55 protein-coding genes and 1 pseudogene (2 of these 56 cut by a window edge) are annotated in these 57,671 nt (G+C 39.5%); 29 read left to right on the top strand and 27 right to left on the bottom strand.

Annotated features, from left to right (window positions below; translation table 11 throughout):
* On the top strand, window positions 1–45 hold the 3' portion of the coding sequence (locus MMY79_RS00530) for a pyridoxal phosphate-dependent aminotransferase (RefSeq protein ID WP_252611219.1). The gene continues 1,110 nt to the left of window position 1, outside the view; 45 of the gene's 1,155 nt are visible here — the last part of the coding sequence; the start codon falls outside the window, past its left edge; it ends in the stop codon at window positions 43–45.
* A gap of 106 nt (window positions 46–151) precedes the next feature.
* Window positions 152–1,519 (top strand): MATE family efflux transporter, encoded by a 1,368-nt coding sequence (locus MMY79_RS00525; protein WP_252611217.1) that lies wholly within the window; start codon window positions 152–154, stop codon window positions 1,517–1,519.
* Window positions 1,520–1,576: 57 nt separating this feature from the next.
* Here the strand turns inward: MMY79_RS00525 and MMY79_RS00520 are convergent, their stop codons facing one another.
* On the bottom strand, window positions 1,577–2,410 hold the full coding sequence (locus MMY79_RS00520; protein WP_004790118.1) for an SDR family NAD(P)-dependent oxidoreductase: 834 nt from the start codon (window positions 2,408–2,410) through the stop codon (window positions 1,577–1,579).
* A gap of 212 nt (window positions 2,411–2,622) precedes the next feature.
* Here MMY79_RS00520 and MMY79_RS00515 point away from each other — a divergent pair, with 212 nt between their 5' ends.
* The 3 genes from MMY79_RS00515 to phoR all read left to right on the top strand — a co-directional run bounded on the left by MMY79_RS00515 (window position 2,623) and on the right by phoR (window position 5,627).
* Window positions 2,623–3,294, top strand: a complete 672-nt coding sequence (locus tag MMY79_RS00515) for a TetR/AcrR family transcriptional regulator (RefSeq protein WP_252611215.1) — start codon at window positions 2,623–2,625, stop codon at window positions 3,292–3,294.
* A gap of 254 nt (window positions 3,295–3,548) precedes the next feature.
* A complete protein-coding gene (phoB, locus tag MMY79_RS00510) occupies window positions 3,549–4,259 on the top strand; it encodes a phosphate regulon transcriptional regulator PhoB (protein WP_000650776.1) in 711 nt (236 codons plus the stop codon).
* Window positions 4,260–4,268: 9 nt separating this feature from the next.
* Window positions 4,269–5,627: a phosphate regulon sensor histidine kinase PhoR gene (phoR, locus tag MMY79_RS00505; RefSeq protein ID WP_252611212.1), complete on the top strand. Its 1,359-nt coding sequence runs from the start codon at window positions 4,269–4,271 to the stop codon at window positions 5,625–5,627.
* 67 nt (window positions 5,628–5,694) lie between these two features.
* Here phoR and MMY79_RS00500 read toward each other — a convergent pair whose 3' ends face one another.
* On the bottom strand, window positions 5,695–6,891 hold the full coding sequence (locus tag MMY79_RS00500; RefSeq protein ID WP_252611210.1) for an alpha/beta fold hydrolase: 1,197 nt from the start codon (window positions 6,889–6,891) through the stop codon (window positions 5,695–5,697).
* Between the two features lie 242 nt (window positions 6,892–7,133).
* Here MMY79_RS00500 and MMY79_RS00495 point away from each other — a divergent pair, with 242 nt between their 5' ends.
* Window positions 7,134–7,895 (top strand): AcfC family putative adhesin, encoded by a 762-nt coding sequence (locus MMY79_RS00495; RefSeq protein ID WP_252613395.1) that lies wholly within the window; start codon window positions 7,134–7,136, stop codon window positions 7,893–7,895.
* A 30-nt stretch (window positions 7,896–7,925) separates the two neighbouring features.
* Here the strand turns inward: MMY79_RS00495 and MMY79_RS00490 are convergent, their stop codons facing one another.
* The 4 genes from MMY79_RS00490 to pncB all read right to left on the bottom strand — a co-directional run bounded on the left by MMY79_RS00490 (window position 7,926) and on the right by pncB (window position 12,632).
* Window positions 7,926–9,146: an acetamidase/formamidase family protein gene (locus MMY79_RS00490; protein WP_252611208.1), complete on the bottom strand. Its 1,221-nt coding sequence runs from the start codon at window positions 9,144–9,146 to the stop codon at window positions 7,926–7,928.
* A gap of 427 nt (window positions 9,147–9,573) precedes the next feature.
* Window positions 9,574–10,425, bottom strand: a complete 852-nt coding sequence (gene asd, locus MMY79_RS00485) for an archaetidylserine decarboxylase (protein ID WP_252611207.1) — start codon at window positions 10,423–10,425, stop codon at window positions 9,574–9,576.
* Complete coding sequence (locus MMY79_RS00480; RefSeq protein WP_252611206.1) at window positions 10,422–11,270, bottom strand: rhodanese-like domain-containing protein; 849 nt, start codon at window positions 11,268–11,270, stop codon at window positions 10,422–10,424. Before MMY79_RS00480 ends, asd begins: the two co-directional genes overlap by 4 nt.
* Window positions 11,271–11,417: 147 nt before the next feature.
* Window positions 11,418–12,632, bottom strand: a complete 1,215-nt coding sequence (gene pncB, locus MMY79_RS00475; protein WP_198078361.1) for a nicotinate phosphoribosyltransferase — start codon at window positions 12,630–12,632, stop codon at window positions 11,418–11,420.
* A gap of 168 nt (window positions 12,633–12,800) precedes the next feature.
* On the opposite strand from pncB, the gene dtd reads away from it, so the two are divergent.
* Window positions 12,801–13,244: a D-aminoacyl-tRNA deacylase gene (dtd, locus tag MMY79_RS00470; RefSeq protein ID WP_252611205.1), complete on the top strand. Its 444-nt coding sequence runs from the start codon at window positions 12,801–12,803 to the stop codon at window positions 13,242–13,244.
* Window positions 13,245–13,287: 43 nt separating this feature from the next.
* Here the strand turns inward: dtd and MMY79_RS00465 are convergent, their stop codons facing one another.
* From MMY79_RS00465 to serB, 3 genes are all read right to left on the bottom strand, one after another.
* Window positions 13,288–13,767: an SCP-2 sterol transfer family protein gene (locus tag MMY79_RS00465; RefSeq protein WP_151963730.1), complete on the bottom strand. Its 480-nt coding sequence runs from the start codon at window positions 13,765–13,767 to the stop codon at window positions 13,288–13,290.
* Window positions 13,768–14,018: 251 nt separating this feature from the next.
* Window positions 14,019–14,354 carry a ciprofloxacin tolerance protein AciT gene (aciT, locus tag MMY79_RS00460; protein ID WP_004704819.1) on the bottom strand — a complete coding sequence of 112 codons (336 nt, stop codon included), beginning with the start codon at window positions 14,352–14,354 and terminating at the stop codon, window positions 14,019–14,021.
* Window positions 14,355–14,763: 409 nt separating this feature from the next.
* A complete protein-coding gene (serB, locus tag MMY79_RS00455) occupies window positions 14,764–15,987 on the bottom strand; it encodes a phosphoserine phosphatase SerB (protein ID WP_252611204.1) in 1,224 nt (407 codons plus the stop codon).
* 59 nt (window positions 15,988–16,046) lie between these two features.
* Between serB and MMY79_RS00450 the strand changes: the two genes are divergently transcribed.
* From MMY79_RS00450 to glmS, 8 genes are all read left to right on the top strand, one after another.
* Window positions 16,047–17,354, top strand: a complete 1,308-nt coding sequence (locus MMY79_RS00450) for a hypothetical protein (RefSeq protein WP_252611203.1) — start codon at window positions 16,047–16,049, stop codon at window positions 17,352–17,354.
* 240 nt (window positions 17,355–17,594) lie between these two features.
* Window positions 17,595–18,716, top strand: a complete 1,122-nt coding sequence (ribBA, locus tag MMY79_RS00445) for a bifunctional 3,4-dihydroxy-2-butanone-4-phosphate synthase/GTP cyclohydrolase II (protein ID WP_016139809.1) — start codon at window positions 17,595–17,597, stop codon at window positions 18,714–18,716.
* 11 nt (window positions 18,717–18,727) lie between these two features.
* Entirely contained in the window at window positions 18,728–19,198 is a 471-nt protein-coding gene (gene ribE, locus MMY79_RS00440; RefSeq protein ID WP_002119264.1) for a 6,7-dimethyl-8-ribityllumazine synthase, read from the top strand.
* Window positions 19,199–19,201: 3 nt separating this feature from the next.
* A complete protein-coding gene (gene nusB / locus MMY79_RS00435) occupies window positions 19,202–19,651 on the top strand; it encodes a transcription antitermination factor NusB (RefSeq protein WP_252611201.1) in 450 nt (149 codons plus the stop codon).
* Window positions 19,652–19,667: 16 nt separating this feature from the next.
* Window positions 19,668–20,585 (top strand): thiamine-phosphate kinase, encoded by a 918-nt coding sequence (thiL, locus tag MMY79_RS00430; RefSeq protein ID WP_252611199.1) that lies wholly within the window; start codon window positions 19,668–19,670, stop codon window positions 20,583–20,585.
* Entirely contained in the window at window positions 20,563–21,078 is a 516-nt protein-coding gene (locus MMY79_RS00425; RefSeq protein WP_133747300.1) for a phosphatidylglycerophosphatase A, read from the top strand. Before thiL ends, MMY79_RS00425 begins: the two co-directional genes overlap by 23 nt.
* Window positions 21,079–21,093: 15 nt before the next feature.
* Window positions 21,094–22,458 (top strand): bifunctional UDP-N-acetylglucosamine diphosphorylase/glucosamine-1-phosphate N-acetyltransferase GlmU, encoded by a 1,365-nt coding sequence (glmU, locus tag MMY79_RS00420; RefSeq protein WP_005300484.1) that lies wholly within the window; start codon window positions 21,094–21,096, stop codon window positions 22,456–22,458.
* 12 nt (window positions 22,459–22,470) lie between these two features.
* Window positions 22,471–24,309: a glutamine--fructose-6-phosphate transaminase (isomerizing) gene (gene glmS, locus MMY79_RS00415; RefSeq protein WP_252611197.1), complete on the top strand. Its 1,839-nt coding sequence runs from the start codon at window positions 22,471–22,473 to the stop codon at window positions 24,307–24,309.
* A 227-nt stretch (window positions 24,310–24,536) separates the two neighbouring features.
* Here the strand turns inward: glmS and MMY79_RS00410 are convergent.
* Window positions 24,537–24,831, bottom strand: a pseudogene (locus MMY79_RS00410) (hypothetical protein).
* A gap of 952 nt (window positions 24,832–25,783) precedes the next feature.
* On the opposite strand from MMY79_RS00410, the gene MMY79_RS00405 reads away from it, so the two are divergent.
* The gene (locus MMY79_RS00405; RefSeq protein WP_252611195.1) at window positions 25,784–27,004 is read left to right on the top strand and encodes a hypothetical protein; all 1,221 of its coding nucleotides are present in this window, start codon (window positions 25,784–25,786) and stop codon (window positions 27,002–27,004) included.
* A gap of 55 nt (window positions 27,005–27,059) precedes the next feature.
* Here MMY79_RS00405 and murI read toward each other — a convergent pair whose 3' ends face one another.
* The 8 genes from murI to hutC all read right to left on the bottom strand — a co-directional run bounded on the left by murI (window position 27,060) and on the right by hutC (window position 36,524).
* Window positions 27,060–27,860, bottom strand: coding sequence for a glutamate racemase (gene murI, locus MMY79_RS00400; protein ID WP_252611193.1), 801 nt, complete (start codon window positions 27,858–27,860; stop codon window positions 27,060–27,062).
* Between the two features lie 118 nt (window positions 27,861–27,978).
* Window positions 27,979–28,902, bottom strand: coding sequence for a formimidoylglutamase (gene hutG / locus MMY79_RS00395; RefSeq protein WP_252611190.1), 924 nt, complete (start codon window positions 28,900–28,902; stop codon window positions 27,979–27,981).
* Between the two features lie 10 nt (window positions 28,903–28,912).
* On the bottom strand, window positions 28,913–30,118 hold the full coding sequence (gene hutI / locus MMY79_RS00390; RefSeq protein WP_252611188.1) for an imidazolonepropionase: 1,206 nt from the start codon (window positions 30,116–30,118) through the stop codon (window positions 28,913–28,915).
* A 51-nt stretch (window positions 30,119–30,169) separates the two neighbouring features.
* Complete coding sequence (locus MMY79_RS00385) at window positions 30,170–31,582, bottom strand: amino acid permease (RefSeq protein ID WP_252611186.1); 1,413 nt, start codon at window positions 31,580–31,582, stop codon at window positions 30,170–30,172.
* A 64-nt stretch (window positions 31,583–31,646) separates the two neighbouring features.
* Entirely contained in the window at window positions 31,647–33,185 is a 1,539-nt protein-coding gene (hutH, locus tag MMY79_RS00380; RefSeq protein ID WP_252611183.1) for a histidine ammonia-lyase, read from the bottom strand.
* Window positions 33,186–33,272: 87 nt separating this feature from the next.
* A complete protein-coding gene (hutU, locus tag MMY79_RS00375) occupies window positions 33,273–34,940 on the bottom strand; it encodes a urocanate hydratase (protein ID WP_081399456.1) in 1,668 nt (555 codons plus the stop codon).
* A 259-nt stretch (window positions 34,941–35,199) separates the two neighbouring features.
* Entirely contained in the window at window positions 35,200–35,775 is a 576-nt protein-coding gene (locus tag MMY79_RS00370; protein ID WP_252611181.1) for a HutD family protein, read from the bottom strand.
* Window positions 35,772–36,524 (bottom strand): histidine utilization repressor, encoded by a 753-nt coding sequence (hutC, locus tag MMY79_RS00365; protein ID WP_252611179.1) that lies wholly within the window; start codon window positions 36,522–36,524, stop codon window positions 35,772–35,774. Before hutC ends, MMY79_RS00370 begins: the two co-directional genes overlap by 4 nt.
* A 354-nt stretch (window positions 36,525–36,878) precedes the next feature.
* Between hutC and MMY79_RS00360 the strand changes: the two genes are divergently transcribed.
* Window positions 36,879–37,991 (top strand): acyltransferase, encoded by a 1,113-nt coding sequence (locus MMY79_RS00360; RefSeq protein WP_252611177.1) that lies wholly within the window; start codon window positions 36,879–36,881, stop codon window positions 37,989–37,991.
* A 33-nt stretch (window positions 37,992–38,024) separates the two neighbouring features.
* Here MMY79_RS00360 and zigA read toward each other — a convergent pair whose 3' ends face one another.
* The 3 genes from zigA to MMY79_RS00345 all read right to left on the bottom strand — a co-directional run bounded on the left by zigA (window position 38,025) and on the right by MMY79_RS00345 (window position 41,672).
* Window positions 38,025–39,290 (bottom strand): zinc metallochaperone GTPase ZigA, encoded by a 1,266-nt coding sequence (zigA, locus tag MMY79_RS00355; protein ID WP_252611175.1) that lies wholly within the window; start codon window positions 39,288–39,290, stop codon window positions 38,025–38,027.
* Between the two features lie 148 nt (window positions 39,291–39,438).
* On the bottom strand, window positions 39,439–40,119 hold the full coding sequence (locus MMY79_RS00350) for a D-Ala-D-Ala carboxypeptidase family metallohydrolase (protein WP_252611173.1): 681 nt from the start codon (window positions 40,117–40,119) through the stop codon (window positions 39,439–39,441).
* Window positions 40,120–40,283: 164 nt separating this feature from the next.
* On the bottom strand, window positions 40,284–41,672 hold the full coding sequence (locus MMY79_RS00345; protein ID WP_252611171.1) for an amino acid permease: 1,389 nt from the start codon (window positions 41,670–41,672) through the stop codon (window positions 40,284–40,286).
* Window positions 41,673–42,029: 357 nt separating this feature from the next.
* On the opposite strand from MMY79_RS00345, the gene fahA reads away from it, so the two are divergent.
* The 4 genes from fahA (at window position 42,030) to MMY79_RS00325 (ending at window position 45,595) form a co-directional block, all read left to right on the top strand.
* Window positions 42,030–43,337 (top strand): fumarylacetoacetase, encoded by a 1,308-nt coding sequence (gene fahA, locus MMY79_RS00340; protein ID WP_252611169.1) that lies wholly within the window; start codon window positions 42,030–42,032, stop codon window positions 43,335–43,337.
* Complete coding sequence (gene maiA / locus MMY79_RS00335; RefSeq protein WP_252611167.1) at window positions 43,324–43,956, top strand: maleylacetoacetate isomerase; 633 nt, start codon at window positions 43,324–43,326, stop codon at window positions 43,954–43,956. The genes fahA and maiA overlap by 14 nt, the downstream gene beginning before the upstream one ends.
* 17 nt (window positions 43,957–43,973) lie before the next feature.
* Window positions 43,974–44,522 carry a VOC family protein gene (locus MMY79_RS00330; RefSeq protein WP_252611166.1) on the top strand — a complete coding sequence of 183 codons (549 nt, stop codon included), beginning with the start codon at window positions 43,974–43,976 and terminating at the stop codon, window positions 44,520–44,522.
* A gap of 293 nt (window positions 44,523–44,815) precedes the next feature.
* The gene (locus MMY79_RS00325) at window positions 44,816–45,595 is read left to right on the top strand and encodes an IclR family transcriptional regulator (RefSeq protein WP_252611164.1); all 780 of its coding nucleotides are present in this window, start codon (window positions 44,816–44,818) and stop codon (window positions 45,593–45,595) included.
* A 66-nt stretch (window positions 45,596–45,661) separates the two neighbouring features.
* On the opposite strand, the gene hppD is transcribed toward MMY79_RS00325, so the two are convergent.
* Window positions 45,662–46,717 (bottom strand): 4-hydroxyphenylpyruvate dioxygenase, encoded by a 1,056-nt coding sequence (gene hppD / locus MMY79_RS00320; RefSeq protein WP_252611161.1) that lies wholly within the window; start codon window positions 46,715–46,717, stop codon window positions 45,662–45,664.
* Window positions 46,718–47,246: 529 nt separating this feature from the next.
* Here hppD and MMY79_RS00315 point away from each other — a divergent pair.
* Window positions 47,247–47,717, top strand: coding sequence for a DUF523 domain-containing protein (locus MMY79_RS00315; protein ID WP_252611159.1), 471 nt, complete (start codon window positions 47,247–47,249; stop codon window positions 47,715–47,717).
* Between the two features lie 4 nt (window positions 47,718–47,721).
* On the opposite strand, the gene MMY79_RS00310 is transcribed toward MMY79_RS00315, so the two are convergent.
* Window positions 47,722–48,684 carry a bile acid:sodium symporter family protein gene (locus MMY79_RS00310; protein ID WP_252611157.1) on the bottom strand — a complete coding sequence of 321 codons (963 nt, stop codon included), beginning with the start codon at window positions 48,682–48,684 and terminating at the stop codon, window positions 47,722–47,724.
* A 40-nt stretch (window positions 48,685–48,724) separates the two neighbouring features.
* Window positions 48,725–49,369: a bifunctional nicotinamidase/pyrazinamidase gene (gene pncA, locus MMY79_RS00305; RefSeq protein WP_252611156.1), complete on the bottom strand. Its 645-nt coding sequence runs from the start codon at window positions 49,367–49,369 to the stop codon at window positions 48,725–48,727.
* 329 nt (window positions 49,370–49,698) lie between these two features.
* Between pncA and dapA the strand changes: the two genes are divergently transcribed.
* The 5 genes from dapA to MMY79_RS00280 all read left to right on the top strand — a co-directional run bounded on the left by dapA (window position 49,699) and on the right by MMY79_RS00280 (window position 53,362).
* On the top strand, window positions 49,699–50,592 hold the full coding sequence (dapA, locus tag MMY79_RS00300; protein WP_252611153.1) for a 4-hydroxy-tetrahydrodipicolinate synthase: 894 nt from the start codon (window positions 49,699–49,701) through the stop codon (window positions 50,590–50,592).
* Window positions 50,593–50,607: 15 nt separating this feature from the next.
* Complete coding sequence (locus MMY79_RS00295) at window positions 50,608–51,213, top strand: lipoprotein-34 precursor (NlpB) (protein ID WP_252613393.1); 606 nt, start codon at window positions 50,608–50,610, stop codon at window positions 51,211–51,213.
* Between the two features lie 35 nt (window positions 51,214–51,248).
* Window positions 51,249–51,968, top strand: coding sequence for a phosphoribosylaminoimidazolesuccinocarboxamide synthase (gene purC, locus MMY79_RS00290; protein ID WP_016139778.1), 720 nt, complete (start codon window positions 51,249–51,251; stop codon window positions 51,966–51,968).
* Window positions 51,969–52,158: 190 nt separating this feature from the next.
* Window positions 52,159–52,362 carry a hypothetical protein gene (locus MMY79_RS00285; protein WP_252611151.1) on the top strand — a complete coding sequence of 68 codons (204 nt, stop codon included), beginning with the start codon at window positions 52,159–52,161 and terminating at the stop codon, window positions 52,360–52,362.
* Window positions 52,363–52,525: 163 nt separating this feature from the next.
* Complete coding sequence (locus MMY79_RS00280; protein ID WP_252611149.1) at window positions 52,526–53,362, top strand: formate/nitrite transporter family protein; 837 nt, start codon at window positions 52,526–52,528, stop codon at window positions 53,360–53,362.
* A 6-nt stretch (window positions 53,363–53,368) separates the two neighbouring features.
* On the opposite strand, the gene MMY79_RS00275 is transcribed toward MMY79_RS00280, so the two are convergent.
* The 3 genes from MMY79_RS00275 to MMY79_RS00265 all read right to left on the bottom strand — a co-directional run bounded on the left by MMY79_RS00275 (window position 53,369) and on the right by MMY79_RS00265 (window position 56,479).
* Window positions 53,369–54,634 carry a replication-associated recombination protein A gene (locus MMY79_RS00275; RefSeq protein ID WP_016139775.1) on the bottom strand — a complete coding sequence of 422 codons (1,266 nt, stop codon included), beginning with the start codon at window positions 54,632–54,634 and terminating at the stop codon, window positions 53,369–53,371.
* A 105-nt stretch (window positions 54,635–54,739) separates the two neighbouring features.
* Window positions 54,740–55,912, bottom strand: a complete 1,173-nt coding sequence (locus MMY79_RS00270; RefSeq protein ID WP_252611146.1) for a PQQ-dependent sugar dehydrogenase — start codon at window positions 55,910–55,912, stop codon at window positions 54,740–54,742.
* A 108-nt stretch (window positions 55,913–56,020) separates the two neighbouring features.
* The gene (locus MMY79_RS00265; RefSeq protein ID WP_252611144.1) at window positions 56,021–56,479 is read right to left on the bottom strand and encodes a YcgN family cysteine cluster protein; all 459 of its coding nucleotides are present in this window, start codon (window positions 56,477–56,479) and stop codon (window positions 56,021–56,023) included.
* A 193-nt stretch (window positions 56,480–56,672) separates the two neighbouring features.
* On the opposite strand from MMY79_RS00265, the gene MMY79_RS00260 reads away from it, so the two are divergent.
* Together MMY79_RS00260 and MMY79_RS00255 are read left to right on the top strand one after the other, a co-directional pair.
* On the top strand, window positions 56,673–56,831 hold the full coding sequence (locus MMY79_RS00260) for a DUF1328 domain-containing protein (RefSeq protein WP_002053759.1): 159 nt from the start codon (window positions 56,673–56,675) through the stop codon (window positions 56,829–56,831).
* A 170-nt stretch (window positions 56,832–57,001) separates the two neighbouring features.
* On the top strand, window positions 57,002–57,671 hold the 5' portion of the coding sequence (locus MMY79_RS00255) for a dienelactone hydrolase family protein (RefSeq protein WP_252611142.1). 68 nt of this gene lie beyond the right edge of the window; the window shows 670 of its 738 coding nt (coding positions 1–670); it begins with the start codon at window positions 57,002–57,004; the stop codon falls past the right edge of the window.

Here is a 57,671-nt window from a genome sequence, read left to right as displayed (position 1 = left end):
GATGAGACTCTGCAAAAAGCAGGAGAAATCTTGAATGAATGTTAATAAATTTAGCTACTTAGCACAGTAAAAACACTACAAGTTATTCGCTCCAACTATGCTAAGTTGGATGTCTGCCCCGCTCATCAAAGAGATGGGCGATGGAGAACACATGCCACCAAGACAATCTTTAATTCACCAGCAAAATCTATGGAAAACATTTTTTGTTTTCTTGCTCCCCCTGATTGCAACCAATATTTTGCAAAACTTGTCGGGGACGATTAACACCATCTTCGTTGGTCAAATGATGGGAGTTGATGCAATTGCTGCCGTCTCGGTTTTTTTCCCTATTTTATTCTTGCTCCTCGCTTTTATTATCGGGATTTCAACAGGTACTACTGTTTTAGTAGGGCAAGCGTGGGGCGCACAAAATATAGAGAAAGTCCAAAGTGTGGTCGGTTCTACCCTGTTTATGACACTGATTGGTGGGGTAATTACCGCGATTATCGGTGTGTTTTTTGCCCACGATATTTTAGAGTTATTGGGCACAGATCCAAAGGTAATGCATCTTGCTTTGCCTTATGTGCAATGGATGCTGGCGGGTAGCCCGCTTCTATTTGTTTATATTATTTATACCTCAATTTTACGTGGTGTAGGCGACAGTACAACGCCCTTACTTGCATTGGCTTTAACCAGTGTAATTGGTTTGGTGATTACCCCGATATTGCTTAAAGGTTATTTTGGTTTACCAGCTCTGGGAATTATTGCTCCAGCAATTGCAACAATCACGGGTTATGTTGCAATTTTGATTTTTCTGGCAATTTATCTGAACAAGAAAAATCATCCACTTAGACCTAATCGGCAGCTTCTGCAACATATCCGTCATAATCCAGAACTGAGCAAAATCATTTTGCGCTTAGGCGTACCAACCGGCATTCAAATGATTATGACCTCAATGGCTGGCTTGGTTATTGTTGGGTTGGTTAACCATTACGGATCGCATGCTACAGCAGCGTATGGTGCAGTGAATCAGGTGCTCAACTACATTCAGTTTCCTGCTTTATCAATCTCAATTGCAGCTTCAATTTTTGCAGCACAAGCAATTGGTGCTGGCAAATCAGATCTGTTAGCACGAGTAACCCGCACAGCTTTGGGAATGAACTTCTTATTTACAGGCACCTTAATTGCACTTGGCTATCTATTTTCAAAATATTTAATGGCTTTGTTTATTACCGACCCAACTGTGGTCGTGTTAGGCCAACAGCTTTTATTTATTGTACTTTGGGCAATTTTATTCTTTGGTGCAGGTGCCATTTTTGCATCGATCATGCGTGCCAGCGGAACCGTGACCGTTCCAATGCTGTTAAACATCTCTGCTATTTTATTTATTGAAATTCCATGTGCTTACTGGTTTAGTTCAATGTGGGGGCTTAAAGGAATCTGGGTTGCCTATGCCTTGGCATTTGTCAGTTTATGTATTATTCAAGGCTTATATTACCAATTCATTTGGAAGAAAAAGAAGATCAAAGTTCTTATTTAGAACCATTCAAACTACATAAAAAAAGCCATCATTTGATGGCTTTTTTTCGTTAAAAAATTATTTCATTAATTTGGTCACAATGGTTGAAGCACGTTGATATCCCGTTGGGAATAAACGCTGGAATGCATCAAGAATTTTTGCGTCACTACCAATCAATAAACGGCGCTTATTTTTTAATACAGCTTGTAAAATTTGACGAGCGGCTTCTTCAGGTGGAGTACGTAGTAGCTTGTCAAAGTTTTGAATCGATTTCGTCGGGTCCATACCCAAACTATTCAAGCTATCACTCATTTTTGCAGATTTAGCAATATTGGTGCGGATTCCGCCCGGATGTACACACAACGAGCTTACGCCACTTTTTTCAATATCCAACTCTTGGCGTAATGATTCGGTAAAACCACGCACAGCAAATTTAGTCGCGTTATAACCAGATTGCGTCGGTTGAGCAGTTAAACCAAATAGGCTCGATATGTTAATAATATGACCATCTTGAGTTTGCTTAATGAACGGTAAAAACTCTTTAGTTCCGTACACCACACCCCAGAAGTTAATCCCAACAATCCACTCTAAATCTTCGTAGGTCGCACCTTCAACAGTCGAACCTAACGCAACACCGGCGTTGTTAAAAATCAGGTTAACAGAACCATGATCTTGCACAGTTTCTTGTGCCCACTGCTTTACCGCTTCACGGTCAGAAACATCAAGCTTTTTGGTGGTAACAGTAATATTGCTGTATGGTTTTAAAAGCTCGACAGTTTGCTGTAATCCTTTTTCATTAATATCACTCAACGAAAGATGGCAGCCCTGTTTTGCCAAAAGAATTGCTAACTGTTGTCCAATGCCAGAACCCGCGCCCGTAATTGCAGCGACTTTGTTTTTAAAATTTTTCATTGTCCATCCTTTGTTTTTCGATATTTGCACAGTCGGTTCATTGCATGTGCAGTTTAGACACCTTTAATATAATTTTGACAATATCCATTGTCAATATAGTACACTGTAAATTCAGATAGAATGGCACAATTCTGCTGAGGGCTTTATCATAGTGAGCATATTTGGGTAAAACCTATAAATTAGGAAACCATTCTTTAGGAAACGACTTATTTATGGCGACAAACGACTCAACCAGTAAAAAGAAAACAAAAACTGTGAGTAAAGAACGTCAGTTCAAAGGGTTATCTTTATCTGAACGTAAAGAGGCACGCCGCGAAAAACTGATTGAAGCGGGTATCGCGACTTATGGAACACTCGGCTTTTTTTCCGTAACGGTCAAAGATGTCTGCCAAGAGGCAAAACTCACAGAACGCTATTTCTATGAATCATTTAAGAAAAGTGAAGATTTATTTCAAACCATCTTTTTAAAAATGATTGAAGAATTACAGCAAAACCTGATGCAAGCTGTGATTAAAGCTACCCCCGATCCAGAAAAAATGGTCGATGCGGGATTGCGAGCACTGCTAACAACATTAAAAGAAGATCCGAGATTAGCTCGTATTGTCTATGTCGACGCAGTTTTGGTACAAGAGTTACATAATCAAGCCACCATTCAAGAAACACTTGCGCAATTTGACCGCATGATTCAAGCCTTTGTTATGCTGACCATGCCGCAAATTCAACACCACGAAAATGAGCTCTCTTTAATCGCAACTGGCTTAAATGGATATGTTACTCAAATTGCAATTCGATGGGTCATGGGAGGGTTTGAACAGTCTCTTGAGCAGGTTTTAACCGCATGCCGTATCGTTTTCTTATCTTTATTAGCGCAAGTTTCAAAATAATATTAAAGTTTTTTGACAGCGATAAATGTGCAAAACCAGTTAAACTACTTCATTGATAAGCTATTGAATGATTTTAAGAAAACTAAAATATTCATGTCATCATTTGGTCATACCTTTGCCTTGGTTTTGTCACAACTTATTGCTAAATTTAATTTTATAGACTTTTCTGCAATGAAATTGTCATAATTAATCTTTGTAATAAGCCTGTCATAACTACAAAACGGTTCACCGTTAAATCTATAGGATATTGCGCTGTGAAAGATGACTATATTTTAATTGTCGATGATGAGCTTCCTATTCGCGAAATGATCCATACTTCTTTGGACATGGCAGGCTTTCAGTGTTTACAGGCAGAAGATGCCAAACAAGCTCATCAAATTATCGTCGACCAACGTCCGGCGCTTATCTTGCTTGATTGGATGTTACCTGGAGGCGTAAGTGGTGTCGATTTATGTCGCCGCTTAAAACGAGATGAAAACCTAGCAGAAATTCCGGTCATTATGTTGACTGCCCGCGGAGAAGAAGACCACAAAGTACAAGGTCTTGACGCAGGTGCAGATGACTACATGACCAAGCCTTTTTCAACACGCGAACTGGTTTCACGTATTAAGGCAGTTCTGCGTCGTGCTAATGCATTAAGTGGTGAAAAAACTATTGATGCCAATGGCTTAATTCTTGATCCTGTAAGCCAGCGTGTTAGCTTTGGCAACAGCATTTTAGATATGGGCCCAACTGAATATCGCTTACTTGCATTTTTTATGACCCATCCAGAGCGTGCATATACACGTGCCCAGTTGCTCGATCAGGTGTGGGGCGGTAATGTATATATCGAAGACCGCACTATCGATGTGCACATTCGTCGTTTGCGTAAAGTTTTAGAACCTTTTGGTGTAGACCGATTTGTTCAGACTGTGCGTGGAACTGGCTACCGTTTCTCAACACGTGCAGATTTAGCCGCAGGTTAACCAAGATTTATGTATGAACCCTACCCCGTCCCCGAACAGGTACGTGAACAAAAACTTTCCCGCTACAGTAGTTTATGGACGTTTGCCAAACAAGATTTACGGCTTTTATTATTTTTTCTAATTATTGCCGGCTTAATCGGTTTAGGCCTTGGGTATTTCTGGAGCTGTATTTTTATCGCCTTCGTGGTGTTTTTTACACTCCAGTTGCGTTCTTTATATCTGGTCAATGACTGGATTGCGAATAAGCCTTATGACGTTCCTCCAAATCTTAATGGGATTTGGGGGGCATTATTATTTAATGTTTACCGTGCTCAGCGCCAAGAACGAATTGTTCAAGCCGAAATGGTCGGTTTAATTGATCGAGCTCAATCTTCGTTAGTTGCACTTGCCGAAGCCGTTGTTTTAATTGATGACCAACATCAAATCGAGTGGTGGAACCCTGCTGCTGAACGTTTGTTAGGAATCAGTCCTCTCGACCGCGGCCGAAATCTATTAACGATTTTACGTCAGCCGACCTTTATTGAATATTTTAACAATATTGATCAGGCACCCGATGGGATTAAGCTTCACTCAAATTTTGATGATGACCGCTATGTACAGGTCAAACTCACAAGATTTGGTGGAGAAAGTCGCTTATTGGTGGCTTACGACGTTACACGTATGCACAACCTTGAACAGATGCGTAAAGACTTCGTCGATAATATTTCTCATGAACTTCGCACACCATTAACTGTACTAAGTGGTTATATCGAAACGTTTACAGATCAGGAAGATATTAGTCCGCGTTGGAAACGTGCGTTTGATCAGATGCAGTCACAAACCAAACGTATGAATGCTTTGGTGAATGATTTACTACTGTTATCGAATTTAGAAAATAATAAAAAAATTGCAAAGAATCAGATTATTGAAATGCCGAGTTTAATGAGTCAACTTTTTGATGATGCTCAGGCCTACAATGCCGATTATGGACACACGCTCAATTTACACATTGATAGCCACTGTGACCTGATTGGTTCAGACATGGAAATCGCCAGTGCATTTAGTAATTTAATTACCAATGCCATCAAGTACACGCCAAAAGGTGGAACCATTACGATTGGCTGGCATGATGATGGTGAACATGCTTACTTTAGCGTACAAGACACAGGTATTGGAATTAACCCAAAACATTTGCCACGTTTAACTGAGCGCTTCTATCGTGTTGACAGCGACCGTAGTCGCCAAACAGGTGGTACAGGTTTAGGCTTGGCGATTGTAAAACACGTGCTTATGCAACACGGTGCCTATTTAGATGTGCAATCTAAAGAAAATGAAGGTTCAACATTTACTGTAGTTTTTCCAAAAGAAAGACTTTATAACATGACCTAAAGTCACCTCTCTTCAAATAAAAAGCCGACTCACGAAAAGTCGGCTTTTTTGTATTATTTAAAATAATTTACTTAAAATTAGAACAATATGATTTCGTCTGATTTTTGTCTATTACATTTAAAAACTTAGTGGCAAAAGTATTGCTCTGGCGTAATGCATCGCGATGATCTCCACCATCAATTGTTTGATATATAGTTGGTTTTTTTAATTTACATAGCTGCTGGTAATAAGCAGATGTCCCTCTAGGATCGACTAAATGATCTTTAGAACCCTGAACAATCATTAACGGTACGGTAGGTACCATATTTTCAATGGACTGTTGTTTTAGATAAGTCAAAAGAGGCTTTAAGTCCGCATCAGATCGAAATATGTGAGAAGGAGATTTCTTCAAATCAGCCTGAAGTTCAGATAAACAACGGCTGCGCCCTTGAGTCAGTACTGCGTTCATTTCTGGACTGACTAAATTCTCAGGAACAATACTTGGTTCTGCTGCTTGTGCTCCTAATAACACAATCGGGAAAAATGCTGCCACACTAGGTTCTGGGTTTGGATGGGTCTGCACATATTCTGCAATGCCTTCATATTGATAGCCGCCAGGCGCAAGAGCAATTGCCCCTTTTAAATCTAGTTCGGGCGCATCTTTTTGACCATAGGCAGACACAGCAATTGCCGCAGCCCCGCCTTGACTGTGACCCATTACCAACCACTGTTTATTAAAACTCTTGGGCTCAAGTAAATGTAATGCACGCACTGCATCGACCACTGTATGCAATTGGCTCTTTGCATTCATATAAGGATGCCCACCTGACGTACCTAAACCCTGATAATCAGGTGCGACAACTGCATAGCCACGTGCAAGCCAACCATCTAAAGCTTTAGAAGCCACTTCTTGATATGAATGAACTGGCCCACCAACATAATCACCCGAAGGTGCACAAGTATCAGCTACTCCAGTTGTGCCATGCGCCCAAGCGAGTATTGGCCAGCCATTTTTTGGCTGCGTGCCTTTCGGTAATAAAATAAAAGCCGATGCCACAATGGGCTCGCCCTGAATACCTCGACTACGATAATTGACCAACAAACGCTGATCAGCATGAGGAAATAAATCCGTCACATCTTGCTGTTCTAGAGACAGTATTGAACCTGGTTTTTCGCTCACAATTTGCTTACCCAAATCTGTAATTGGAGCAGCCATAGCAGAGCCCGACACCAAACAAGCGCTACTAAATAAAATTTTTAAAAGAAAATTAGTTTTTCTAATCAAGGGATTAATCCTCTATTATTTACAATACATCTATTTAAATAATTAATTTATAAAATATAAATTACCATAAAATCATCTAGATTTATATTCAACTCAAAATAAATTACATTTATATATAACCACTTAAAATTTAATTAAAATATATTTTAAAGAAACGTATTATAAATATGGTTGCAAAAATTAATCCCATTTCAATAATAAAAATATATGCTGATATTTTCCTAATGACTATAGCGATTAAAATGTCAAAACAATATAAATTTATACCCTACCTGATTTGTCTTATTCTCGGTTCTCTACCCATCTATAGCTTTGCAGACGTACAAGTATATGGTCCTGGTGGACCAGCACCCGCAATGAAAGAAGCCGCCAAACAATTCACCAATAAAACGGGTATAGCAGTTCATGTAACGTCTGGACCTACTTCTCAATGGTCTGACAAAGCGAAACTAGATGCCGATGTTATATATAGTGGTTCCGAAGCCATGATGTCGGATTTCGAAAATGCTTTTTCTGAGCAAATTATAAAAGACTCGGTAGAACCTTTATATTTACGTCCCGCAGCCATTTTAGTACGTAAGGGAAATCCTAAAAATATTAAAGGATTTAAAGACCTAGCTAAATCCAATATTAAAGTTTTAGTTACTCACGGTGCAGGTCAGGTCGGTATGTGGGAGGATATTGCTGGTAGAACTGGCAATATCCAATTAACCAAATCCTTTCGAAAAAATATTGTCACCTATGCAGCCAACACAGGTATTGCCAAGAAAAACTGGGAAGAAAATAGCAATTATGATGCTTGGTTAGTTTTTAATATTTGGGGAATTAGTAATCCAGATGTTGGGCAAATTATCCCTATCGAACCAGAGCTGGTTATCTATCGCGATACGGGTGTTGCTTTAACCAAACATAGTTTAAAAGATGCTGAAGCTAAACGTTTCTTAGAGTTTTTATCGTCTCAACAAGGAAGTATTATTTTCAAAAAATATGGTTGGACTAAATAACTTAAAAGGGAGCCTAGCTCCCTTTTTTAACTATTTACTTTCAAATTCTTTAAAATCAGCTTTTCTGATTTTTGCATGAATGCCTTTGGTTTTATCTACAACTTGTGAAACTTCAAAATCAGTTGCGGCACTTAAATACGCATACGCTGTTGCTTCATCAATACCATATTCTTGATTTAAGAAACGAATAGCTTCACGTGTAGATTTTTTCATGGCTTCATCTAAATCTTCATCAAGTCCCGGCGTAATCCAAAACTCAGCATTTTCAGCTAAAGGTTGTTTTAAATCTTTACCCGGTATTTTATCTTTACCTGCTTTGAGCAAGGTAAATTTTAGGGTCGCACGTGCTGAAGCTTCTAGTGCAGTTAATGCAACTTCACCATCCCCTTGCGCAAAATGACTATCACCCGTATAGAATAATGCGCCTTTGACCTGAACCGGATAATAGGCTGTTGAACCTGCACCTAGTTCATTAATATCAATATTTCCACCATACATCGCAGGTGGTACAGAATGCACAGGCTCAGAAGTATTTGCCGCTACGCCCATAATTCCCATAAAAGGATACAACGGGAAACGTATTGATTTACCCGATTCTGTTTTTAATACACCTTCATATTCACCTTGAGCATTTTTTTCAATTGGTGTGAAAATTGAGACATTCCCATAACGTTCAGGATGCTCAGCCGACGCATTTTCTTGCTTTGCTTTTTTAGGAAATTCCCCCACTAAAGCACCCTTACCATGTCGATTTGAAATAACACCATAAGGAACACGCGGCTCAACTTTAAGCACTTCAACTTTCAAAATATCACCGGGTTGTGCACCTTCGATCGCAACAGGGCCTGTCACAATATGTGGTCCATCTTTATGAAAATCATGCTTTAAATTTGACTGCGTAATTTTTTTTGCATCTTCCAAGATTTCATTAGATTTTACTCCTTTCGATTGAAAGAACTTTTCAGCGTTACGTCCTTGGTCTTCAAGCAAACCCTCATGAGAAACCGTATCAAATGTCACAACACTGCCCGACGGAACAGTAAGCACGGGTTTAGCGTCCCGATTTGGTAAATAACCCCATATGATGGTGTTTAAAGTAGAAGGAACGTAATAATTACCTTTATATTCGCCACTTTGAAGTTGAGTAGGCTGTTTTGAAATTTGATTTAAAACTTTAAAATCATTGGCATGAGTGAGTGAAATACAAAGTACAGATAAAACCGAAGCTGTCAGGCGTTTAACTTTTAACATGATTTCAGAACCTAAAAAATATGAAAATTACAGTAAGGTCTTGAATAGTTAGCAAGCATTGTGCCAAGGCTAAAGGCTGTGTAATATCTAAAAAGCGCTTCACGTTTAGAAAAAAATAAATAATTTTTTATATTTAATAACTTATCTTTAAATAAAACTAAAACTACGACTTAAGTCTAACTTAAATATTTATTTCTATTTTTATTCATTAATTTTAAATCGTATTAATATTTTTGCTCTCTTCATATACATATTTATAGACTAGCTTATATAACGTACCAAATTAGATCACTTAATAATAATTACATTTACATATAATATAAATTCAGACATGGTTATATATTTTACTTTTATTAATTGAAAGAAAAAATAAGCCCTGAATAATTAAATTCAGGGCTTATTTGTATGATACGAGCTATAAAAGTGACTAAACTGTATGTCCCATGCGCTCGCCCATTACAACCACAGACTCAGCTTTAAAACGTTGTTCCCATTCGATCTTATCTTTTTCAAATAAAATAACTGCTGTAGAACCTAAATAAAAACGTCCAAGCTCAGCACCTTTCTCTAGCTTTAACTGATGATGCTGTAATTCGATACGACCTGAAGGTTTCACTTTACCTGTCGCCACAGTTTCAATACCAGCAACAATCATTGCACCCACTAACACAACAGCCATACGGCCAAGTTCAGTATCAAACAAACACACCATGCGTTCATTGCGGGCAAATAGCCCCGGTACATTTTCAGCAGTCACCTGATTGACCGAAAATAGCTCACCTGGTACATACAAAGTTTCAGTTAATGTACCTGCAAACGGCATATGTACACGGTGGTAATCGCGTGGAGATAGATAGACTGTCGCGAACTCGCCTTCTTGAAACGGCTGAGCAAGTTGAGGATCGCCAATGAGTTTCTCTACAGAGAAGCTTTGGCCTTTTGCTTGAAATACTTCACCCGCAGTAATTTTACCAATCTGAGAAATAGCACCATCAGCAGGTGACACAATGCTATCTGTATTTTCGTCAACTAGACGCACACCATCTTTTAAAGCACGAGTAAAAAAGTCATTAAAAGATTTATATTTCAGTGCATTGCCTTGTTCAGCAATCGATAAATCAATCCCATATTTGGTTTTAAATGCATGAATAACAGCAGTTTTTACAACTGGATTTTCACTCGCAGCAACTTTACCTACCACACGGCTCAATTGATGCTGTGGTACAAGGTTTTGTGCCTTAATAAATAATTCTTTTTTTAATCGAGATGTGAAACTCACGACGGTGATTCTCCAGTAATAATAGGACTATCGAGGCGATTGCCCCATTCACTCCACGCACCATCATAGGCTTTGGCTTCCCAGCCCAAGAGCCTAGCCAAAATATAGGCCAAACCAGAACGGTGATGTGACTGGCAGTACACGACTACAGGTTGCTGTAAATCGAACCCGAGTTGTTCAAGGCGCTGCCGCGTGCGTTCAAGCGGGTGCAATTTTAGATGATTTTGACGATTAAGTGCAGTACTCCATTCAAAATGGAGGGCATTTGGAATGTGACCGCCGCGTCGCGCTGCTAAACGGACCCCACTATATTCATCACTCGTCCGGCAATCCCACAATTGAACATTTTCTTGTTCAACTTGTTGACGTAGTTCTTCATAGTTCACACGAAACTGAGCAGTGTGTGATAAATCAATTTGAATTAAGTCTGCAACAGGAGAAACTTTTTCGACTTCTGCTGTAGTTGGCAACCCAGCTCCTAACCACGCATGAATACCGCCATTAATTAAACTGGTACGGGTGAATCCTAAGCAATGCAAATTCCAGATTAAACGTCCAGCCCATGCCCCGCCCTCATCGTCATAGACCACAACATGATGATTAGGTGAAATATTCAATTTTTCAATCAGTGCTTGTAAACCCGCTTCATCTGGCAAAATGCCAGTGGCTTCTTCGTGTTGGGCTACTAACCATTTAGGCTGTAAGTGAATGGCATGTGGAATATGAAGTTGCTCATAAACAGACGCACGGCTCAAATCTACAATGCGAATATATTCATTGCCTAAATACGGTACTAATTCTTCTGCTTCAATTAATAAATCGAGTTTAAAATCCGGGAGTGTCATCGTCATGGTTTCTTTTTATACCAGCATAATTTCATATTAGCATAAGCATATATCTAACAAACTCTGATTTTCTGCTACTCTTTAGCAGAAAATCAGATATCGGCATTCTTACTTTTAAAGATACAAAATAGTGAGACTATTTTTTACTTAAACCACTTCTTCAAGTTCTTCTATTTCAAAAACCTGACGTAAATAGGCCAAGAAAGTATCGTTATCAGTCATAGTTTTACCGGGACTATCAGAGATTTTCGCAACCGACTGACCATTACATTCGACTAGTTTTAACACAATATTGAGCGGCTTTTGGCCCATGTCATTGGTCAAATTAGTTCCAATACCGAAACTTACCTGAAAACGATCTTTGAAGTATTGATGTAATTCCCATGCTTTTGGCAAATTAAGACCATCGCTAAAAGTCAGCATCTTGGTTTTGGTATCAATTTTTAATTTACGATAATGCGCATAGGCCTTATCGCCCCATTCATAGGGGTCACCGCTGTCATGACGTAAACCATCAAAGAGTTTCGCAAAATACAAGTCAAAATCTCTGAGGAAAGCATCCATACCAACGACGTCAGTTAGGGCAATTCCTAAATCGCCACGATACTCTTGTACCCATGTTTCTAAAGCAGCTTTTTGAAAATCACGCAGTCGTACATCAAGTGCCTGAAAAGCCTGTAGGAATTCATGAGCCATCGTACCGATTGGGGTAATATTTAACTCTTTTGCAAGCAAGACATTACTTGTACCACGGAACACATTTGGTACTGTTTTATGAAAGGCTGCCACCACATGTTTTTGCCATACGAAGCTATAACGGCGACGTGTACCAAAATCAGAAACTAAGAATGGCGGGTCATTCGGTTTTTGTGTTTTTTCATATTCCTGAATCAATTCAAGCTTGGCTTTTAAACGGCGTTCACCTTCAGCCCATACTTCATCGGTTTTGATACGGCTAAAATAAAGTTCATTTACAATTGCCAATACAAAAATTTCAAACATCATGGCTTGAACCATCGGACCTTCAATATGAATATCCAAACGGCCTTCGGCATCGATGCTTGCCTGAATAAAGCGTCGCTTCAGCTGAAATAGTTCTAAATAATCAACAAAGTCACTTTTTATAAAGCGTAATTTACGCAAATATTGAAGCTCGTCTTCTTTATATTTAAGGCTACATAAGTAGTCGAGTTGCTCGTTTAAATCATCCAGAATATCTACTAGTGGGTAGACTGTGTCTTCTAAATTTCTACAGCGGAAATGATAGACACTATGGGTTTGCGGGAATTTATGCAAAACCACTTGTAACATCGTAAATTTGTACAAGTCTGTATCTAGTAAAGAATGGATAATTGGAGACATAGTCAATGATTATTCGCTTGCTTCTTAGCATTAAAGCATATTTTTATAAATCAATTGCGAGCTTTTAGACCATTGTTGCAATTCCATGAAATTTCCTTTTAAAAATCATTTAATTTAAATTCTGCTAAACTAAATCAATTCAATTAATTGCAGAAATTTGCTTTAACTATGCGCGCTTTAATACAACGAGTTCTTGAAGCCAAAGTGGTGGTTGACGGTAAGACTACTGGTGAAATCCAACACGGACTACTGGTTTTTTTAGGCATCGGCCGTGATGACACTTTAGCAATTGGCCAAAAGCTTATTGATAAGATTTTGAAATATCGTATCTTTGATGACGAACAAGGCAAAATGGGCTGGAATGTCTCTCAAGCACATGGTGGAATCCTGCTTGTTTCACAATTTACCCTGATGGCTCAAACGCAAAAAGGTTTACGTCCAGATTTTGGTCCAGCTATGCCACCAGCAGATGCCAAAGCGTTATATGAGCAGCTGGTTGAATATACCCATTCACAATTTGAAAAAGTTCAAACCGGTATTTTTGCAGCCGATATGAAGGTTCATCTCATTAATGATGGCCCTGTGACGTTCAATCTAGAAGTCGAAGCGTAGATATAAAAAAACTCCCAAATGGGAGTTTTTTTATATCTGGCGATTAACGACCAGTTTTCTCTTTAATAAAAGCACGTGCTTGACGTACTTTCTCTTTAACTGGTTTTGGCAACTTAGGTGGAATAAGTCTAGCCACTTGGTTAAACCAAACGAGTAGGCTGAAGTCTCCTTCCATTTTAATACTGCCGTTTTGCATGCCTGTCATAAATGCTGTTGGGTCACCTTTAATCAAAGTTTTTACACCCTGCTCACTATCTGCAAACTGCAAGATAAAGTCAGCTTTTTCAGCTGCACCTGCAACAGTATCAATCTGTCCATTATTAATAATGATCTGACGTGCAACACCTAAATCCGTACCAATCTGAATACGGAACGCGCGGTCATGAATCAATTCAATAAACTTAGGGCTAGTACGTGCCAATTGCTTCATACGCAGCACTAAACCTGCTACCAATAAATCTAACGGGTCTGTACTGACATCAACGAGAGGTAATTTAACTACAGGTATAGAAGAAAGTTTCATGAACATTCACGCCTATTGTATTTTTATGAAAACTGTATAGCAAAACTCAGCAAGGACATACCGTTGCCTGTGTTTTGTGCATCAACTGATAATTTTTAGCTGGCAACGCAATCTAAATGAAACGTCAACAGACGCGTATATCCTAGCATAACTGGCTATTTTTTAATAAATGCTTTGTATAATAAAAATCACGTTTCGTAAATAAAAAAGGCATGCTGTGCATACCTCTTTACCGTTAGATAACAATTTAATTATCGGCTAGAACATTGCTGCTGATCATCTTCATATACTGGCGTGTGTTCTATATATTGGCGATTTGCCAAAGCCTTTTGTGCCTGTTTATCCTCACGTAACAAAACAAATGTAACCATTACCATCGCTAGACTTAGTGCAGTTAAATAACTATATGTGACTGGCATTTCAAAAGTGACTTGAACTCCAAAACGGACCACTTCCAATAGCCCCCAAAAGAACATCCCTGCAAGCATAAAACCAAGCCAACGACGGTAAGGAGAAAAGAAAACAGCAACAAGCGCGACAGCGATCAAGCTGAATCCGGCGATAGCGGCAAAATTCGCTGTTACCATAGAAACCTCCGTCTTAATGAAAACGTCTAAAAAGATTCGGTCTTAAAAACCCGACCTCATTCCAAAAACAACTTTAATTCATAATTTGTGTTGAAGCTTAGGATGCATTATGGATGTTTTTTTTTAGAAAAAAAGACCCGTTTTTTCTTAATGCGACATATTTTGTCGCAACATTCTTTTGTCATTACATTTTTGTAAAATTCAAAAAGTTCGATTTCCTATATGGCATCAATTCTGGCGTGTCATTACAAAAAAATATGCTGTTTTTAAGGACCAAAATAAGTTTTTTTCAGATTTTTTTATTGCCTTTTTTCTGTGCACGATTTGAGCATAACATGCTTGTTTTTATGACTATTCTGCATAAAAAAAGCGCTACTCTGAAGTAGCGCTTAAAGCTTAGCCCTATAGGTTAAGCACGGTTTAAATCTTTATCATGCATGCCAAGTAAATACAGCACCCCATCTAAGCCAACACTTGAAATTGCCTGATTTGCATTTTGACGAACTAAAGGTTTAGCACGATAAGCTACACCAAGCCCTGCAATAGCAAGCATTGGTAAATCGTTTGCGCCATCGCCTACTGCCATGGCTTGTTCTAAAGAAATATCCATTTTATTTGCAAGTTCGCGTAATAGATCAGCTTTACGGGCGCCATCAACAATCGCACCTTTCACTTCACCCGTTACAAAACCATCTTGCACATCTAAAATGTTGGCATGAACTTCATCAATACCAAGTTTACCTTGTAGATATTCAGCAAAATACTGGAATCCACCAGATAAAATTGCCGTTTTATAACCCAGTGCTTTTAAGGTCGAGATAAGACGCTCTGCACCTTCAGTAATGGTTAAACGCTCTGCAATTTTAGGTAAAACAGCAGCATCGAGCCCTTTTAATAATGCAACACGAGCACGGAAGCTTTGCTGAAAATCAAGTTCACCTTGCATCGCTCTTTCAGTAATTTCAGCAACTTGTGCGCCTACCCCTGCTTCAATCGCCAACTCATCAATCACTTCTTGTTCAATGAGTGTTGAATCCATATCAAAACAAACTAAACGACGGTTACGTCGATAAGCATTGTCTTCTTGAACAGCAACATCAATATTTAATTCACTTGAAAGAAGTAAACATGCTGCACGCATAGCTTGTGCATCTAAAGTTGGACCGCTACTTAAACCAAACTGTACACATGCACGACGTGGGAATGCGCTATCCTTTTCAAAGTCGACACGGCCCGATAAACGGGTAACAGTTTCAATGTTAAAGCCTTGGCTAGACACAATTTGTGTAACTGCTTGTAAGTGTGCAGCAGTGAGTTCAGGGGCTAAAGCCGTGACGATATAACGAGTACGACCACCTTCAGTTACCCATTGATCGTATTCTGCGCCTGTGATTGGTTTAAAGCGCACTGTTAAGCCAATATCATGTGCTAAAATCAGAATTTCTTTCATTGCCAATGCGGTCGCAGTTTCATTATCGGAAGCGACTACAATGCCCAATGTGAGTTGATTATGAATAACAGCCTGACCTACATCCAGTATTTGCAATGAATGTACGGATAGTACTTGCATTAATCGGGTAAACTGGTTTGGTTGGTCTGGTCCTAAAAAGGATATAAGAATGATTTCTCGCATGAATTGACTCTAGTCTGAGTGACAACTATTGTAAGAATCATAATCGAATTTCAATATAATTGCCTTGGAAGTTTAACTTGATTGCGCCTAGACAAGGGCTATTTGCTAGCCTACTGATCGTTAGTTTTGCATTGCATACCTTTTTATTGGTGATTGCAACGACACACCAGCTCAATGAAAACCGTGCTAGTCAAGGTCAGCTCATGACCAGTCAGCTCGTTGCAGACAGCTTATCTGAGCTAGAACCTGCCAATACGGTGTCTTTAGCTCTGATTGCCAATCGCTATGCGACCAATCCAAGCGTTGCGTCTATTCGCATTCTTGATGCCAACAAACAAGTGCTGGCAACGAGCGGAATTTCAAAAACTCGCCAAGGTGAGATTTTTGCTCGCGATGCTTTGCAAAACGAAAAGAAAGTGGGCTCTATCGAGATTACGCTTATTCAGCCAAGTATTGGTGAAATTCTGCGCACTCAATGGCTGGCAATCTTAGCTTCTCTGTTTTTGCATGTTTTATTATGGCTTGCTTATCGCGCGATTGCTCGTCCAACTCGTAGCGAATACTTGGCACGCATTAACGAAGAAAACCGCTTGAAACATGAAATTCAGCAGTTAACTCAAGCACTGGCTCTAGAAAAACAAAATACGGTAACGTTGGTTGCTCAAGCTCAGCAACAAGCCAAAGCTAAACCAGCAGTCCGCCAACAAGCCGAAAAAACTTCAGATTCAGCTGATCAACATACTTTGGCACTCAATATTCAGTTTTATGACCCTAAACAGTTATTAAGCAGTGTTAACCAATCGGTATCTGTTCCGTACTTTAAACTCTGTCAGCTCTTTTTAAACAAGAGTATTGAGTTATGCGTGAAACATTACCAATTAAAGTTAGCAGACATTGAAGTTGTAAATGAATTTAATGCTGACGGCGCTACACTTGCGATTTCAACCTCGCATACTCACGCTATAGAGTGTTTACTCATGATTGGAACCGTATTCCAATTGCTCTCTGACGTTTTATATAAACGTTACCGTGAAGATAAACGCTTTGCTTTGCAAACTCGTAGTGCAACTTGTAATGCTGTAGAAGCGATGCAAATTGATGCGAAAGAGGCTGCTCAACGTTTAGCACAGCATCTTCATGCAAAAGAATCTGCTTTATATCTTGAGAATGATCAACTCAAGGCAATTCAAGACAGCTATCAACTGGTTGCAATGCCAAACCCAAGTAATGTGATGACTCGTCATGCCTTTATGATCAATGGCATGAATGCAGAGTGTGCTGAACTTGCTCAAAATATTCGGACTGAGATTTTGATGGGGAAAAAATCAATCCCACAAAATGATAGTCCAAGTAGTGCAGCTTCATAAAAAATAACTGCGTATATCAGAACCTAGCCTTTTGGCTAGGTTTTTTTTATTTAAATTCATTGTTTTTATTTTAAATTATTCCATTTTCTTATGATTTATTTGTATAAATAAAGCTGGATCTATTCTATCTCGTTGCAAAGTTGGATAAATCAGAATCATAGGCAAAATTCTCTAAACAGCGTAAACTATGCAAAATTTATTAAATAGAAATTGTCTAACGACAAAAAAAGGTGAAAGCGAATGCCGCTGAGTCGTGTTGAAGATCTTGTCGCCGATATTCGTGCAGGCAAAATGGTTATCTTGATGGATGACGAAGATCGCGAAAATGAAGGTGATCTTGTCATTGCAGCAACGCATGTTCGTCCTGAAGATATTAACTTCATGATTACCCATGCACGTGGTCTAGTTTGCTTAACGTTAAGCCGTGAGCGCTGTAAGCAGTTAAACCTTCCGTTGATGGTTGACCAAAACGGTGCTCAGCATAGTACAAACTTTACCTTATCAATCGAAGCCGCTGAAGGTATTACGACTGGTATTTCAGCAGCAGAGCGTGCACATACAATTCAAGCTGCTGTCGCAGCGCATGCAAAGCCAAGTGATATTGTACAGCCGGGCCATATTTTCCCGTTAATGGCACAACCAGGTGGAGTTCTACATCGTGCGGGTCATACCGAAGCGGGCTGTGATTTAACACGCTTAGCAGGTCTTGAACCAGCGTCTGTCATTTGTGAAATCATCAATGAAGATGGCACAATGGCACGCCGTGCAGATTTAGAAATTTTTGCCGAGAAGCATGGCTTAAAAATTGGTACAATTGCGGACTTGATTCACTACCGCATGACCAATGAGCAAACGGTTGAACGTCTGGATCAAAAAACCATTCAAACAGAATATGGTTCATTTGAACTCTATCGTTATCGTGAGATTGGTAACCCGGACATCCATTTGGCTTTAGTCAAAGGCGAGCCAAAAGAAGGTGTTACAACAGTACGTGTACATGGTTTCAGTCCAATTCGCGATTTACTTAAGCTAAATAAAGCTGATGGTGAACCTGCGTGGAATCTAGACCGTGCACTACAGACAATTGCAGCGAGTGATCGCGGTGTTTTAGTCTGGATCGGGCAAGATCATTTGCAAGACTTGGGACCAGCGCTGGATGATTTAAATAAGCCGAAACCGGTGAAATCCAATGCAGCACTTTCACATCAATATCAAACCATTGGTGTAGGCGCTCAAATTTTGCGTGACTTAGGTGTTGAAAAAATGAAGCTTCTTAGCTCACCATTACGTTTCAATGCTTTATCTGGCTTTAATTTAGAAGTAGTGGAATATATCACTGCTGATCAAATCACAACGAAATAATCGAGGTTGCTATGGCAATTCGCCGTATTGAAGGTTTATTACATCTCGCAAGCGAAGGACGTTATGCGATTTTAGTGGGTCGTTTCAACAGTTTTGTTGTTGAACACTTATTGGATGGTGCAATCGACACATTAAAACGTCATGGTGTAAATGAAGATAACATTACTGTTATTCATGCTCCTGGCGCATGGGAACTCCCGATTGTTGCTAAAAAATTAGCTACATCAAATCAATTTGATGCAATCATCGCACTTGGTGCAGTTATTCGTGGTAGCACACCACACTTTGACTTCGTTGCTGGTGAATGTGCAAAAGGTTTAGGTGTAGTCGCGTTAGAAAGCAGCTTGCCTGTCATCAATGGTGTATTAACTACTGATAGCATCGAGCAAGCCATCGAACGTTCAGGTACAAAAGCAGGAAACAAAGGTAGCGAAGCTGCTTTAACTGCAATTGAAATGGTTAATTTATTAAAGGCAATTTAAAGCATGTCTCAAACACTGCAAGCCGCTTATGCAGCAAAACGCAAAGCACGTCGTTTTGCTGTACAAGGTATTTATGAGTGGCAAATGAGTCACAATCCTGTACATGAAATCGAAGCACGTACTCGTGCTGAAAATGCCATGCACAAGGTAGACTTAAATTACTATCACGAACTATTAACGCAAGTGATTGCACTACGCGACGAACTTGATGCATTACTCATTCCGGTACTTGACCGTGAACTTGATGCACTTGATGGTGTAGAGCTCGCAACCTTACGTTTAGGTGCTTATGAGTTACGTGATCATTTAGAAGTACCTTATCGTGTAGTTCTTGATGAAGCCATTGAACTCGCCAAACACTTTGGTGGAGCAGATAGCCATAAATACATTAATGGCGTTTTAGATCGTTTAAGTTCAACACTACGTAGTGCTGAAAAACAACAAGCAAACTAATAGGTTTGAAGTTGATATGGCTGAGTTTTCTATTATTGACCAATACTTTAACAGACAATCTTATACAGATGTCACCTTAGGTATTGGAGATGACTCAGCCTTAATCACCCCTCCCCAAAATCAACAATTGGTGATCTGTGCAGATACACTAGTTGCTGGTCGTCACTTTCCTCTGAATACCTCTGCGCATGCAATTGGCTGGAAAAGTGTGGCTGTAAATCTTTCAGATATTGCTGCCATGGGTGCTAAACCCCATAGTATTTTACTTGCGTTAAGCCTACCTACCATTGACCATGAATGGCTCGAAGGATTCAGTCAAGGCATCTATGACTGCTGTAATCAATTTGGTGTTGCTCTCATTGGTGGAGATACAACCCAAGGTCCACATCTGACTATTACGGTTACGGCAATGGGCTGGATTGAAGCTGGACAAGCTGTGTTACGTTCAGGTGCAAAAGTCGGTGACTATGTTTGTGTAAGTGGTCAAGTTGGGGATGCAGCTTATGGTTTACAACACCTAGGTCATCCATTACAAAAAAGACTAGACTACCCCACACCACGTTGTCAGCTTGGACAACAGTTGAAGGGCCTTGCTTCTAGCATGATTGATATTTCTGATGGATTAGCCCAAGATTTAGGCCATATTTTAAAAGCCTCGCATGTCGGTGCTCGATTATTTTTAGAAAAGTTACCGATTGATTCAACGCTAGAAAAACTACCAGAACAGCAGCGCTGGCAATATGCACTAGCTGGTGGTGATGACTACGAATTATGTTTTACAATAACACCGCAAAATTATGAAAAACTTTTGCAAAAACAACTAGACATTAAGATTACAATGATCGGACAGATCGTTGAGCAAACTCAACTAACTTTTGAGCATTTGGGTTCGGATTACCCATTGCAAATTCATGGATACCAACACTTTGCATAAGCCGCCGATTCATTTTAAAGACATGTCTTGGTTCAACCGCTGCATCGTTTTCTGTGGAGTTGGTTTCGGATCTGGTCTCGCACCTAAAGCCCCTGGTACCTTTGGCTCTGCCTTTGCCCTACTCTTCGTTCCGATCTGGTTATCGCTTGGATTTAACTTAAGCTTAATCGCGATGATTATCATGTCCTTGGTCGGAATTTATATTTGTGGGCAAACGGCAAAAGTCATAGATGTACACGATGATGGTCGAATTGTGTGGGATGAATTTGCAGGGCAATCTATTACCTTTCTTCCTCTCATTTATTTACAACAAATGAACTGGATGTGGGTGATCGTCGGCTTCATATTATTTCGAATTTTCGATGTTTGGAAACCTTGGCCTATACGTGTTATTGATCGTCAAGTGCATGGTGGTTTTGGTATCATGCTTGACGATATTATTGCCGGTGTATGGGCTGCTCTTTGTACACTAATTATTATCCATTTGACTTAATCATTAGAGTTATACATGTCAACTACTGTCATTATTCTTGCTGCTGGCAAAGGAACGCGTATGCGTTCTCAGCTTCCTAAAGTATTACAACCTTTAGCAGGTCGCCCACTATTAGGGCATGTCATTCAAACAGCAAAACAATTACAAGCTAAAAATATTATTACGATTTATGGTCATGGTGGTGACCGCGTACAACAAACATTTGCCCAAGAAAATGTTCAATGGGTTGAACAAGCTGAACAACTTGGTACAGGCCATGCTGTACAAATGACCTTGCCCGTACTTCCTAAAGAAGGTGTTTCACTGATTTTATCAGGCGATGTGCCATGTATTAATGCTAATACGCTACAAAAATTATTAGATGCATCGACCCAAACAGGAATTGGCTTAGTTACGCTCACTGTAGATGATGCAACAGGTTATGGCCGTATTGTGCGCCAAGATGGCAAAATTCAAGCCATTGTTGAACATAAAGATGCAAATGAAGCACAACGCCAAATTAAAGAGTTCAATACAGGTATTTACTGTGTTAGCAACGCAAAACTTCATGAGTGGTTGCCTAAACTTTCAAATGAAAATGCACAGGGTGAATATTACCTAACAGACATCGTTGCAATGGCAATTGCAGATGGCTTAGAAGTTGCCTCTGTTGAACCAGAGCTTGCTTTTGAAGTTGAAGGGGTTAATGACCGCTTACAACTTGCAGCTCTAGAACGCCAGTTCCAGCAAGAACAAGTCAAAAAGCTAATGCAGCAAGGCGTAATGTTCTTTGATCCTGCACGTTTTGATTTACGTGGCTCTGTAAAAGTTGGACAAGACGTTCGTATTGACATCAATGTTATTATTGAAGGTGAATGTGAGCTTGGTGATTTTGTAGAAATCGGCGCTGGCTGTATTCTAAAGAACACCAAAATTGCAGCAGGCACTAAAGTTCAGGCCTATAGCGTTTTTGATGGCGCAGTTGTAGGTGAAAATGCTCAGATTGGACCATTTGCACGCTTGCGCCCAGGGGCTAAATTGGCAAATGAAGTGCATATTGGCAACTTTGTTGAAGTTAAAAACACATCAATTGGATTAGGTAGTAAAGCTAATCATTTCACCTATTTAGGTGATGCAGAAATTGGTGCTGAATCAAATATTGGGGCAGGTACAATTACTTGCAATTATGACGGTGCAAATAAACACAAAACCACTATTGGCGATGCAGTTTTTATCGGTTCTAATAGCTCGCTGGTTGCTCCTGTGACCATTGGGAATGGTGCAACAGTCGGTGCGGGTTCTGTGATTACGAAAGATGTAGCTGAACAAAGTCTATCCTTTGAACGTGCGCAACAAATTTCTAAAGCAAATTATCAACGTCCCCAAAAGGTTAAAAAATAAGAGGATTGAAGTATGTGTGGTATCGTCGGAGGCGTTGCAGAGCGTTGTGTAACCGAAATTCTAATTGAAGGTTTAAAACGTCTTGAATACCGTGGTTATGATTCTGCGGGTGTTGCTTTACTAAATAATCAACAAATTTTACGTGAGCGCCGTGTAGGTAAAGTCATCAATCTTGCAGATGCAGTTGCTGAACACCAACTGACAGGCGCTATCGGCATTGCGCATACACGCTGGGCAACCCATGGTAAGCCAACTGAAAACAATGCTCACCCGCATATGTCTGGTAAGGTTGCTGTTGTACATAACGGTATCATTGAAAACTATCAAGAACTAAAAGATGACCTTCAAGCTTTAGGTTATGTTTTTACTTCTCAAACAGATACTGAAGTTGTTGCTCACTTAGTTGCTGAAGCTCTAAAAAGCACAGATAGCCTTTTAGAAGCCGTTGAAACTGTTGTACCTCAGCTTAAAGGTGCTTACGCGCTAGGTATTATCCACAGCGATTATCCAGATGAACTCATTACTGTACGTGAAGGTTCACCTTTAGTCATTGGCGTAGGTATTGGTGAAAACTTTATTAGTTCAGACCAACTTGCACTTTTACCAGTGACAAACCGCTTTATGTACCTAGAAGAAGGTGATATTGCACGTCTTACTCGCACTTCAATTGAAGTATTTGTAAATGGCGAACCTGTTGAACGTCCAGTAAGAGAGCTTGATGCAACCGTAAGTAGTGCATCAAAAGGTGAATACAAGCACTACATGCTCAAAGAAATTTATGAGCAACCAGAAGCAATCAAGCAAACTATTTCTCAAGCGCTTGATGGCAACAGTTTACGTGATGATTTCTTGAAAAATTCTGAAGCAGATTTCAACAAAATTCAAAGCGTACAAATCATTGCTTGTGGTACAAGTTACCACTCAGGAATGATTGCGAAATATTGGTTTGAACAACTGATTGGTGTGCCTTGCCAAGTTGAAATCGCGAGTGAATTCCGCTATCGCACCCCTGTAATTGTTGAAAATACACTTTATATTTGTATTTCACAGTCAGGTGAAACTGCTGATACTTTAGCGGCACTACGTGAAACTCAAAAACGTGCGAAAGCAAACAATATCGATATTCAGACTTTGACTATCTGTAACGTTGCGACGTCTTCAATGGTTCGTGAAACTGATCATCACTTATTGACTCTTGCGGGTCCTGAAATTGGTGTTGCATCAACTAAAGCGTTTACGACTCAGCTCGCTGCGCTTATGTTGTTAATCTTAAAAATTGGTCAAGTTAAACAACGTGTTAGCCCTGCTGTTCTTGAAGAAATTACGCGTGAGCTATGGCACAGCCCGAAAGTTATTCTTGATACGCTTAAAAATGACCCAGAAATTTTGCGTTTGTCTGAATTATTCGTTGAAAAAAATCACTGCTTATTCTTAGGTCGTGGTACGAATTATCCAATCGCATTAGAAGGTGCATTAAAGCTGAAAGAAATTTCATATATTCACGCAGAAGGTTATGCGGCTGGTGAGTTAAAACATGGGCCATTGGCACTCGTTGATAATGAAATGCCAATCGTGATTCTTGCTCCAAATGATGAAATGCTTGATAAGCTAAAATCAAATATGGAAGAAGTTCAGGCACGTGGTGGTGAATTATTTGTTTTCGCTGATGAAAATAGCGGAATCAATGAAAAAGACCGTCAACATGTTGTGCATATTCCAGCAGTAAACGAATGGCTAGCTCCAATTGTTTATAGCGTACCAGTTCAGTTGTTGTCTTATCACGTTGCTGTATTACGTGGTACAGACGTTGACCAGCCACGTAACTTGGCTAAGTCAGTAACTGTAGAGTAATTCAAAAAAGATCATTATTAAGGCATCACCTGCTTTAATAACTGATTGATTAAGCCCGATATGTGTAAGTCATATCGGGCTTTTTTATTGCATTCATATCGCTACACAGCCCCTTTCCCGTGAAAGAAAATAGAGAACACTCCCCTAGGACTCTGTGCCACAACGGACTTTTTACTTTTGCGCTGATTTAAAGTTTGAGAGATCATTGCGACACAGAGATAAAGGAGCTAAGCGAACTTAGCCCATTTCAGTTTTATTGCAGCGTTGAATGCTGCTAAACAAGTTAGGGGCAAAGTCCTGTGGGAGAACAGGACTTTGCAAACTGGTGTGTTTTAAACGTTGTACGGTTTGAGGTGAATAAACCTGTTCAAGCTGTTGGCAAATACAATCGCAACTGGCTTGCATGTGTTCACCTGACAAACAAATTCTTTTAAATTCCTGCTGAGCATTGGCGTCATCATTTGTAATACTGTAAGCACCGACCACAAGGTTTAAAAACAATATAAATTTATGAAATTTCATATTATTCTCATGATTATTTATATCTTTAAATAAAATAAAAATATTATTCGTTAAATATTAAAATATTTTTTAAATAATAATTAATCCTCCCACAAATACAGGAAAATAAAATAATTAAGATTTTAAAATAAAAAAAATTATAAATTTAAAATACAAGGTTGCAAAAACCCAAATTTTAAATAAATAAAATAGTTAAATAAGAGAGAAAATGAGTTTGAATAGTGGCATAGCCAACTCCTTAAAAATGGAGTCCTACCACCAAATCACCGTCAATTGATTAGGGTGGCAGAACGAAAGAGGGTTGACAGACTGGTGCCCATAGAGACCAGCACGCACGGGGCGTCCCCCTTCCGTCCTACCGCAAAGAAAGGGGACGCAAGGGTCTAACGACTTATAGTAGAACTATAATCCGCTATGGGGACTTACGGTCTGTCAAAACCGTCTGGCAATGTAGGCCAGCAACGAAATAATAATCGGTATAATAAAGAACGTCAATTTATTTTAATGAAAAAGTTTAAATATAATAATTTAATTAATGTTCAAATAATATTATCCTTATTTTTATATTTACATCTTTTAATTAAATTTAAAATATAGAATTGGGTTATATATTTTTAGTTAATAAAATAGATTAATCGTTAAGTAATTTAAAAATATATCGTTGTCAAAGCAGCCATAACTTTGATAACTCATCTATTAAAAAGCCTGATATGTCTTTGAAATACATATTGGAATTTTTTATTGCGTTCATAAAGCTCAAAAACATAGTGGCAGCCTTTTATTAAGCAATTCTAATAAATACAATTAAATCAATATGTTATATACAAAAACCAACAAAAACAGTTGGGTTTATATGTGGGAAATTATGGTATAAATCACGCTTCGAAATTTACTTGATAACTATTAATTTCGACAATTACAAAAACTTTCTAATTATAAGGAGTGACTTATCATGGCTAACGGATTCCCAGAAGGAAACTTTAGAATCGTTAACAAAGCGACAGGTGCATGTATCGCAAGTCAATACGGTGGCCAAACCCATAGTTTACAAGATGCAGTAACTGCACGTGGTGAAACGGGTAAGTTAGCTTACTCTCATACAAATGACCGACTATTTACGGTACATGACAAGGTTAAAAACATAGAAGAAGAGCTTTGGTATTTTGACAGTCACGCAGACAGTTGGGGTTACAGAGTGAATATGCTATACAACAAAGTTAAAGATATCCGTTCTAGTTGGGTATTAGGCGCTTCTGTTGAGGCAAAGCCAGTTGCCTATAAATTATTAGATAAAGACTTAGAAAACTTTCTTGAGCTTTTACCAAAACAAGATGAACAAACCCTAGCTCACTTAAGAACCAGTGATTTTCTGGATACTGTTCATTTATTAGAAACATTTATTGATATTAATGGCGAAGAAACGATTAAATCGGAACTGATTGGTAAACTTGATGATAAAAAGTTAGATGAATATTTAAACAATGCATTGGCTCATGATGCACTTCGTGGCATTGAGCAGAAGTTCCACGAATATGCTTCCTCTCCTTTTCTAGGTTTAAATATTCCTGAACTTGAAGGTTTGTCCGCAAATCCTTTCACTCAGCACAATGAACAACTCTATAAGATCATTCTTGTCTCTATTCAATTAGATATCTTGGATCAAAAAGATTGGAGTTCATATTCACAGTTCAGGTTGCATTTAAGACATCAAAATATTAATCGTCTTCTAGAAAATCTTAAAAAAGATAATCTTGAGAAACTACAAAATAAAGTACAGACAGAGTTTAAAAATGTAGAAGACCCTCAAAAAGAAGCAGTAAAAATTATTCACGAACTTAGCAAAGCCCTCAATTTAAGTACCAATGAAAAAAATATAAATACTGCCAAAAAGATTTTGCAGACAGGCTTAAAGTCAAATGAGTCTTTTGAGCAGCTCCAAACAGCATTAAACAGTACCAATGGTAAAGAATTACAAGCAGTTAATGTGTATGGTGGTGATATTTTCTTACAAGGCGCTGGTCGTCAGTATCAAACTAAGTGGGCATTTGAAGATGGCTATATCTTTGTAGAAGGTAAACCAGATGCAGTACTGACATGCTTAGGTGATACGCATGTATATATCAGTCATCGATCTGATGACCCAAGTCAGCATTGGGAACTTAAAAGAGCTTAATTTGAGCTAGAACATAAGATGGCAAGAGAAAGCTCTCTTACCATCTTTATAAAATTTATATTGCAATATCTTTTACAGGTAAATGCTTACCTAACAAAGAAAAACTAACATCCGCAACTTCCAACGGGTCTGAACTGGTCCAAATGATATGACTCCCCTCATTTGGACTTTGTGAATTTAAATCATATTTCTTTAACTGGCGGATTAAATGCGCTGTAACTGCTTCTGATGGCTCAATAATTTGGATATCAGAGCCAACAAGACCCTGAATAATATTTGAAACAAATGGATAGTGTGTACAACCTAGAATAATCGTATCAACCTTTTGTTCTACCAGTGGATCTAAGATATTTTTTAGATAGCTTTTAACCTCAGCAGTATGCGCTTTGCCATTTTCAATTTTTTCGGCCAGACCAATACATGGCACTAAAGACACTTTGATATCTTGTGCGTAAGTCTCAATTAAACTTTCTAGATTTTTTCCTTTAACCGTAGTTGCAGTTGCCAAGACAGCAATATGCTTACTTTGTGTGATTGCTACAGCAGGTTTTACCGCGGGTTCTATGGCAATAAGTGGCACATTAATTTGCGCTCTAATCGTTTCAATCGCTACAGCAGTCATCGTATTACAAGCAACAACAATCGCTTTGCAATTCCCGTCATTTATAAGATTTGAGATTAAATGAGTAGTTCTTGAAACAATCCAGTCGCTATCTTTGTCGCCATAAGGAACATATTTTGAGTCTGCAAAGTAAATAATATCTTCATTCGGAAGCGCCTGCCGAATGTATTTAAATAGAGACAGCCCACCTAAACCAGAATCAATCATTCCAATCGGGTTATTCTTCTGGTCCATTATTTTTCCAATTTAAAATTCTAAAAGAAACTCTATTTTTCATTATTATATTATATTTTTAGTGCCCTTTTAAATCAGGCCTTAACTGAAGACCTGACTTAAAATCATATTATTTAACTTATTGATTAAATAAGTATTGATAAACAATATATGCAGCCAGTTTTGCTGTTCTATTATCTAAATCAAATTTTGGATTGCACTCGGCAATATCTAAAAGTTTGATCTTGCCGCTCTCTTGAAGATGCTTAAAAATTGCCTCAAAAGTGGCTAAATCAATTCCTTTTACAGCTGGCGCACTTACACCAGGTGCAACCGCAGCAGCAAAGACATCTAAATCAATCGTAACGTACAAACAGTCTACTTTTTCAATAAAAGCATCAACCGCCGCAAGCACGTTGTTTAGGTTAAAAATATTAACCTCATGATCGCGTAAATATGAACAATTTAGCGCATCGGCTGTATCAAACAAAACTTTAGTATTGGCATGGTTGGCGACCCCAATACATAAATAATTAAATTGTTTTTGATGCTGTTCTGAAAGTCGCGCTGCTTGTAAAAAAGGTGTTCCAGAGGTGGCATGCTCTGCTTCACGCAAATCAAAATGGGCATCGAAATTAATAATGCCTATTTTTTTATCTGGTGCGTGAGCTTGTACATATTGGAATAAGCCGCTAAAGCTACCAAATGCAACTTCATGTCCACCACCAAGTACAATAGGTTTTAAACCATTTTGTAGGCTAGTTGCGACTTGCTCCGCCAACTCGGTTTGGGCTTGCTCTAAATTGCCATATTCACAAGTTACTGTACCTAAATCGACCATACTCACTGGACGATGGATAGGTAAATTGGCAAGCTGATTACGGATTGCATCTGGCGCATCGGCAGCACCGACTCGACCTTTATTACGTTTCACGCCTTCATCAGAGCTAAAACCAATCAGCGCAAATTCGGCATGTTGGGTTTTATTCATAATATGGTGAATACGTTGGTGTGCTTCACCTTCGCCATCATGGCGGCCTTGCCATTTAAATGTGTGATTCATATGACACCGTTTAAAAAATAACTTCTTGTCCATGCTGAATGACTCGCTTAGGCAAATCTCCGCCAAGCCAGTAAACAATTTCAGATGGATGCTCAATATCCCAAGCCACAAAGTCAGCGACTTTACCCTGCTCTAAACTGCCGTGTGTTTGCTCTAAACCGAGCGCTTGTGCAGCATGAATGGTGACACCAGCTAATGCCTGCTCTGGCGTTAAACGGAAGAGCGTACTGCCCATGTTGAGCATTAAACGTACAGAAAGTGCTGGAGATGTCCCCGGATTTAAATCACTCGACAGCGCAATACGCACGCCATGTTTAATCAGACTTTCAATCGGTGGATATTGTGTTTCACGTAATAAATAAAAGGCACCCGGTAGTAACACTGCAACCGTGCCCGACTCTGCCATGGCTTTGACATCATCTTCGGTCATGTACTCTAAATGGTCTGCTGACAAAGCATGATAACGTGCTGCCAAGCTTGAACCACCTAGCGATGAAAGCTGTTCAGCATGAAGCTTAACGGGTAGACCCAATGATTGTGCTGTTTTAAAAACACGTTCGACCTGAGCAGGTGAAAATGCTAAATGCTCGCAGAACGCATCAACTGCATCGACTAAACCTTCAGCATGCAATTTAGGCAACATTTCCGTGCAAATATGCTCAATATATGCATCGCTTTGATCTTTGTACTCTGGCGGTAAAGCATGCGCAGCCAAGCAAGTACTTTTTACCGTCATTGGTAAAGCTTCACCAATTTGACGGATCACACGCAGCATTTTGCGCTCATTTTCGTAATTGAGTCCGTAACCAGACTTAATTTCGATAGTGGTGACACCATCTTGTTGCATGCAACGAATACGCTTAAGGGCTGATTTCAGTAATTGTTCTTCACTTGCTTCTCGGGTTGCACGTACTGTACTGGCAATACCACCACCGCTTGCTGCAATTTCAGCATAACTTACGCCTTGTAAGCGTTTTTCAAACTCAACACTACGGTTGCCACCAAATACACTATGCGTATGACAGTCGATGAACCCTGGGGTCACCCAAGCGCCTTTTAAGTCAACTGTTTCGGAATAAGTGTCGGTGGGAAGTTGTTGTTGTTTTCCAATCCATTGAATGAGATGCCCTTCGGTAACAATTGCAGCATCTTCAATGTAGGAGTATTGCCCATTTTGCATGGTCGCAATGTGGCAATTTTGCCAAAGTTTTTTCATGAGCCTTTCCTCAAAACTACCCAATAGTTAAACCATTGGGCAGTTCATTTGTTAGCTTTCTATCTCAACATTTTGCTGGATAGGATTACTTTCCTTTCCCAAGTTTTGCTGTGGTTTTACCCATATGCGATAAGCAATAGTTAAGAGTGCAAGCCATGTTATTCCGACATAAATTGCAGGACGTGAATCAGGGAAATAACCCATCATCACTAAAATAAACACCATAAAACCAATCGCGAACGCAGGTGCAACTGGCCAACCCCATACAGGGAAATCAAGTGCTTTAATTTCAGCAGTAGATAATTTACGGCGCATCGCAACTTGCGAAAGCAAAATCATGAGCCACACCCAAACCGTTGCAAAAGTCGCAATTGATGCAATGATCATGAATACATTTTCAGGAATCAGATAGTTCAGCACCACGCCAATTAACAGCACGCCAGCCATAACCACAACAGTCATCCAAGGCACACCATTACGCGATAATTTTTGGAAAATGCGAGGTGCTTGACCACGATTTGCCATACCGTAAAGCATACGGCCAGCGCCAAATACATCACTATTAATTGCTGAAATCGCAGCAGTTACCACAACAATATTTAGAATATTCGCAGCAGACTTAATGCCTAAATTTTCAAAAATTTGTACAAATGGGCTACCTTGGCTACCAATTTGATTCCATGGGAAAATCGACATCAAAACAAAAATGGTCAGTACATAGAAAAGTAAAATACGTACTGGAACAGCATTAATTGCTTTTGGCAAAGTGGTTTTCGGGTCTTGTGATTCGCCAGCAGTTAAACCGATAATTTCGATACCACCGAAAGCAAATACAACGACAGATAAACATGCAACTAAACCAGCAATACCATGTGGCATAAAGCCATCATAAATCCATAAGTTTTGAAGCCCAGGTACCACACTGCTATGGTCAGCATGGAAGCCATAGAACATTAAGCCTATTCCGCCTACAATCATCGCGACAATGGCAGTAACTTTTATAATGGACAACCAGAATTCGAGTTCACCAAAGACTTTAACGTGAATCAGGTTAATGGCACCCAAGAACATAATGAGAGATAAAATCCAGATCCACCGTGGCACATCGGGATACCAGAACCCCATATAAATACCAAACGCGGTGACATCGGCAATCGCTACAATCACCATTTCAAAAACATAAGTCCAGCCCGTAGTAAAACCTGCCAAAGGACTAATGTATTGTGATGCATAGTGACTAAATGAACCGGATACTGGGTTATGGACAGCCATTTCACCCAGTGCGCGCATAACGATATAAATTGCAATCCCTGCAACGATATACGCCAACAATACTGAAGGCCCCGCCATTTTAATAGCGGTAGCCGAACCATAGAAAAGCCCAGTTCCAATTGCTGAGCCCAATGCCAAGAAACGAATATGGCGGGTGTTCAATCCCCGCTGTAGTGTGGAGTTTTGTGACATTATAATCTCCAATCCTTGAGGAAATTTAGTTAGATTCGGCCACTCCATGTGACCGTTTTATCAATCACACTTCAGATAAACTAGGGAGTAGTTTTGGAATAAGTAACTTGTTTAAACAGCCACTCGAAAGTAATTCACTTGCTTGTTCAATATCAGGAGCAAAGAAACGGTCTTCACTGTAGTAAGGAACTTGATCGCGCAGGATTTTACGAGCTTGTTCAAGTTTAGGCGAGCTTTTTAAGCCTTCACGGAAGTCTAGACCCTGACAAGCGCCTAACCATTCGACAGCTAAAATGCCACGAACGTTATCAGCCATATACCAAAGTCGTTTGCCCGCATTCGGAGCCATTGATACATGGTCTTCCTGATTCGCTGAAGTTGGCAAACTATCAACACTCGCCGGATGTGCAAGTGCTTTGTTATCACTCGCAAGAGCTGCTGCTGTAACTTGAGCAATCATGAAACCTGAGTTCACGCCACCATTTGCAACCAAGAACGGTGGAAGCTGTGACATATGGCGGTCCATCATCATCGAAATACGACGTTCTGAAAGTGAACCAATTTCTGCAATTGCCAATGCTAAATTATCTGCTGCCATTGCTACAGGTTCTGCATGGAAGTTACCACCAGAAATCACATCACCTTGTTCTGCAAAAACAAGCGGGTTATCAGATACAGCATTTGCTTCAATTTCTAAAACTTCAGCAGCCTGACGGATTTGGGTTAAACATGCACCCATCACCTGTGGTTGGCAACGTAAAGAATACGGATCTTGAACTTTGCTACAGTCTTCGTGTGAATGTGCAATTTCACTCGAATCAGTCAATAAGTCACGATAAGCCGCCGCCACATCAATTTGACCACGTTGACCACGTACTTCATGAATACGAGCATCAAAAGGTGAACGTGAACCCAGCATTGCTTCAACACTTAAGCCACCACAAACTGTCGCAGCAGCAAATAAATCTTCAGCTTCAAACAAACCACGTAAAGCATAAGCAGTCGAAACTTGTGTACCATTTAAAAGTGCCAAGCCTTCTTTCGCTGCTAAAGAAATTGGTTCTAAGCCTGCAATTTTTAAAGCTTCAACTGCTGGTAACCATTCACCTTTGTAGCGAGCTTTACTTTCACCAAGTAAAATCAATGACATGTGTGCAAGTGGTGCCAAGTCACCTGAAGCGCCTACTGAACCTTTAAGAGGAATATGCGGATAAACTTCAGCATTAATTAAAGCCAACAAAGCATCAATCACTTTACGGCGAATACCTGAGAAGCCACGTGCCAAGCTATTTGCTTTCAATAAAATAATTAAACGAACCATTGCATCATCAAGTGCTTCACCTACACCTGCTGCATGCGAAAGAACTAACGAACGCTGTAATTGTTCTAAATCTTCAGGAGCAATCTTGGTTGAAGCAAGTAAACCAAAACCTGTGTTAATGCCGTAAGCTGTACGCCCTTCATTTACAATCTGTTCTACACAAGCCACGCTTGCGTTGATTGCAGCTGAAGCACTTTCATCTAATTTAACTTTAATCGGGTTGAGGTAAGCTTGACGTAAATCAGCTAAGGTTAATTTTCCCGGTTGGATCAGTAATTCCATGTTGGCTTCCTAATTTTTTGCACTATATTCTGCTGAGACAGCGCTTTTCACAATTGCAAAAAGCACCGCCAGTTCTTCCATGTATTTTTATTGAGTGATCATTGGCAAGTTTAAGCCTTGCTCTTTCGCACAGTTAATCGCAATTTCATAACCGGCATCGGCATGACGCATAACACCTGTTGCAGGGTCATTGGTCAGTACACGAGCAATACGTGCAGCAGCTTCATCTGTACCGTCACACACAATCACAACGCCTGAGTGTTGAGAGAAGCCCATACCTACACCGCCACCATGGTGTAGAGATACCCAAGTTGCGCCGCCCGCTGTATTGAGCAATGCATTTAATAAAGGCCAGTCTGATACTGCATCTGATCCATCTTGCATTGCTTCAGTTTCACGGTTTGGACTCGCAACTGAACCTGAGTCTAAGTGGTCACGACCAATCACAACTGGAGCTGATAATTCACCACTACGAACCATTTCGTTAAATGCCAAACCAAGTTTTGCACGTAAGCCTAGACCAACCCAGCAAATACGCGCTGGTAAGCCTTGGAAGCTAATGCGTTCACGTGCCATGTCTAACCAGTGGTGTAAATGTTCATCATCAGGAATTAATTCTTTAACTTTGGCATCTGTTTTATAAATGTCTTCTGGGTCACCAGAAAGCGCTGCCCAACGGAATGGACCAATACCACGGCAGAACAATGGACGGATATAAGCAGGTACGAAGCCAGGGAAATCAAAAGCGTTTTCTACACCTTCTTCTTTCGCCATTTGACGGATGTTATTACCGTAGTCAAATGTTGGAACACCCATTTTTTGGAAATCGAGCATCGCTTGTACGTGTTTTGCCATCGACTGTTTTGCAGCTTTTACAACAGCTTCTGGTTCAGTTTTCGCACGTTCACGGTATTCATCCCAAGTCCAGCCTACTGGTAGGTAGCCATTGAGTGGATCGTGGGCACTTGTTTGGTCAGTTACCATGTCAGGACGTACACCACGGCGAACAAGCTCAGGTAAAATCTCTGCAGCATTGCCATGAAGTGCAATTGAAATAACCTTACCTTCTTTCGTGTAACGATCAATACGCGCTAAAGCATCATCTAAATCAGTCGCTTGTTCATCTACATAACGCGTACGTAAACGGAAATCGATACTTGCTTGTTGGCATTCAATGTTTAAAGAACAAGCACCTGCAAGTGTTGCAGCTAAAGGCTGAGCACCACCCATACCGCCTAAACCAGCAGTAAGAACCCAACGACCGTTTAAATCACCATTGTAATGTTGGCGGCCAGCTTCAACGAAAGTTTCGTAAGTACCTTGTACAATGCCTTGGCTACCGATGTAGATCCAAGAACCTGCTGTCATTTGACCGTACATTGCCAAAGCTTTAGCGTCTAACTCGTTGAAATGTTCCCAGTTTGCCCAGTGCGGTACAAGGTTTGAGTTTGCAATTAAAACGCGTGGTGCATCTTTATGAGTTTTAAATACACCGACTGGTTTGCCTGATTGAACTAATAAAGTTTCATCAGTTTCAAGATTTTTTAAAGTATCTACAATTTTGTCGAAACATTCCCAGTTTCGTGCTGCACGGCCAATACCACCGTATACGACCAACTCTTTCGGGTTTTCTGCAACGTCTGGATCAAGGTTATTCATCAACATACGTAATGGAGCTTCAGTTAACCAACTTTTAGCCGTCAATTCAGTGCCGCGCGGCGCACGAATTTCTACATCACGAAATTTTGTTGTCATTGTTGTCACAGGCGGACTCCTTCCTTTGAGCTTACATCAGCAGAACATCACTTGTTTCTGCATTTGTATAGTAATGTATTAACTTGTATATACATCCATATACTACACAAATATTTTACGGCGTGAAGAGGCTTGCTGATATTTTTTTGAAAAAATTAAATAAGCAAATGAATTTAAATAATTTATTTTTATTTATCGCATAAAAAAAGCACATATCTTTTCACTAGACATGTGCTTTTAAAAAGTAATTTTTTTAGTTTTAACGTTGAATTAACTCAATAACATAACAATTTTTTGCCCAATTTTGAGGGAAATGAACTGAGGTCATCGCAGCGGTTCTCTCAATTTTTAAAGTCTCATGAGCAGCAAGCAAAAAGGTTTTGCCCTCAATGGCCACTTCTGTTTCGGAACCACTATTAAAAATAAAAAACAGGTCTGCCGAACTTAAAAAGGTCTGTGCTTCTGTACCATCTACTCTCTGAAAATGGGCATGAAATTTTGCAGGATCATAAATTAAATTTAGATCTCGAATTACCCCATCTATCAGTTCACTTTGGACCTGACTCTCACCATGGAAAGCGAAAATATCACCTTGGTTTAGCGTTTTGGCAGGAAGATCATCGACATGCAGCACCATACCTTTCCCATCAAGCACGCTAATAATTCGCTGCTTATTGGGAAATAGCGAAAATGGCCCAGAAGTTGTCACATCCGCCATCGAAATACGCCAATCGAAATCAGCTTCACCTTGGCTTCGAGCAATTTCTAAAGTAAAGCCAGCACCATTTTTCCAAAGCATTTTTGTATATTGATCGGCCCTGATCAATTCAATCATGGGTTAAATTTCCCTTCGAGATAATAGCGACTACCTGGATAAATCAAACGTGCACTTGAAATGAGTTGTTTGTTTGACCACGTACGGCGACGGATCAGTAAACACGGTTCAGCTTTAGTAATCTTTAACCACTTACACTCTTGCGGCGATGCTAAAACTGCCTCGACAATATGCTCACCTTCTGACACAGGTGCTTTTGCCATCAAATAAGCATTTGGGGTAATCGTTTTAAAATCTTGTTGTAGATAATCTGGAATAAGTGCTGCATCAACCAGACGATCTTCGACCTGAACAGGTACATCATTTTCATAATGCACAATAATCGAGTGAAATAATCTTTGCCCTTCGCGAGTCTGCATTAACACGCTTTGTTCTGCATTTGCATAAATTTGTTCTAAGACTAAAACTTCAGCATGATGCTTATGGTTTCGTGCAATAATCTCTTCAGCAATATTGTTAATCTGAAAAAGTGCAGTACGGCCCTGTCCTTCGGCAACGAAAGAGCCAACACCTTGAATTCGAACAAGTAGGCCCTCTGTCGTTAACTCACGTAGCGCACGATTTACCGTCATGCGGCTACAGCCGAGTTGATTGACCAACTCACTTTCCGAAGGAATTTTTTTATTTACAGCCCATGAGCCTTCATAAATCTTTTGTGAAATCAGCTGTTTTACGCGTTGATATAAAGGAACGGGACTATCAGCTTCAATCGAAAGCTCAGTATGTTCTTGTTTTGATGTTCTGGGCATAACAAATACTCAAAAAGGCAGCAGGCAAAAAGGTATTTTAGTTGACATGCTATGTATATACAACTACATACAACATGTTAATTTATGAATTAAATAGATTTTAAAAAGTTTAAAAAATAAACATAGCTCAACAAGAGCTAATTTAAAGTTTTATGTAGAGAAATTCAAATATATTAGTATTTTATTAATATTTATTTAATAGTTATTTCTGCTAGCCCTGTGCTTCACTCAAGAATATAAAAATGTAGAGCCTTTTCTGGTTTACGAAATGATGCTTAAAATTTTTATTTAAAATAACTGATCGATAGTATTCTTCTGCCACACAGTATATTAATAAAACTGGAAGCACATCGAATGCGTAATTATAAAATAGATATTCTTCGAGGAATCTCTATCCTTTTGGTTCTTTTACATCATTTTAATATTCCCTATAAACTTAAAGATACATGGTTAGGTTTTGATTTCTTAGGTGAAGCATTTAGCACAGTCATCGCAAGAAACGGAAATTATGGCGTCACCATGTTTTTTGTGATCTCGGGTTTTTTAATTACCCATCACACTTTAAAAAGAGACAAACAATTCTCCGCAATTAACCTCAAGCATTTTTATATCCGACGAGCAGCGCGTATTTTACCGTGTCTGGTTTTACTCATTTTAGGTGTAAGCATACTTGGGGCATTTGACTTAAAACCCTTTATGAACCAAGCACCCAATGGTATTGAGGTTTCCTATCCGCTAACAATTTTTGCGGCTTTAACCTTCTGGATGAATATCCTGATTATTAAATTCGGTTGGGTCAACTACGCTTTAGGTGTGTTGTGGTCGCTCTCTGTAGAAGAAGTTTTTTACTTTGTTTTTCCATTATTGTGCCTACTCACGCGTAGTAATAAGGTCTTTATTGCTGTACTGATTGGAGTAATTTTATACGGGCCTTATTTTAGATCTCTCCATTTTGGAGAAGAAAGTGGTGCCTATTTATATCATTATTTTTCGAGTTTTGATGGTATAACAATTGGCTGTTTAACAGCGATTTTTTCTCATAAATATCAGCCAAATTGGCACTATAAAAAACCTCTTTCGTGGTTAATTATTTTGAGTATGACCACTCTATATTTATATGCGCCAATTAAAGAAGTGAGTACTTGGGGTATTAGCTTATTTGCTCTTGCTACTGGTTTACTGATTTTGTGTTTTCAACATTCTTCCGGAACGCAAGCGCATAGTCTATTTACAAAAATCATGGTCTGGTTAGGGCAAAGAAGTTATGAAACTTATTTGTTTCATCTGGTTGTGCTGGGTCTAATGAAAGTTGCTTTTATTCCAGCTCAAACCGACGCTAGCATCAAAATTATACTTTTAATTAGCTATCTGATTCTGACCTTTATTATCAGCGCAGCAATTGAAAAATATTATTCCACCCCGCTTAACAGCTACATTCGAAAGGTTTTCATTAAAGATAAATCATAAAAAAAAGCCCCTTTAAAATAGGGGCTTTTTTAATTAAGCGATCAACATGGTTTCATCTTCTTGTTTAAAAGGATTAGACCAGTTCTGCCAAGCTTGTGGCCCTAAAGCCATTTCTTCATCACTTAATAAACAATGGTCTAAGCATTGTATTAAAGCTTGCTCATCCATTTGCATACCAATTAAAACCAGCTCCTGACGTGCATCACCTGTTTGAGCATCCCAAACCTTTTTAATTTGTTCGATGCTGTCTAAGTCACTCGGCCAGTCTTCTTCTGCAACAGCGGCCCACCAATAACCTGCCAAACCATGCCGCGCCATCGCGCCCGCTTGTGACCATGAATAAGCCAATGTCGGTTCAGCAGCCAACCAGAAAAAGCCTTTAGAACGGACGACACCCGGCCATTCAGCCTGTACCAAATCATAAAAACGTTCTGGATAGAACGGTCGGCGGGCACGGTAAACAAAGCTACTGATTCCATACTCTTCAGTCTCTGGCGTATGCTCACCACGTAACTCTTTTAACCATCCCGGTGCTTGTGCGGCTTCATCAAAATCGAATAGTTGAGTATTTAAAATTTTATCTAAAGCAATCTTTCCAAATTGAGCAATTTCAATGCGAGCACGCGGGTTAAGAGTTTTTAAAATTGCGATGAGCTGGTGTTGCTGGGCCTGATCAATCAGGTCAATTTTATTCAACACGATTACATCACAAAACTCGATTTGATCAATGAGAAGGTCAACCACAGTTCTCTCATCTTGTTCACCCAAGGACTCACCACGTTGTTGCAGGGAGTCAATTGAACCGTAATCTTTAAGAAAGTTAAAAGCATCGACTACCGTAACCATGGTATCGAGTCGAGCAAACTCATTGAGAGAGTTTCCATCTTCATCTTCAAAAGTAAAAGTTTCTGCAACAGGCAACGGTTCAGAAATGCCAGTAGACTCAATCACCAATTGATCAAAGCGCCCTTCATCAGCTAAACGTTTAACCTCAACCAGTAAATCTTCTCTTAGCGTGCAACAGATACAGCCATTACTCATTTCAACCAGCTTTTCATCTGTTCTTGAAAGCTCCGCCCCGCCTTCACGTACTAACGCCGCATCAATATTCACCTCTGACATGTCATTTACGATCACAGCAATACGGCGGCCTTCCCGATTATTTAAAATGTGGTTAAGTAATGTGGTCTTTCCTGCACCCAAAAAGCCAGACAAAACAGTGACGGGAAGCTTGGCAAATGAGTTGGCGATTGCAGTGTGCATGGCTTGATCTCTTTGAATAATATTTAAACTGATCATGGCTGGCCATTTAAATATGGCCAGATCACAGGCGTAATCTATTTCTAAACCACAATAATGTTATGTTATAACATAACTATTGATCAAGTTTTTATTCCAGTTTTATTTAAGCCAAGTCATTTAGTCTTTGAAAAAATTGCTTTTATAGTTACTGACAAATCGAGGTTCTATAGTGATGGTCAGGTCCCCATGAACGGAATCCTTGACTATCAATATGGATTTGTCCTGAAGCATAAACACCCAGCCCCATGTTAAGTGCTTGGCCCTTGGTTTCCCAGAACTGACAAAGTTTGGTTTTGGTTTGTTGAATATTGAACTGGTCTAAATCTGTAGGCTGTTCTGCTCCAATTCGAAAATCAAGCGCTGCATTAAAGACATGTCGAGAAGCATCTGCACCACCAGCACAGCGGTTTAGAGATAAAGCCCGATAGACCGAAGTCACTTCAAAATCGTTAACCACCCCATCGTCAACTAATGCTTTTAAGATGCTGAGTGTCGGAACGATATTGGACCAAATCTCTCTTGGTGGCACCGCATACGGCTCAACTCCACATTTTTGCCAGTCGCGCGCCGAACGTAATAACTCATGGTCTGGAACTAAATTGGCAAGCCCTTTTTGCTTAAGAAACTGCTTATAAGCTTGTACAGACTGTCCGTGATCTGATGATGCTAACCAAGCAACATAATCTTCGGGTTGTTGTTTTATTCTAACCACTGTTTTTTTAGGCTGTGGTAAGGACGTCTGAGTGTTCAAAGGAGTTGTGGGTTTGGGAGTTTGAGTACTACAAGCTGTGAGAGATAATAAAAGTAAACCTAAATAACGCTTCATAAATATGCTCTATCTTCACCCAAAGGGGAAAACTGCTCATCATTAAATTGAAGAAATGTTATATTATAACAATGATAAAATCTTTTAATTTCTGTTGCTAAATTTTAAAAATAAAAAAGGACGTATGAAATACGTCCTTTTGATAACTACAACTTACTATCTTATTAAATATCCGCTTTAACAGCAGTTAAAGACTGCTCAGCCTTTAATTTTCGGCGTTTAAATTGATACGCTACCATCAAACATAAGATCCAACCAGGAATCATCATGACTGCAGTACGCATATCTGGTGTTAAAGACATTACAATTAAAATGCCCAACATAAACACGATGCATAAATAGTTGCTAAATGGGTACATAAAGCTTGGGAATTTAGTGGTTTGACCTTGGCTCTGCATATATTTGCGGAATTTTAAATGTGTCCATGAAATTACAACCCAGTTAATCACAATAGCTGCAACCACAAGCATCATAAGTAAACCAAATGCTTTTTCAGGGAAAATATAATTTAACAGTACACATAAAATAGTCACCGCAGCAGAAAGGATCACTGCATTGGTTGGAATACCGCGTTTATTAATACGTGCAAATACTTTTGGTGCATTTCCTTGTTGCGCAAGGCCCAATAACATACGGCTACTGCAATAACTCGTACCGTTATAAACTGAAACCGCAGCAGTCAAAATCACAAAGTTCAATAACGTTGCAATTCCTTGGCTATCTAAAGAAGCAAATACCATCACAAACGGACTACCGCCTTGTGCCATTTGGTTCCAAGGGAATAGCGAGAATAAAACAAAAAGTGTCGCGATATAGAAAATCAAAATACGGTAAATAATTTGATTTACAGCTTTAGGTAAAGTTTTATCAGGGTCACGTGCTTCAGCCGCAGTAATACCAAAAAGCTCAATACCACCAAAAGCAAAAATAATGACCGCCATTGCCATGACTAAGCCTTCAACACCAAATGGGAAGAAACCGCCAAGTGCCCAAAGGTTCGAAATGCTTGCTTGTGGACCTGCTGTACCAGTTGCAAGTAAATATGAACCAAAACCAATCATTCCTAAAATCGCCAAGATTTTGACAATAGAAAACCAAAATTCCATTTCGCCAAAAAACTTAACGTGTAGCAAATTAATGCCATTAATTAAGACAAAGAAGGTTAAAGCAGATGCCCACGTTGGAATTTGCGGCCACCAATATTGAATATAAAGACCAATTGCGCTTAATTCAGCCATGCAGACCAGAACATTGAGTACCCAGTAATTCCATCCAGACATGAACCCAGCAAATGGTCCCCAATATTTGTAGGCAAAATGACTAAAAGACCCGCTTACTGGCTCTTCAACCACCATTTCACCAAGCTGACGCATCATTAAAAAAGCAATAAATCCTGCAATTGCATAGCCAAGGATGACCGATGGACCTGCTAATTTAATCGATTGTGATATACCAAGAAAAAGCCCTGTACCAATCGCCCCACCCAATGCAATAAGCTGGATGTGCCGATTACTCAAACCATGTTTCAGGTTTCCTTGCTCTTGTGCTGACATATGATTATTCTCATCCTTGTCACGTAATTTTTTTCCAATAAATTACGTATATCATAAATTGATCAAACTTTCATAGAGATTCATGAAAAAATAATTGCGTGACTTTTCTCATGACCGCGAATGAAAACAGAAAATACAAGAAATGACAATTATTATGAAATGTGTAATTAAATTATGTATTGCGTAATTTTATGAATTCAGTATTATAGAGCCATGAAGCAATTGGTTGTGCTCGGTCTATATCAAACTCATAAGACAAAAGATGATCTAAGCAAAGATTAAAAACTTATTGAGTAGCTCAGTCCTAGACCGAACTTTTATTTGTATAAGACCCGAGATAAAGACAAGGACGCGAAAATGGAACAAAAACTAAACTCTTTTATTGAAGTTTCACCTCAATCAGATTTCACTATTTATAATTTGCCTTATGGTATTTTTAGCAAAACAGTTGATGGCGAGCGTCAAGTCGGTGTAGCAATTGGTGAATGGGTCATTAATCTCGCTGCTCTTGAAAAGCACGGAATTTTAAAACTTTCAGAACAAGACACATACTTTAACCAGCCTACACTGAATAAATTTATCGAGTCTGGCAAAGCCAATTGGTCAAAAGTTCGTAAGACACTACAGTCTCTTCTTTCAGTTGAAAATTTAACACTTCAAGAAAATGAAGCATTACGCCAAGAAGTTTTAGTTAAGCAAGACAGCGTTACTTTACATTTACCTCTTCAGGTGCCTGGTTATACCGATTTCTATTCTTCTAAAGAACATGCCACCAATGTGGGCTGCATGTTCCGCGATCCAAAAAATGCCTTACTGCCAAACTGGACTGAATTGCCTGTTGGTTATAACGGTCGTGCTAGCTCTGTTGTAGTCAGTGGCACTCAAGTTGTGCGTCCGTCTGGACAAATTAAACTTCCAAATGAAGAGCGCCCAGTTTTTTCTGCATCGCGTAAACTCGATTTCGAACTTGAAACAGCATTTGTTATTGGTAAGCCGACTCAGCTTGGCCAGCCAATCTCGATTGAAAATGCGTGGGACCATATTTTTGGAATGGTATTACTCAATGACTGGTCAGCACGTGATATTCAGCAATGGGAATATGTTCCACTCGGGCCATTTAATGCTAAAACTTTTGCAAGTTCGATTTCACCTTGGGTGGTAACGCTTGAAGCACTTGAGCCATTTAAAGTTGAAGGCCCGAAACAAGAACCAAAACCACTGGCTTATTTACAAGAAAGTGTTGCCAATAGTTACGACATTAATTTAAGTGTTGAAATTCAAACCCCGAAATCTGCACAAAGCGACGTAATCTGCAAAACCAATTTTAAATATATGTATTGGTCTATGTCTCAGCAGCTCACTCATCACACGATTGCTGGTTGTAACGTTCAGGTTGGTGACTTAATGGGTTCGGGTACCATTTCAGGTTCTACACCAGATTCATATGGTAGCTTGCTTGAGCTTACATGGAACACCACCAAGCCTTTAACACTTGCGAATGGTGAAACTCGTGGTTTCTTGCAAGATGGCGATACGCTCATCATGAAAGGCCACTGTGAAAAAAATGGTATTCGAATTGGCTTTGGTGAAGTTCGAAACACGGTTCTTCCTGCATTAACGTTCGATTTTGCAGAAACTTCGGAGCCAGACTATGAAGCTGTATAGTTACTTTCGTAGCTCTGCAGCCTACAGAGTACGGATTGGTCTAAACATTAAAGGTTTAGCTTATGAGACTGTTCCAGTTCATCTGGTAAAAAATGAACAGCAAAGCGAAGACTATTTAAAGTTAAACCCTAGTGCTCTGGTCCCGACCTTAATTGATGGCGATTTAACCTTGTCTCAATCATTAAGTATTTTGGAATATCTGGATGAGCAATATCCAGAAACCAAATTACTTCCAAGCGATGTGCAAGAGAGAGCCAAAATCCGAGCTTTTTCCCAAGCAATCGCTTGCGATATTCACCCGTTAAACAACTTACGTGTTCTGAAATATTTAAAAAATGATTTAAACGTTTCAGACGAACAAAAAAATTATTGGTATCAGCACTGGATTATTGAAGGCTTTCAAAATCTCGAACAGCATCTTCAAGATTCAAACGGACAATTTTGCTTTGGAGAACAAGCCACAATTGCCGATTGCTGTCTGATTCCACAGGTTTACAACGCGAAACGCTTCAAGATTGATTTATCTGCGTTTCCAAAAATTGAATCGATTTATCACCATTGTTTGTCTATCCCAGCCTTCTATAACGCGGCACCAGAACAACAACCAGATTGGGAATAGTAAAAAGGAGTTTTAATATGACATTTGCCATTAAAAAAATACATCACGTTGCATATCGCTGTAAGGATGCGAAAGAAACAGTTGAGTGGTATAAAAAAATGCTCAACATGGACTTCATTTTAGCTTTTGCTGAAGACCATGTGCCGTCAACTAAAGCTTTCGACCCTTACATGCATTTATTCTTAGATGCAGGCCAAGGCAACGTTTTGGCTTTCTTTGAATTGCCAACTCAACCAGACATGGGCCGAGACGAAAATACGCCTCAATGGGTACAACATATTGCTTTTGAAGTTGAAGACTTAAATGCTTTGATGGCTGCGAAGCAACATTTAGAAGAAAACGCTGTGAAAGTTTTAGGCGTAACCAACCATGGCATTTTCCATTCGATTTACTTCTTCGACCCAAATGGACACCGTTTAGAACTGACTTATAACGATGTACATGCTGAAGAAAAAATTGCAAAAATTACTGAAGAAATGAAAGCCGAAATGCTTGAGGAATGGAGCAAAACTAAACGTGCTCCGCACCACACCCATTTCTTACATGAAACAGAGTTAGGAACCTAATTTTAAAAGAGTAAATTAAAAGTCGGCATTGATTAGAATTGTTTGAATGAACGGTTCTATATCAATGCCGATTTATATTATTTAAAACCGCTAATTTTTAGAAAATCGCGCTATAAATGAGAGTATGGTGATTTTAGAAAATTGTTGATTATTAAACATGTCAATTTCGCTAATAGAAAAAGGTGATTTCTATTTTTCACTAGGCTCAGGCATGATGTAAAACGCAGCAATTTCAATTTATGTTTTGATCGTCAGTGTTTAACAGCTGAAGTAAATTTATTAAGGGTATTTAAATGATTGAAGAAAAAGTATCTGGGGGGGTTCAATCACTTGAAGTCGGTTTATCTGTACTAAACGCCCTTTTAGAGCACAATCAACCTATTATTCTCAAAGATCTATCGAGCAAGCTAGAAATGCATCCTGCCAAAGTGCATCGCTATCTGGTCAGTCTTATTCGCATGGAATATGCAAAACAGCTTGATGATGGGCAATATGCTTTAGGTGATCAGGCATGGCGCTTAGGTCTCAACTGTGTTCAGCATAGCGACACACTACAGCTGGTACAGCATTTAATTTACGACCTACAAAACAAAATTGGTTGCGGCATACAAATCAGTAAATGGTCACCGAAAGGTCCTGTGGTTGTTCAGTCCATTGAATCAAACCACCCTATTTCAATTGTCACTAAAGTCGGCTCGATTATGCCTTTAGTCAATTCTGCTGCGGGACGTTTATTTGCTTCATATCTTCCAGAGCATTTTGTTCGCCCTTTAATGGAAACAGAATGGCAAAAGCATCAAGAGCTTGGTTTACACATTGCACCACAAAACTGGCAAGCGTTTACAGAGCTTAAAGAAACGATTCGCCAGCAAGAAATGTCAGCAGCGAAAGGTGATTTATTGACAGGAATTAATGCGGTGGGTTTACCTGTGTTTAACTCAAATCAAAGCATTGAATTTTGTATTGTCGCCCTGGATAGCGAAATGTTTTTACCAGTCGACCCTCACAGTAAAACGATTGAAATCTTAAAAAATGAAGTAAAGCTCATCAATCAATATATTAAAAGCCGCTAATCAATAGCCATAAAAAAACCAAGAGATCAAACTCTTGGTTTTTTTAGATCAGGAATAAAGCTCAGCTTATTTAGTTTCTAAAACACCACGGCGAATCTGGTCACGTTCAATAGACTCAAATAACGCCTTGAAGTTACCTTCCCCAAAACCGTCATCATCTTTACGTTGAATAAATTCAAAGAAGACTGGACCAATCATATTTTCAGAGAAAATTTGCAATAACAGTTTCTTCTGACCATCTTTAGTATTGCCGTCTAACAAAATCCCACGCTGTTTTAACTCATCAGTCGGTTCACCATGCTCAGGTAAACGTTCTGGTAGCATTTCATAATAGGTATTTGGCGGCGGTGTCATAAATTTCAGACCGAGGCCCTTTAACTTATCCCAAGTCGAAATTAAGTCATCACAAATAAACGCGATATGTTGAATGCCTTCGCCATTAAAATCAGAAAGGAACTCTGCAATTTGGCCGTTTCCTTTGTCCGAATCTTCATTTAACGGAATACGGATCATGCCGTCTGGCGCTGTTAATGCTTTAGACGTTAAGCCTGTATATTCACCTTTAATATCAAAGTAGCGAATTTCTTGGAAGTTAAAGATTTTTTCATAAAAGTTTGCCCAATACTCCATACGGCCTTTGTAGACATTATGAGTTAAATGGTCAATCTCTTTTAAACCTGCCCCTACTGGATGTCTTTTCGCATCATCAAAGAAGACAAAGTCATTTTCATAAATATCGCGGTCAACTAAGAAGATTGGCATGCCACCAATACCTTTAATTGCCGGAATGTTAAGCTCCATTGGCCCAACTTTTGAATACATTGGTTCAGCGCCAAGCTCTACTGCTTTTTGGAAAGCTTTTGCTGCATCACGTGTTTTGAAACCCATCGCACAAGCAGATGGACCATGTTCATTAAAGAAGAATGAAGCGTAAGATTCTGGCTGATAATTCAGGATAATATTGATATTTCCTTGACGCCATAAGTACGCTTCTTTCGATTTATGCTTGGCTACTTTTGAAAAGCCGATTGTTTCAAAAATTGGATCTAATTCATTTTCTTTTGAAACAAACTCAATAAATGCAAAACCGCATAATTCTAATGGGTTCTCTAAAATATCCATCTAGTTTCCCTCTGGTGATTACCTGTTCCGTTTATCTCTATTGCTGATGAACTCAGCTCCTTTCTCTATAGAATACGTAATCATTGGGTGAGTATTTGAACCGTCAAAATGCCTTAACCCAACGCATCCTATGAGAAAAAAACGAATCATTAAAACGAAGATATGATGAGCGTGAAGCCTTTGATGATTAATTTCCGTTCCATGTGGTGTTTATTTTCCATACACACTGTCCTTTCTTATCTAAAAGTACGATTGAGATTTTTCAATAAACCCTTAAAAATCGTCTTTTCCTAAAAATCATTTATAGATTTATGGAGACCAACATCCTTGTTGGATCTCCAATGGCCATTTACCTTGAATTAGATGCTACTAAAAACAATTAAATTATGCAATACATAACTTGATTATGAATTACATAATTTTGGTAATCTTTTAATTTGTCTATTTTTAAAATGAATTGTCATCTTTCATATTCTGTTTATGATTCTTTATATTCAATAAGCCTCAATTGTTTTAATTTTGGAAAACTATGCTTTTAATCAGTGCATGTTTAATTGGTGAACCCGTCCGTTACGATGGTCAATCTTGCCTAAATATTTTACTTAAACAACTGGTAGTTAATAAAAAAGCCCAAGCATTGTGTCCAGAGTTATTAGGTGGCTTTACCACTCCACGCTCACCCGCAGAAGTTGTAGGAGGAACAGGCCAAGATGTGCTTGATGGCAAAGCTATAATTACCGATTCATCTGGTCTAGATGTAACAGACTTATATTTAAAAGGCGCTTACCGCACTCTCGAAATTGCACAGCAAATAAAAGCGAGCTGTGTGGTCTTAAAGGAAAATAGCCCTTCTTGTGGTAGTCAAAAAATTTATAACGGTACTTTTCAAGGAGAGAAAATTGTAGGAGTTGGGATTACCACAGCACTACTACAGCGCCATGGTTTCAAGGTGATTTCTGAAAATGAGATTAAAGATTGGTTAGCAACCCATCCTCTTTAGTGAATTAGTCAGCTTTTACTTGAATGGGTTTGTCTACCTCTATACGACTTGCCCAATAAGTCGCAAGTGCAGGCCCAGAAATATTGTGCCAAAGGCTAAAAATCGCGCTTGGCACTGCGGTAATCGGGGAAGCCGCAAAATGTACTGCTGCGAGCGCAACACCTAAACCTGAGTTTTGCATCCCTACCTCAACAGCAATGGCTTTACTGTCCGCATAAGGCAATTTAAAGAACCGCGCTGCTGCAAAACCTAATAAATATCCAAACCCATTATGCAATATCACTACAGCCAAAATGAGCAAGCCCGATTGTAGAATGGCTGCTTTGCTCCCACCAATAATAGCGGCCACAATCGCTACAATTGCAATAACAGAAACTAAAGGCATGACCTGGATATAGGACTCGACCTGACGCTTGAGCCATGTTCTTAAAATTAGACCAACGACAATAGGCAGTAGCACTACCTGCAAAATCGAAATAAACATCGAAGCTGCATCAATTTTTAACCATTGGCTGGCAAGCAAATAGAAAATCGCAGGTGTCAACACTGGCGCTAAAAGCGTAGATACCGATGTACAAGCCACCGACAAAGCCACATTGCCTTTAGCCATATAGGTAATCACATTTGAAGCAGTTCCACCTGGGCAACAGCCGACCAAAATAACTCCAACAGCAATTTCAGGAGGTAAATTAAATAATTTACATAGAACATATGCTAAACCGGGCATCACCACAAACTGTGCCACCACCCCAATCAACACAGCTTTCGGACTTTGTAATACCCCTTTAAAGTCGTCTATGGTCATGGTCATTCCCATACCAAGCATAATAATGCCCAAGATCCATGGAATATAAGCTTTAAGCCAAACAAAAAACTCAGGCTGCCATAGCGCTAGTGCTGCAAAAACAATCACCCATAGAGCAAAAGTTTTTTGAATAAATTGGGTAAAGCGCAGTAATGCAGACATACTTTCTATCCCTAAAAATTAAAATACTAGACCAACAGAATTAGCACCCACTCAACAGATCAATCGATTGAATACGGACAACTCCTTGTTGCTGCATGGTTTGCCACGCGTGTTCTAATGAACCATTCAGATCAATACCTTTGCAAGCATCTTCAACCACTAAAGTTTTAAAACCTTGCTTCATTGCATCTAAAGCAGTCCATGCCACGCAAAAGTCTGTCGCAATTCCGACTACATAGACCGTATCAATGCCACGCTCTTTTAAGTAACCCGTTAAACCCGTCATTGTGATGTGATCTGCCTCCATAAAAGCAGAGTAACTATCAATATGAGCATGAAAGCCTTTTCGAATAATGAGTTGAGCAGTTGGAATATTTAAATTTGGATGAAACTCGGCATCTTGAGTCCCTTGTACGCAATGCTTAGGCCAGAGCACTTGCGGTCCATAGTCGAGTTCAATGGTTTCAAATGGCTGCTTGCCCGAATGGTTTTGTGCAAAAGAGATATGATTATCGGGATGCCAATCTTGTGTCAGAACAACATTTTCAAAACAATCAGCAAGTTGGTTAATCGTTGGAATAATTGTATCGGCATCGACAACTGCTAAATTTCCACCCGGTGTAAAACCATTTTGTACATCAACTACGATTAAAGCCGCATTTTGTGGTTGTTTATTCATATTCATGTCATCTTCAATCCCAACCGGGAAAATTGCATTCTATCTTGCCATAAAAAGAGCCCATATTAAGTAGGGCTCAGTTGAATCAAGCTGTATTGTTATATTTACTGACCCTTCTCACCCCTGCAATACCAACACATCCTATCTTTTCCTCAAGTTTACATCGCGATTATCCGTTAGGCATATTGTTCTTATGCGTCTGATCAGTCATAATTTGCATAATTGTCATTCAACAATCTGTTATTGTTAGAACTGGACAATCAAAATACTGCAACCATCCCACATTTTGTTTTTCTTACCTCAGATTCGGATGGATAAATAGGATATTTTTAAAAATGACTCAGCAAGCACAGACCATTCAAGGCTCAATCGTCGCAATCGTCACACCTATGTTGAAAGACGGCGGTGTAGATTGGAAGGGTCTTGAGAAGCTGGTTGAGTGGCACATAGAACAAGGTACAAACAGTATTGTAGCCGTCGGTACAACCGGCGAAGCCTCAACATTGAGCATGGAAGAGCACACACAGGTTATTAAAGAAATTATTCGTGTAGCCAATAAACGTATTCCAATTATTGCCGGTACTGGTGCAAACTCAACCCGTGAAGCAATCGAATTAACTAAAGCTGCGAAAGATCTTGGCGCAGATGCAGCTTTACTTGTGACGCCATACTATAACAAGCCAACTCAAGAAGGCCTATTCCAACACTATAAAGCGATTGCTGAAGCCGTAGAACTACCTCTTATTCTTTATAACGTACCAGGCCGTACTGGTGTAGATCTTGCAAACGATACAGCTGTACGTTTAGCAGAGATCCCTAATATTGTTGGTATTAAAGATGCGACAGGTGATGTGCCTCGTGGCAAAGCTTTAATCGAGGCTTTAAACGGTAAGATGGCTGTCTACTCTGGTGACGACGAAACTGCATGGGAACTTATGCTTCTCGGTGCAGACGGTAATATTTCGGTTACTGCAAATGTTGCACCTAAAGCAATGAGTCAAGTATGTGCTGTTGCAATTGCCAAAGATGAACAACAAGCGAAGACGATTAACAATAAGATTGCAAATTTACACAATATTCTATTTTGCGAATCAAACCCAATTCCTGTGAAATGGGCACTACATGAGATGGGACTGATTGATACTGGTATTCGTTTACCACTCACTCCTCTCGCTGAGCAATATCGCGAACCTCTCCGCAATGCCCTAAAAGATGCGGGAATTATTTAATAAGAGCAATTTATGATGCAATTACGTCTTGGTTTAGTCCTTGCAGTTTCAGCCTTAAGTTTAGCTGGTTGTGGTCGCTTCGCAATTAATAATCACTCTTTAGATTATAAAAATGCCAAGCAACTTGCCCCGCTTGAGTATCCTGCCGACGCAACTGTACGACCAGCGACACCTTTGTATCCTGCACCAACTGTTGACCAGCTCGCTATCGAGCACGCGCCGAAGTTTGAAAACCAGCGTGGTAACCGTTTTGCTTTGCCACGTCCTGAACAAACACAGGGTGGTAATGCAACAGCAGATGCATCTGCTCAAACGACCACTGCGCTTGGACGTCCTCAGCTTGTGACCGACGGTAATAAAAACCCATTATTAAAAGTTGATGGGAATACGACCGAGATCTGGCAATACACCAAAGCGACATTAAGTACTTTAAATTACAACATCATCGCTCAAGGCAGTAATCAGGCGACGATTAAAGTAAATGACAATACTTATGTGCTTAAACTTACTGGTGTAGGTTCAAGTCATACTCTTGCTCTATTTAATGTAGACAACACTTTTGCAAGCCCAGATGTGGCTGCTGAAGTGTTAAACCAGATTTACCAAAATTGGCCAGCCTAGTCGTTTACTAGGCATTTTTTTTAAAAGGTTCCCTCATGTTAAAACAAACCTTGCTCTATACTGGTAAAGCAAAATCTGTATATGAAACAGACAATGCCGACCATCTGATTTTAGTCTTTCGTGATGATGCCTCTGCGTTCAACGGTGAAAAAATCGAACAACTAGATCGTAAAGGCAAGGTGAACAACCTTTTTAACGCCTTCATTATGGAAAAACTTGCTGCTGCGGGTATTGAAACGCATTTTGAAAAATTGCTTTCTCCAACTGAAGTGCTTGTTAAAAAACTTCAAATGATTCCAGTTGAATGTGTAATTCGTAACTACGCAGCTGGTTCTCTATGCCGTCGCTTAGGTGTAGAAGAAGGTAAAGAGTTAACTCCTCCTACATTTGAATTGTTCTATAAAGATGACGGTTTAGGCGACCCAATGGTTAACGAATCTCAAGCGATTGCTTTAGATTGGGCGACTGCTGAACAATTAGAGCAAATGAAAGTGTTAACTTACCAAGTAAACGATGTATTAAAAGCATTATTTGCTGAAGGCAACATGATCTTGGTAGACTTCAAGCTTGAATTCGGTGTTTTCCATGACCGTATCGTGCTTGGTGACGAATTCTCTCCAGACGGCTGCCGTCTATGGGACAAAGACTCTAAGAAGAAACTCGACAAAGACCGTTTCCGTCAAGGTTTAGGCGGTGTTGTTGAAGCTTATGAAGAAGTTGCTGCTCGTTTAGGCGTAGATTTATCTGCTATCTAATCGTTCAAACTTCATGGAAAACCGGGCTAAAGCCCGGTTTTTTATATGAGGTACTTTAGAAAATAAATAGCGTAGACAGATTTGTCTATTAAAATAAATTAGTACTTGCACAAACTCAATTTAAAACACTAAAATCTAAAAAAATACTAAGCACTTCACAATAATTAAATTTCAAAACTAGGATAAAACGATGGAAATGTCTAAGCTTGAAAAGAAATTAATGAATCATTCAGTCCATTTTGGTGAAAATCCTTTAGTCTTATTAACTAACTTTAGTAGTTCCGCTTTAAAACAAGGCTGGAGTCAGGCAGAGGTTGAATCTGTTATTGCTAAGGCCTCTCAAGGCGACTACATGGCACTCATCCGCACTTTAAGAGCTTATACACTTCTTTAATATTCTTGTTCTACCTTACTGTAAGTACTCGTTTTCAGCCTCATGCAATTTATAAAAAGACACATAAAGCTGTTAGGAATCGACTGGATTTATCCTGAGCACTGCCTTATCAATAAATAAAAATAAGAAATATAAATTATTTATTCAGAGAGGAGTAAATCTGATGGATCATGAAATAGAGGAAAAAAAGGTCGAGAAAACCTTAAGCTGGCGTGAAAAAATGGCAGTTGAAGAACATGAAAAACTGTCACCCCGTTTGGTCTATGAAATTATCCGCCGTGATGGCGCCGAAGAGCTGGATCGTCCAACGGCTGCACTGATCTTTTCAGGGATTGCTGCGGGTTTAGTTATCAGTTTTTCATTTGTATTTAAAGCGATTATTGCCTCTTATCTCCCAACTGATGCGATCTGGACCGATTTAATCACCAATATCGGTTATACCATTGGGTTCCTAATCGCTATTTTGGGTCACATGCAGCTCTTTACCGAGAATACCATCACCACTGTTGTGCCTTTATTCAAACCCTTTACCTTCGATAAATTACGAGCAGTGGGCCGCTTATGGGGGATTGTGATTCTATGTAATATCATTGGAACAGCTTTGGCGAGTTTATTTTTCCTCACTACTCACCTGTTTACTCCAGATATTGACAAGGCGCTAGATGAACTTGCTCATCATGTCGGTTCCTTTTCTGCAACCCAGAATATGCTCAAAGGTATTATGTCAGGGCTGTTAATTGCAGCTTTGGTCTGGATGTTGCCTTCAGTCAGTAATAAGTTCCTGCTCATCTTTTTCATGACATATTTGATAGGACTGGGTGACTTTACCCATGTAGTGGTGGGTTCTACAGAAATGTCCTATCTCGTCTGGCAAGGAGATGCTTCCATTAATGACTATCTATTTACTTTCCTTGTTCCAACCACCATTGGCAATATTATTGGGGGTACAGGCGTGTTTACTCTGCTGATTTATGGTCAGGTGACTGAAGAACTGGAATAGCAAGAACTATTGTTCTTGCTGCCATCTGCGTTGCTGCAAACGCTCACCTTCAACTTCACGCTTGTTTCTTGCAGATTCATAGAGCTTACTTCCCTTCAACTCAGGCGGTAAATAGTCTTGCAATACAAAGTGCTCAGGGTAATCGTGAGGATAGAGATAATTAATCCCATAACCTTGTTGTTTCATAAGCTTGGTCGGTGCGTTTCTCAAATGCAAAGGCACAGGTAAATTTGCCGTTTTTTCAGCAAGTTCCAGAGCCTTATTAATCGCTAAGTAAGTACTATTACTTTTTGCACTCGTTGCTAAATAAACTGCGGTTTGGCCCAGAATAATTCGAGCCTCAGGCATACCCACCGCTTGTACAGAACGGAAACACTCACCTGCAAGTAATAGCGCATTTGGGTTAGAGTTTCCGATGTCTTCTGAGGCTGCAATCAGCATACGTCTGGCAATAAAAACCGGATCTTCTCCGCCTTTAAGCATACGAGCCATCCAATACAGGGTTGCATCTGGATCACTACCCCGAATTGATTTAATAAAGGCAGAAACTAAATCGTAATGCTGTTCACCCGATTTATCATAACGCGCAATATTTTGCTGAGCGACTTTCACCACCACGGCATTGGTAATTGTGTTTTCAATTTCTGGCTCAAATGTACTTGCGATCAGATCTAGTAAATTCAGTGCTTTACGCGCATCACCTGCCGCGAACTGAATAAGAGCATCATATTCTTCAACATGAATATAACGTTCTTTTAAGAATTTATCGGCTTGAAGTGCATTATTGAGGAGTGTTTGAATTGCCTCGCTGTCTAAACTATTTAAAGTGTAGACCTGACAGCGAGATAAAAGCGCACTATTCACCTCAAAAGATGGGTTTTCAGTCGTCGCGCCAATTAAGGTAATTTTGCCTTTTTCAACTGCACCCAATAATGCATCTTGCTGTGATTTATTAAAGCGATGAATTTCATCAATAAAAACCACAGGCGTCAGTAAATCACCACTTTCTGCAATGATTTCACGTAATTCTTTTACACCCGTATTCAGCGCAGATAAACTCACAAATGGGCGATCTATCGCCTGAGCTAAAAGTAAAGCAATTGTTGTTTTACCAACGCCTGGTGGCCCCCAAAAAATAATAGAAGGCAAATGCCCCTGATCAATCATTTGACGTAAGGGCGCATGTTCACCTAACAAATGATCTTGCCCAATAATTTCAGACAAGTCTCTCGGGCGCAGGCGTTCAGGAAGTGGAATATGGGTGTCTGACATCTCAAATGGCTTTATCGTCTTTTCACTATAGTCTATTGTGTCTCACAGAAATCTACAATTTGAATCTATGAGACACGTCCGTTATTTACAGTCTGGTTCGTAGCATTAAGATGGTTTCTTACTCAGCTTCAGTAAACGCGCATTTGAGCCGTCTTCAATGACCCAAATCGAGCCATCTTGGGCTTCATGTAATCCACGAATACGTTTTTTCATATCTAATCTTTGCACTTCTTTCACGGGTTTATGCTCTAAATCCACTACAATAATCGCTTCTGAAGATAGCCCGCCAATTAATGCTTTATTTTGCCATACAGGAAATTGTTGTCCGCGATAAATGATTAGGCTCGATGGAGAGATTACGGGAGTCCAGTCAATTTCTGGTGCTTTAAATTCTGGGCGAGTGTGATGATCTGGAATAGGTTGACCTGAATAATGGTCTCCATTTGAAACGATTGGATAACCATAATTTTCACCTTTTACGATGATATTAAGCTCATCACCACCTTTAGGCCCCATTTCAACTACCCAGAGCTGTCCTTGGCGGTCAAAAGCCATACCTAATGGATTACGGTGTCCAAGTGACCATATTTCAGCAGTGATTCCACCTTGCTTATAAAAAGGGTTATCTACAACCGCTGAACCATCCTCATTTAAACGCAAGATTTTACCCAAGTTACTTTTCATATTTTGAGCAGGATCAAACTTTTGTCGTTCACCTGAACTGACCCAAAGCTTACCGTCTGCGCCAAAAAGCATACGATGTCCATAATGGCCTTGTCCTGAAACTTTAGGTACTTGCTGCCAAATCTGCTTCACATCTATAAGTTTTGGCTGATTGGCATTAGATAAATCTAATTTAGCACGTGAAATAACGGCCCCAGATCCGCCTTGTCCTTTTGTAGCATAGCTGAGATAAACCCAATGATTCTTAGCAAAGTCAGGGTGTAAAACGATGTCTCCCAAACCACCCTGTCCCCCATAGTTCACCGCTGGAATCCCTTGAACATCCAAGATTTGTTTATTTTTAGGGTTAAAAATTTTTAATTTACCTTGCCTTTCCGTCACTAATAAACGCTGATCAGGCAAGCTGGTCACAGCCCAAGGTTCATCAAAATGGGCAAATGTTTCAGTTTGATAAGGTTGTTTTACTGGAGTGGGCTGTTCTGTTTTTGCAGACGTATTTTGTTCAAGATTTTTTGAATTTGTATTATTAGCCCCACAAGCCATCAACAAAAAAACGCTACTACATAATAAAGGGGCTGCTAATCGTCTCATCATTTTTATCTCCTTTTGTTTTTATTGTTATATAACGGAGATGAGCAAAAAATTTACGATTAAATGTTACTTTATAATACGTTGTAATTAAAAATGCCCATAACGAGCATATTAACGCACCCATCGTACGACATAATCTTCAAGATCATCTTCATGGACATCGACTTCAGAAATACAACGCCCAGCAACTGACTTTTTCGCCTTAACGACACTTTGTCTCGAGCCTGTATTTAAATAATGCCAAGACGGTAGATTTTTTCCTTCATTCAAACGTTTATAAGCACAGCTCGATGGTAACCAATGAATTGTTTTTAAAGACTCAACAGTTAATTGCAAACAGTCAGGTACTTGCTGCTGACGATTTGGATAGTCTGTACAACGTCCTGTATCACAATCGAGTAATTTACAAGCCACTTTGGTGTAAGCCACCTCATGGGTATCTTCATCTTCAAGCTTGACCAGACAGCACAAACCACACCCATCGCATAAAGCTTCCCACTCAATTTGAGTGAGTTGCTCTAGCGGATAATTTTTCCAGAAGAGTGGACGAAGTGAGGTGTCGGTAGACATAATTTGTTAGCAGCTGATGAGATAAAACAGTGGTCAAGTATAACATTGAAGTAGTCTGTACGAAAAAAGAAGCTGTATTCCTAACATCACAAAATGATTGTTTAATATACATTTCAACCACATAAACGACACATTCGGTGCAAAAAACAAGCTATATAGTTAAATAACAATGAAAAAATAAGGAGAACAGCATATGTTCCGTTGGGCTATCATTTTTGCAGTGATTGCACTCATTGCCAGTCTATTAGGGTTTGGTGGTGTTGCAGGGTTATCTAAAGACTTTGCCGTGATTTTATTAGTTGTGGCTGTAATTCTCGCTGTAATTGGCTTCATTTCGCGAGGCAGAACGTAACTTAATCATGATCACCTAAAAAGAAGGAACTGGTTTCCTTCTTTTTTATTGCGTAAAGATTTCTATCTTTTATTTTGATGTAGATTCTTACACAGTTATTTAGATTACTTTTATCTTTTTATGCTTTAATCAAGCGTGTTTAAATCTCTTTAAATTTCAGGATTAAGGTCATGAGTACAGCAATTAAAACCCGTGAAATTCAATATACTGCACCAGATGGCAGCCATTTAATTGGTTACTTTGCGGCTCCAGATAGTGAAACACCTATTGCGGGTGTGATTGTTGGTCCTGAGTGGTGGGGTCGTAACGAATATAGCGAGCAACGTGCACGTGAGCTTGCTGAACATGGTTATGCCGCGCTTGCAATTGATATGTACGGCGATAAAAAAGTGACCTCGACGGCAGCTCAAGCCTATGAATGGATGATGCAGACATTTGAAAATTTAGATACGGTTACTGATCGTGCCAATGCAGCGCTTCAAACTCTAGCGGCCCAACCAGAAGTAGACAGTGAAAAACTTGCTGCAATTGGTTTTTGCTATGGCGGTAAAGTTGTATTAGACCTTGCTCGCTCAGGTGCACCACTTAAAGCAGTTGTAACGTTCCATGCCACATTAGCACCGAAAGCGCCTGCTCAAAAAGGCAACATTCAAGGTGAAGTTTTAGTGCTACATGGTGAATTAGACAGTATGGTCACCTTAGAAGATGTTGCTAATTTTGAAAAAGAGATGCAAGCTGCTGAGGTTAAACACGAAGTAGTGGTTTTAGAAGGTGCTAAACATGGCTTTAGTAACCCACTTGCAGATGAGAAAGCTAAAGCGAACGGTGTAGACCTTGGCT

The sequence above is a fragment of the Acinetobacter sp. XS-4 genome (assembly GCF_023920705.1).
GTDB lineage: Bacteria > Pseudomonadota > Gammaproteobacteria > Pseudomonadales > Moraxellaceae > Acinetobacter.
This window is presented reverse-complemented; position numbering and strand designations above follow the sequence as displayed.

Bases quoted from the DNA above. Each gene is read 5' to 3' on its own strand.
- dapA (WP_252611153.1), top strand. From the start codon at position 49,699: ATGACTCAGCAAGCACAGACCATTCAAGGCTCAATCGTCGCAATCGTC.
- glmS (WP_252611197.1), top strand. From the start codon at position 22,471: ATGTGTGGTATCGTCGGAGGCGTTGCAGAGCGTTGTGTAACCGAAATT.
- pncA (WP_252611156.1), bottom strand. From the start codon at position 49,369: ATGAATATGAATAAACAACCACAAAATGCGGCTTTAATCGTAGTTGAT.
- MMY79_RS00525 (WP_252611217.1), top strand. From the start codon at position 152: ATGCCACCAAGACAATCTTTAATTCACCAGCAAAATCTATGGAAAACA.
- dtd (WP_252611205.1), top strand. From the start codon at position 12,801: ATGCGCGCTTTAATACAACGAGTTCTTGAAGCCAAAGTGGTGGTTGAC.
- MMY79_RS00515 (WP_252611215.1), top strand. From the start codon at position 2,623: ATGGCGACAAACGACTCAACCAGTAAAAAGAAAACAAAAACTGTGAGT.
- hutG (WP_252611190.1), bottom strand. From the start codon at position 28,902: ATGAATCACACATTTAAATGGCAAGGCCGCCATGATGGCGAAGGTGAA.
- nusB (WP_252611201.1), top strand. From the start codon at position 19,202: ATGTCTCAAACACTGCAAGCCGCTTATGCAGCAAAACGCAAAGCACGT.
- maiA (WP_252611167.1), top strand. From the start codon at position 43,324: ATGAAGCTGTATAGTTACTTTCGTAGCTCTGCAGCCTACAGAGTACGG.
- hutC (WP_252611179.1), bottom strand. From the start codon at position 36,524: ATGCCCAGAACATCAAAACAAGAACATACTGAGCTTTCGATTGAAGCT.
- thiL (WP_252611199.1), top strand. From the start codon at position 19,668: ATGGCTGAGTTTTCTATTATTGACCAATACTTTAACAGACAATCTTAT.
- MMY79_RS00310 (WP_252611157.1), bottom strand. From the start codon at position 48,684: ATGTCTGCATTACTGCGCTTTACCCAATTTATTCAAAAAACTTTTGCT.
- phoR (WP_252611212.1), top strand. From the start codon at position 4,269: ATGTATGAACCCTACCCCGTCCCCGAACAGGTACGTGAACAAAAACTT.
- hutU (WP_081399456.1), bottom strand. From the start codon at position 34,940: ATGACAACAAAATTTCGTGATGTAGAAATTCGTGCGCCGCGCGGCACT.
- hutH (WP_252611183.1), bottom strand. From the start codon at position 33,185: ATGGAATTACTGATCCAACCGGGAAAATTAACCTTAGCTGATTTACGT.
- MMY79_RS00495 (WP_252613395.1), top strand. From the start codon at position 7,134: ATGTCAAAACAATATAAATTTATACCCTACCTGATTTGTCTTATTCTC.
- MMY79_RS00325 (WP_252611164.1), top strand. From the start codon at position 44,816: ATGATTGAAGAAAAAGTATCTGGGGGGGTTCAATCACTTGAAGTCGGT.
- MMY79_RS00360 (WP_252611177.1), top strand. From the start codon at position 36,879: ATGCGTAATTATAAAATAGATATTCTTCGAGGAATCTCTATCCTTTTG.
- MMY79_RS00370 (WP_252611181.1), bottom strand. From the start codon at position 35,775: ATGATTGAATTGATCAGGGCCGATCAATATACAAAAATGCTTTGGAAA.
- ribE (WP_002119264.1), top strand. From the start codon at position 18,728: ATGGCAATTCGCCGTATTGAAGGTTTATTACATCTCGCAAGCGAAGGA.
- hppD (WP_252611161.1), bottom strand. From the start codon at position 46,717: ATGGATATTTTAGAGAACCCATTAGAATTATGCGGTTTTGCATTTATT.
- MMY79_RS00295 (WP_252613393.1), top strand. From the start codon at position 50,608: ATGCAATTACGTCTTGGTTTAGTCCTTGCAGTTTCAGCCTTAAGTTTA.
- purC (WP_016139778.1), top strand. From the start codon at position 51,249: ATGTTAAAACAAACCTTGCTCTATACTGGTAAAGCAAAATCTGTATAT.
- MMY79_RS00425 (WP_133747300.1), top strand. From the start codon at position 20,563: ATGGATACCAACACTTTGCATAAGCCGCCGATTCATTTTAAAGACATG.
- MMY79_RS00275 (WP_016139775.1), bottom strand. From the start codon at position 54,634: ATGTCAGACACCCATATTCCACTTCCTGAACGCCTGCGCCCGAGAGAC.
- aciT (WP_004704819.1), bottom strand. From the start codon at position 14,354: ATGGTAACAGCGAATTTTGCCGCTATCGCCGGATTCAGCTTGATCGCT.
- MMY79_RS00285 (WP_252611151.1), top strand. From the start codon at position 52,159: ATGGAAATGTCTAAGCTTGAAAAGAAATTAATGAATCATTCAGTCCAT.
- murI (WP_252611193.1), bottom strand. From the start codon at position 27,860: ATGGACCAGAAGAATAACCCGATTGGAATGATTGATTCTGGTTTAGGT.
- MMY79_RS00490 (WP_252611208.1), bottom strand. From the start codon at position 9,146: ATGTTAAAAGTTAAACGCCTGACAGCTTCGGTTTTATCTGTACTTTGT.
- pncB (WP_198078361.1), bottom strand. From the start codon at position 12,632: ATGTCTCCAATTATCCATTCTTTACTAGATACAGACTTGTACAAATTT.
- MMY79_RS00465 (WP_151963730.1), bottom strand. From the start codon at position 13,767: ATGAAACTTTCTTCTATACCTGTAGTTAAATTACCTCTCGTTGATGTC.
- MMY79_RS00280 (WP_252611149.1), top strand. From the start codon at position 52,526: ATGGATCATGAAATAGAGGAAAAAAAGGTCGAGAAAACCTTAAGCTGG.
- fahA (WP_252611169.1), top strand. From the start codon at position 42,030: ATGGAACAAAAACTAAACTCTTTTATTGAAGTTTCACCTCAATCAGAT.
- MMY79_RS00480 (WP_252611206.1), bottom strand. From the start codon at position 11,270: ATGACACTCCCGGATTTTAAACTCGATTTATTAATTGAAGCAGAAGAA.
- MMY79_RS00385 (WP_252611186.1), bottom strand. From the start codon at position 31,582: ATGTCACAAAACTCCACACTACAGCGGGGATTGAACACCCGCCATATT.
- ribBA (WP_016139809.1), top strand. From the start codon at position 17,595: ATGCCGCTGAGTCGTGTTGAAGATCTTGTCGCCGATATTCGTGCAGGC.
- MMY79_RS00330 (WP_252611166.1), top strand. From the start codon at position 43,974: ATGACATTTGCCATTAAAAAAATACATCACGTTGCATATCGCTGTAAG.
- MMY79_RS00260 (WP_002053759.1), top strand. From the start codon at position 56,673: ATGTTCCGTTGGGCTATCATTTTTGCAGTGATTGCACTCATTGCCAGT.
- serB (WP_252611204.1), bottom strand. From the start codon at position 15,987: ATGCGAGAAATCATTCTTATATCCTTTTTAGGACCAGACCAACCAAAC.
- MMY79_RS00520 (WP_004790118.1), bottom strand. From the start codon at position 2,410: ATGAAAAATTTTAAAAACAAAGTCGCTGCAATTACGGGCGCGGGTTCT.
- MMY79_RS00270 (WP_252611146.1), bottom strand. From the start codon at position 55,912: ATGATGAGACGATTAGCAGCCCCTTTATTATGTAGTAGCGTTTTTTTG.
- MMY79_RS00315 (WP_252611159.1), top strand. From the start codon at position 47,247: ATGCTTTTAATCAGTGCATGTTTAATTGGTGAACCCGTCCGTTACGAT.
- glmU (WP_005300484.1), top strand. From the start codon at position 21,094: ATGTCAACTACTGTCATTATTCTTGCTGCTGGCAAAGGAACGCGTATG.
- MMY79_RS00405 (WP_252611195.1), top strand. From the start codon at position 25,784: ATGGCTAACGGATTCCCAGAAGGAAACTTTAGAATCGTTAACAAAGCG.
- zigA (WP_252611175.1), bottom strand. From the start codon at position 39,290: ATGATCAGTTTAAATATTATTCAAAGAGATCAAGCCATGCACACTGCA.
- MMY79_RS00265 (WP_252611144.1), bottom strand. From the start codon at position 56,479: ATGTCTACCGACACCTCACTTCGTCCACTCTTCTGGAAAAATTATCCG.
- hutI (WP_252611188.1), bottom strand. From the start codon at position 30,118: ATGAAAAAACTTTGGCAAAATTGCCACATTGCGACCATGCAAAATGGG.
- MMY79_RS00350 (WP_252611173.1), bottom strand. From the start codon at position 40,119: ATGAAGCGTTATTTAGGTTTACTTTTATTATCTCTCACAGCTTGTAGT.
- MMY79_RS00345 (WP_252611171.1), bottom strand. From the start codon at position 41,672: ATGTCAGCACAAGAGCAAGGAAACCTGAAACATGGTTTGAGTAATCGG.